The organism is Shinella sumterensis, assembly GCF_004514425.2.
GTDB lineage: Bacteria > Pseudomonadota > Alphaproteobacteria > Rhizobiales > Rhizobiaceae > Shinella > Shinella sumterensis.
In genome coordinates, this window is sequence record NZ_MYFN02000015.1 from 1 (window position 1) to 57212 (window position 57212).

General features: G+C 60.4%; 51 protein-coding genes and 3 pseudogenes (1 of these 54 running past the window's edge). 26 read left to right on the forward strand and 28 right to left on the reverse strand.

The genetic code is table 11. The features are described 5' to 3' along the window. From B5M41_RS21970 to B5M41_RS22025, 12 genes and pseudogenes are all read right to left on the reverse strand, one after another. Positions 1–217, reverse strand: a 217-nt coding sequence (locus tag B5M41_RS21970; protein WP_230640285.1) for a transposase, incomplete at its 3' end; no start/stop codon positions are given. A gap of 106 nt (positions 218–323) precedes the next feature. Continuing rightward, positions 324–2657 (reverse strand): beta-glucosidase family protein, encoded by a 2334-nt coding sequence (locus tag B5M41_RS21975; protein WP_134650196.1) that lies wholly within the window; start codon positions 2655–2657, stop codon positions 324–326. A 38-nt stretch (positions 2658–2695) separates the two neighbouring features. Then, the gene (locus tag B5M41_RS21980; protein WP_134650197.1) at positions 2696–3184 is read right to left on the reverse strand and encodes a MarR family winged helix-turn-helix transcriptional regulator; all 489 of its coding nucleotides are present in this window, start codon (positions 3182–3184) and stop codon (positions 2696–2698) included. 44 nt (positions 3185–3228) lie between these two features. After that, positions 3229–3834, reverse strand: coding sequence for a cysteine hydrolase family protein (locus B5M41_RS21985; protein WP_134650198.1), 606 nt, complete (start codon positions 3832–3834; stop codon positions 3229–3231). 2 nt (positions 3835–3836) lie between these two features. Beyond that, a complete protein-coding gene (locus B5M41_RS21990) occupies positions 3837–4886 on the reverse strand; it encodes an ABC transporter ATP-binding protein (protein ID WP_134650199.1) in 1050 nt (349 codons plus the stop codon). Beyond that, positions 4873–5652 (reverse strand): ABC transporter permease, encoded by a 780-nt coding sequence (locus B5M41_RS21995; RefSeq protein WP_134650200.1) that lies wholly within the window; start codon positions 5650–5652, stop codon positions 4873–4875. Before B5M41_RS21995 ends, B5M41_RS21990 begins: the two co-directional genes overlap by 14 nt. A gap of 10 nt (positions 5653–5662) precedes the next feature. Continuing rightward, positions 5663–6577: an ABC transporter permease gene (locus B5M41_RS22000; RefSeq protein WP_134650201.1), complete on the reverse strand. Its 915-nt coding sequence runs from the start codon at positions 6575–6577 to the stop codon at positions 5663–5665. Further along, positions 6567–7643 carry an ABC transporter substrate-binding protein gene (locus B5M41_RS22005; protein WP_134650202.1) on the reverse strand — a complete coding sequence of 359 codons (1077 nt, stop codon included), beginning with the start codon at positions 7641–7643 and terminating at the stop codon, positions 6567–6569. Before B5M41_RS22005 ends, B5M41_RS22000 begins: the two co-directional genes overlap by 11 nt. A 392-nt stretch (positions 7644–8035) precedes the next feature. Further along, positions 8036–10252: pseudogene (locus B5M41_RS22010) on the reverse strand (MGH1-like glycoside hydrolase domain-containing protein); the annotation flags it as partial. 15 nt (positions 10253–10267) lie between these two features. After that, entirely contained in the window at positions 10268–12955 is a 2688-nt protein-coding gene (locus B5M41_RS22015; protein ID WP_134650291.1) for a carbohydrate-binding protein, read from the reverse strand. 11 nt (positions 12956–12966) lie between these two features. Continuing rightward, positions 12967–16509: a molybdopterin cofactor-binding domain-containing protein gene (locus B5M41_RS22020; RefSeq protein WP_134650204.1), complete on the reverse strand. Its 3543-nt coding sequence runs from the start codon at positions 16507–16509 to the stop codon at positions 12967–12969. Further along, positions 16506–17006, reverse strand: coding sequence for a (2Fe-2S)-binding protein (locus B5M41_RS22025; protein WP_230640297.1), 501 nt, complete (start codon positions 17004–17006; stop codon positions 16506–16508). Before B5M41_RS22025 ends, B5M41_RS22020 begins: the two co-directional genes overlap by 4 nt. Before the next feature lie 379 nt (positions 17007–17385). On the opposite strand from B5M41_RS22025, the gene B5M41_RS22030 reads away from it, so the two are divergent. From B5M41_RS22030 to B5M41_RS22090, 13 genes and pseudogenes are all read left to right on the forward strand, one after another. Further along, positions 17386–18522: an FAD-dependent monooxygenase gene (locus B5M41_RS22030; protein WP_134650206.1), complete on the forward strand. Its 1137-nt coding sequence runs from the start codon at positions 17386–17388 to the stop codon at positions 18520–18522. Beyond that, positions 18519–19319 carry an alpha/beta fold hydrolase gene (locus tag B5M41_RS22035; RefSeq protein WP_134650207.1) on the forward strand — a complete coding sequence of 267 codons (801 nt, stop codon included), beginning with the start codon at positions 18519–18521 and terminating at the stop codon, positions 19317–19319. Before B5M41_RS22030 ends, B5M41_RS22035 begins: the two co-directional genes overlap by 4 nt. Positions 19320–19391: 72 nt before the next feature. Continuing rightward, positions 19392–20144, forward strand: a complete 753-nt coding sequence (locus B5M41_RS22040) for a maleate cis-trans isomerase family protein (protein ID WP_134650208.1) — start codon at positions 19392–19394, stop codon at positions 20142–20144. Positions 20145–20153: 9 nt separating this feature from the next. Next, entirely contained in the window at positions 20154–20801 is a 648-nt protein-coding gene (locus tag B5M41_RS22045; protein ID WP_134650209.1) for an N-carbamoylsarcosine amidohydrolase, read from the forward strand. A 41-nt stretch (positions 20802–20842) separates the two neighbouring features. Next, on the forward strand, positions 20843–21874 hold the full coding sequence (locus B5M41_RS22050) for a M29 family metallopeptidase (protein ID WP_134650210.1): 1032 nt from the start codon (positions 20843–20845) through the stop codon (positions 21872–21874). Between the two features lie 175 nt (positions 21875–22049). After that, positions 22050–23363 carry an MFS transporter gene (locus B5M41_RS22055; protein ID WP_134711007.1) on the forward strand — a complete coding sequence of 438 codons (1314 nt, stop codon included), beginning with the start codon at positions 22050–22052 and terminating at the stop codon, positions 23361–23363. A 156-nt stretch (positions 23364–23519) separates the two neighbouring features. Then, positions 23520–23990 carry a MarR family winged helix-turn-helix transcriptional regulator gene (locus B5M41_RS22060; RefSeq protein WP_134650212.1) on the forward strand — a complete coding sequence of 157 codons (471 nt, stop codon included), beginning with the start codon at positions 23520–23522 and terminating at the stop codon, positions 23988–23990. A 171-nt stretch (positions 23991–24161) separates the two neighbouring features. Further along, positions 24162–24356 (forward strand): hypothetical protein, encoded by a 195-nt coding sequence (locus tag B5M41_RS22065; RefSeq protein ID WP_134650213.1) that lies wholly within the window; start codon positions 24162–24164, stop codon positions 24354–24356. A gap of 46 nt (positions 24357–24402) precedes the next feature. Further along, positions 24403–24579 (forward strand): annotated as a pseudogene (locus tag B5M41_RS22070) (ATP-binding cassette domain-containing protein); the annotation flags it as partial. Positions 24580–24760: 181 nt separating this feature from the next. Further along, positions 24761–25246, forward strand: coding sequence for a MarR family winged helix-turn-helix transcriptional regulator (locus B5M41_RS22075; RefSeq protein ID WP_134650214.1), 486 nt, complete (start codon positions 24761–24763; stop codon positions 25244–25246). Continuing rightward, positions 25246–25956: an SDR family NAD(P)-dependent oxidoreductase gene (locus B5M41_RS22080; RefSeq protein WP_134650215.1), complete on the forward strand. Its 711-nt coding sequence runs from the start codon at positions 25246–25248 to the stop codon at positions 25954–25956. The genes B5M41_RS22075 and B5M41_RS22080 overlap by 1 nt, the downstream gene beginning before the upstream one ends. A gap of 1 nt (position 25957) precedes the next feature. Next, positions 25958–27289 (forward strand): NAD(P)/FAD-dependent oxidoreductase, encoded by a 1332-nt coding sequence (locus tag B5M41_RS22085; protein ID WP_134650216.1) that lies wholly within the window; start codon positions 25958–25960, stop codon positions 27287–27289. A gap of 139 nt (positions 27290–27428) precedes the next feature. Then, positions 27429–28702, forward strand: a pseudogene (locus B5M41_RS22090) (peptide ABC transporter substrate-binding protein). Positions 28703–28768: 66 nt separating this feature from the next. Here B5M41_RS22090 and arr read toward each other — a convergent pair. Beyond that, positions 28769–29182 (reverse strand): NAD(+)--rifampin ADP-ribosyltransferase, encoded by a 414-nt coding sequence (gene arr / locus B5M41_RS22095; RefSeq protein ID WP_134650217.1) that lies wholly within the window; start codon positions 29180–29182, stop codon positions 28769–28771. Between the two features lie 494 nt (positions 29183–29676). Here arr and B5M41_RS22100 point away from each other — a divergent pair, with 494 nt between their 5' ends. Genes B5M41_RS22100 through B5M41_RS22110 form a run of 3 tightly spaced genes read left to right on the forward strand, consistent with a single transcriptional unit; the run spans position 29677 to position 32344 of the window. Further along, on the forward strand, positions 29677–30006 hold the full coding sequence (locus tag B5M41_RS22100; protein ID WP_134650292.1) for an XdhC family protein: 330 nt from the start codon (positions 29677–29679) through the stop codon (positions 30004–30006). Continuing rightward, positions 30006–30713 (forward strand): XdhC family protein, encoded by a 708-nt coding sequence (locus B5M41_RS22105; RefSeq protein WP_134650218.1) that lies wholly within the window; start codon positions 30006–30008, stop codon positions 30711–30713. Before B5M41_RS22100 ends, B5M41_RS22105 begins: the two co-directional genes overlap by 1 nt. Next, entirely contained in the window at positions 30710–32344 is a 1635-nt protein-coding gene (locus B5M41_RS22110; RefSeq protein ID WP_134650219.1) for an NTP transferase domain-containing protein, read from the forward strand. Before B5M41_RS22105 ends, B5M41_RS22110 begins: the two co-directional genes overlap by 4 nt. A gap of 237 nt (positions 32345–32581) precedes the next feature. Here B5M41_RS22110 and B5M41_RS22115 read toward each other — a convergent pair whose 3' ends face one another. Genes B5M41_RS22115 through B5M41_RS22125 form a run of 3 tightly spaced genes read right to left on the reverse strand, consistent with a single transcriptional unit; the run spans position 32582 to position 36381 of the window. Then, positions 32582–34762, reverse strand: a complete 2181-nt coding sequence (locus tag B5M41_RS22115; protein WP_134650220.1) for a xanthine dehydrogenase family protein molybdopterin-binding subunit — start codon at positions 34760–34762, stop codon at positions 32582–32584. Further along, entirely contained in the window at positions 34759–35760 is a 1002-nt protein-coding gene (locus B5M41_RS22120) for an FAD binding domain-containing protein (RefSeq protein WP_134650221.1), read from the reverse strand. The genes B5M41_RS22115 and B5M41_RS22120 overlap by 4 nt, the downstream gene beginning before the upstream one ends. Before the next feature lie 3 nt (positions 35761–35763). Then, positions 35764–36381 carry a (2Fe-2S)-binding protein gene (locus tag B5M41_RS22125; RefSeq protein WP_134650222.1) on the reverse strand — a complete coding sequence of 206 codons (618 nt, stop codon included), beginning with the start codon at positions 36379–36381 and terminating at the stop codon, positions 35764–35766. 311 nt (positions 36382–36692) lie between these two features. Between B5M41_RS22125 and B5M41_RS22130 the strand changes: the two genes are divergently transcribed. Continuing rightward, entirely contained in the window at positions 36693–37238 is a 546-nt protein-coding gene (locus B5M41_RS22130) for a quinone oxidoreductase family protein (RefSeq protein WP_329959101.1), read from the forward strand. 131 nt (positions 37239–37369) lie between these two features. Here the strand turns inward: B5M41_RS22130 and B5M41_RS22135 are convergent, their stop codons facing one another. The 6 genes from B5M41_RS22135 to leuA form a co-directional block, all read right to left on the reverse strand. Then, on the reverse strand, positions 37370–39682 hold the full coding sequence (locus B5M41_RS22135) for a xanthine dehydrogenase family protein molybdopterin-binding subunit (RefSeq protein ID WP_134650223.1): 2313 nt from the start codon (positions 39680–39682) through the stop codon (positions 37370–37372). Further along, on the reverse strand, positions 39679–40665 hold the full coding sequence (locus B5M41_RS22140; RefSeq protein ID WP_134650224.1) for an FAD binding domain-containing protein: 987 nt from the start codon (positions 40663–40665) through the stop codon (positions 39679–39681). Before B5M41_RS22140 ends, B5M41_RS22135 begins: the two co-directional genes overlap by 4 nt. Then, complete coding sequence (locus B5M41_RS22145) at positions 40662–41171, reverse strand: 2Fe-2S iron-sulfur cluster-binding protein (protein ID WP_134650225.1); 510 nt, start codon at positions 41169–41171, stop codon at positions 40662–40664. The genes B5M41_RS22140 and B5M41_RS22145 overlap by 4 nt, the downstream gene beginning before the upstream one ends. 72 nt (positions 41172–41243) lie before the next feature. Beyond that, positions 41244–41675 carry a MarR family winged helix-turn-helix transcriptional regulator gene (locus tag B5M41_RS22150; RefSeq protein ID WP_134650226.1) on the reverse strand — a complete coding sequence of 144 codons (432 nt, stop codon included), beginning with the start codon at positions 41673–41675 and terminating at the stop codon, positions 41244–41246. Between the two features lie 207 nt (positions 41676–41882). Then, positions 41883–42227, reverse strand: a complete 345-nt coding sequence (locus tag B5M41_RS22155) for a hypothetical protein (RefSeq protein WP_134711009.1) — start codon at positions 42225–42227, stop codon at positions 41883–41885. A gap of 364 nt (positions 42228–42591) precedes the next feature. Continuing rightward, on the reverse strand, positions 42592–44262 hold the full coding sequence (gene leuA / locus B5M41_RS22160; RefSeq protein WP_134650228.1) for a 2-isopropylmalate synthase: 1671 nt from the start codon (positions 44260–44262) through the stop codon (positions 42592–42594). 294 nt (positions 44263–44556) lie between these two features. Here leuA and B5M41_RS22165 point away from each other — a divergent pair, with 294 nt between their 5' ends. Next, the gene (locus B5M41_RS22165; protein ID WP_230640287.1) at positions 44557–45315 is read left to right on the forward strand and encodes an AraC family transcriptional regulator; all 759 of its coding nucleotides are present in this window, start codon (positions 44557–44559) and stop codon (positions 45313–45315) included. 65 nt (positions 45316–45380) lie between these two features. Here B5M41_RS22165 and B5M41_RS22170 read toward each other — a convergent pair whose 3' ends face one another. From B5M41_RS22170 to B5M41_RS22185, 4 genes are read right to left on the reverse strand one after another with little or no spacing between them, the layout of a single operon-like run. Then, positions 45381–46325, reverse strand: coding sequence for a DMT family transporter (locus B5M41_RS22170; RefSeq protein WP_209020877.1), 945 nt, complete (start codon positions 46323–46325; stop codon positions 45381–45383). A gap of 2 nt (positions 46326–46327) precedes the next feature. Continuing rightward, positions 46328–47095: a GntR family transcriptional regulator gene (locus B5M41_RS22175; RefSeq protein WP_230640289.1), complete on the reverse strand. Its 768-nt coding sequence runs from the start codon at positions 47093–47095 to the stop codon at positions 46328–46330. Between the two features lie 24 nt (positions 47096–47119). Next, positions 47120–47473 carry a RidA family protein gene (locus B5M41_RS22180; protein WP_134650230.1) on the reverse strand — a complete coding sequence of 118 codons (354 nt, stop codon included), beginning with the start codon at positions 47471–47473 and terminating at the stop codon, positions 47120–47122. A 52-nt stretch (positions 47474–47525) separates the two neighbouring features. Next, on the reverse strand, positions 47526–48866 hold the full coding sequence (locus tag B5M41_RS22185; RefSeq protein WP_230640291.1) for a D-amino acid dehydrogenase: 1341 nt from the start codon (positions 48864–48866) through the stop codon (positions 47526–47528). Between the two features lie 132 nt (positions 48867–48998). On the opposite strand from B5M41_RS22185, the gene B5M41_RS22190 reads away from it, so the two are divergent. The 6 genes from B5M41_RS22190 to B5M41_RS22215 all read left to right on the forward strand — a co-directional run bounded on the left by B5M41_RS22190 (position 48999) and on the right by B5M41_RS22215 (position 54254). Continuing rightward, a complete protein-coding gene (locus B5M41_RS22190; RefSeq protein ID WP_134650231.1) occupies positions 48999–50093 on the forward strand; it encodes an ABC transporter substrate-binding protein in 1095 nt (364 codons plus the stop codon). Between the two features lie 83 nt (positions 50094–50176). Continuing rightward, on the forward strand, positions 50177–51070 hold the full coding sequence (locus B5M41_RS22195; RefSeq protein ID WP_134650232.1) for a branched-chain amino acid ABC transporter permease: 894 nt from the start codon (positions 50177–50179) through the stop codon (positions 51068–51070). Further along, positions 51063–51956: a branched-chain amino acid ABC transporter permease gene (locus tag B5M41_RS22200; RefSeq protein WP_134650233.1), complete on the forward strand. Its 894-nt coding sequence runs from the start codon at positions 51063–51065 to the stop codon at positions 51954–51956. Before B5M41_RS22195 ends, B5M41_RS22200 begins: the two co-directional genes overlap by 8 nt. After that, on the forward strand, positions 51949–52707 hold the full coding sequence (locus B5M41_RS22205; protein ID WP_134650234.1) for an ABC transporter ATP-binding protein: 759 nt from the start codon (positions 51949–51951) through the stop codon (positions 52705–52707). Before B5M41_RS22200 ends, B5M41_RS22205 begins: the two co-directional genes overlap by 8 nt. Continuing rightward, entirely contained in the window at positions 52704–53423 is a 720-nt protein-coding gene (locus tag B5M41_RS22210) for an ABC transporter ATP-binding protein (protein WP_134650235.1), read from the forward strand. The genes B5M41_RS22205 and B5M41_RS22210 overlap by 4 nt, the downstream gene beginning before the upstream one ends. Before the next feature lie 33 nt (positions 53424–53456). Beyond that, positions 53457–54254, forward strand: coding sequence for a maleate cis-trans isomerase family protein (locus tag B5M41_RS22215; protein ID WP_134650236.1), 798 nt, complete (start codon positions 53457–53459; stop codon positions 54252–54254). Positions 54255–54473: 219 nt separating this feature from the next. On the opposite strand, the gene B5M41_RS22220 is transcribed toward B5M41_RS22215, so the two are convergent. Beyond that, positions 54474–55361 (reverse strand): DMT family transporter, encoded by an 888-nt coding sequence (locus B5M41_RS22220; RefSeq protein ID WP_134650237.1) that lies wholly within the window; start codon positions 55359–55361, stop codon positions 54474–54476. A gap of 106 nt (positions 55362–55467) precedes the next feature. Between B5M41_RS22220 and B5M41_RS22225 the strand changes: the two genes are divergently transcribed. Continuing rightward, positions 55468–56184 carry an ArsR/SmtB family transcription factor gene (locus B5M41_RS22225; RefSeq protein ID WP_167719207.1) on the forward strand — a complete coding sequence of 239 codons (717 nt, stop codon included), beginning with the start codon at positions 55468–55470 and terminating at the stop codon, positions 56182–56184. Between the two features lie 43 nt (positions 56185–56227). On the opposite strand, the gene B5M41_RS22230 is transcribed toward B5M41_RS22225, so the two are convergent. Next, positions 56228–57064 (reverse strand): MFS transporter, encoded by an 837-nt coding sequence (locus B5M41_RS22230; protein ID WP_134650239.1) that lies wholly within the window; start codon positions 57062–57064, stop codon positions 56228–56230. On the opposite strand from B5M41_RS22230, the gene B5M41_RS22235 reads away from it, so the two are divergent. Then, positions 56987–57212, forward strand: partial view of a LysR substrate-binding domain-containing protein gene (locus B5M41_RS22235; RefSeq protein WP_134650240.1) — the beginning only. It continues 377 nt past the right edge of the window; the window shows 226 of its 603 coding nt (coding positions 1–226); it begins with the start codon at positions 56987–56989; its stop codon lies beyond the right edge, outside the window. The genes B5M41_RS22230 and B5M41_RS22235 overlap by 78 nt on opposite strands.

Consider the following 57212-nt stretch of genomic DNA (forward strand, 5'->3'; position numbering starts at 1 on the left):
AGACGCCGAGCCGGCTCCAGCGAATGAAGCGGTTGTAGAGCGTCTTATGCGGACCGTAGCCAGTCGGCGCGTCCTTCCACCGGAGACCGTTGCGAATAACGTAGACGATGCCGCTCACCACCCGGCGGTCATCGACCCTCGGCACTCCGTGGGACAGCGGAAAGAACGGCGATATCCGCGCCATCTGGCGCTCGCTTAGCAGAAACAAATCACCCATCAAGGCCTCCTATTGGAAGCCGTGAAGCACATTTCAAACGAAATTAATAGGTCCTGAGCCTAGGTGCTGCAATAAACACCGAGCTTACCAATGGCGGATTTTAGACTTACTCTGATTTATGGACCGCTTCGTTCAGACCCTCTAGCAGGACACAAATATCTTCTTTCGCAACGGTATCGCCGACGAACCAGCTGAGTGTATCGTAGAACCCAAGGAATGAGCCACGAACCTTGTCCAAAAGCGCGATTGCCTCGCTATCCGTGATGGAGAGTTTTGCTGCCAGGAACTCGCGTAACACCGTATCCGCCTGCGGATGGGAAAAGATCAGCGCTGGCGGCGAATCTGGGGAAAGGTTTGACGGCAGAAATGTCTGGCGGTGGCAGGCCAGGGTTCGGCTAAGGCGGATGTCGCGCGATGAGGCGGCGGCCTCGATCACGAAGGCTTCGGCATCCAGAACCCATGTGGAGCGCGTGGTATCGTAATAGTGGAAATCGCGTGGACTGAGCGCAAACGTCACGGTTTTCTCTTCGCCGGGACACAGATGCACTTTGGCAAAGGCTTTGAGCTCCCTGATTGGTCGCTTCAAGCCGGGCTTGACCGGACGGATGTAGAGTTGAACAATTTCCTTGCCCGCGACCGCACCGGTATTTCGCGCAGTGACACGAGCGGTGCAATGGGTGCCCGGTGTAGCGACGTCGGTATCGAGTGTCATGTCTTCATAGGAAAAGGTCGTGTAGCTCAAGCCGTGACCAAAAGGGTATAGCGGCTCTATCGCCTTTAGATCGTAGAACCGGTATCCGACGAAAATCCCTTCACTGTAGAAGTGGCGGCCATGTTCGCCCGGATAGGTATGCCAACCTGGAATGTCTTCGATGCGCACCGGCATGGTAACCGACAGCTTGCCGCAGGGGTTTCTTTCACCGAACAGTATCTGGGCGATAGCTTCACCGCCGCCCTGACCGGGATAAAAACACGCCAGCACGGCATCGACGCCGTCGATCCACGGCGCTTCCACAGCATCTGGCATGGACAAGATGACGATAACGCTTCGCCCCGCATCAGCCAGCGCCTGGATGATTGCGGCCTGGCCCGCAGCGAGCCTCAGCGTGTCACGGTCATTGCCTTCGCCGTGGCGGCTCTTCTCATTTTCGGCAAAGACGATCGTGACATCGGCGTCCCGTGCCGCCTCAACAGCGGCGTTTGGGGCGCTTTCGGACGGCAGGTGACGGACATCGAATCCTGCACCGGCGCGTTCGGTGATCTGCGTCAATGGACAATCGACGCGGTAGGGATTGGTCGTAGCAGATCCCGAGCCCTGGATGATTGGCTCAAGGGCGCTGTCGCCGATGATAAGGAGACGGCGTAATGCCTTGGGATCCAGTGGCAGGATACTGCCCTGGTTCTTCAGAAGTACAATTGATTCCGCCGCAAGCTGGCGCGAGAGCCGGTGATGTTCATCGAGGTCGACGGTTGTGTCCGGCCGTTCGTTGGCTTTGCACAGGCGTATGAACTTCAGGAGCGTCCTGCAGGCTGCGTCCACAGCGTCGAGTTCGACGTCACCGGTTTCGATCGCAGCGAGCAACTGCTGCTTGCGCGGCTTGCTCTCCGGCATGTCCAGCACCGTTCCGGCGCGCAAGGACGCGGCACGGTCCTTGATGGCGTGCCAATCGGAGAGCACCAGCCCGTCATACCCCCATTCGTCACGAAGCACTTTGGTCAGCAACCAATGATTTTCGGCCGCCTGCACGCCGTTGAGCAGATTGTAGGAACTCATGACGGTCCATGGCCCGCTCTTTTCGATCGCACGCTCGAAACCGGCGAGGTAGATTTCACGCAAGGCCCGTTCATCGACCTCAGAACTTGTCGTGGTTCGGTCGATTTCGGAATTGTTGCAGGCGAAATGCTTGAGCGAGGCGCCGACACCACCGTCCTGAAGTCCGGAAATCAGCCCAGCGGCGAGATCACCATTGATGACCGGATCTTCCGAATAATATTCATAGGCCCTGCCGGCGAGTGGCGTGCGGCGGGTGTTGATGCCCGGCCCGAGCAGGAGATGTACGCCAAAGTTCTGGCACTCCGCGGCAAGCGCCGCGCCCATGCGATAGGCGAGGTCAACATCCCAGGAGCAGCCAATCAGATTGCCGTTTGGAAAGCAGGTTGCCGGTCGCGTCGTGCCGAACATACCGCTTCCGTCACCAGCTTGCTGGTTGACGAGTCCCAGAAATGCCTGGAGGCTGTTCTCATCGCTGTCGCCGGCATCGATCTGCGTGGTCGAATATCGGACGCCGTACGTACCGTCGGTCATGACGATCGACGGGATGCCGAGCCTCTCGATGCCGGCGGTTTTCCAGAGCCCGCGACCGCTCAGAAGATCGACCTTCTCGACCGCCGTCATCTGATCGACAAGCGATATGATTTCGTCGTCCGTCGGCTGGAACATGAGGGAGCTTTCAAGTCTTGTGGCAAGCGCGAGGCTGCTCAGCAGATTTTCCGGAGCAATTCCATCAACATCATGCGCTCGGCAGGGGAGAGCGTGCCCAGCGTTTCCTGCGAGATTTGCAGCGCAATCGACAGATTGCGGCTGACCGTTGCTTCCCCTTCGGCGGTCAAGGTGAGGACAAGGCGGCGTGCGTCAGTCGGATCCGGCGCGGTATGAACGAGACCTCGTTTGACGAGGCGGTCCACGACCCCCTTGATTGTCGCCATGTCCATCGCGGTTTCGCGGCCGAGATTGCCTTGGGAGCAGGGCTGGAGATCCTTGAGCTTGACCAGCGCCGCCCATTGGGTTGTCGTCAGCTTCTCGGAGATCAGGCTGGCAAAAATGGCCACGTGCCGTTGGTTGGCCTGGCGCAGATAAAAGCCGATCTGTTCGCCAAGCATATATTGGGCGTGTTGATCGCCGCCACCGGACGTCGAAGACGGGCTGCCATCATCAGAGCTGGTATTGTCTTTGGCCGGAACGTCCATCGGATCTCTCGAACTTTGCCTTTTGCCAGGGATTTGACGCCCCGTCATACTGCCTCATCTCGCCACAAATTCAGAATGGCCTGCGTGGACAAGGTTTCAACCTGTTCCGAAAGCCTTGGGACCAGATGGGTCATGACCGCATCATGCGCCGCCTGATCGCTGCTTGTCAGCGCGTCGATGGCAAGGATGACCCTGTAGCCGGCGTCGACGGCATCAAGGACGCTGGCATAGACGCAGACATCGGTCTCGACGCCGGAAAAAATCAGCGTATCGACGCCCGAAGCTTTCAGGCGTTCGTCAAAGCCGGGCGAACCGAAAATGGAGTAGGTCGCCTTGTCGATGATGTTGCTTTCATCGGCAATGGCTGCCAGTGGCGCCATCAGATCCAGCATGGCGGGATCAATTGCATCGCGTGTGACGGACGACCATCGTTCATAATAAGTCTTCCACCGGCCTGTCGCGGCGCCTGCGTTCTGCGGGACGATGAAACGGGCATAGAGGGTCTCCTGCGGGCGTGCTTTGCAGAGCTTCAGCACGTTCGGAAGAATATCCGCCATCGACGGCGTGTACCACACGGTTTCCTCGGCAAAGAGGCGCTGCATGTCGATAACGAGGTGCAGCGTGTTTTTCGAGAATGCCGCGGTTTCCATGATCAGTCCGCCACCGCGACCGTGTGCTGCGCCGACCAGGTGAGCGAAATCTCGTCGCCTTCCTTGAGGACCGTGCCGTCGCGGTTCTGGGCGAACAGCTTGAGCGGCAGGCCATCGGCCGTCTCCAGATGATAGGACAAGACGGGACCGGCGTAGATGACGGTGGTGATGCGCGCCTTGATGCTGTTTTCAGCGGTACTGCCCGACGCGATCGCCATTTTCTCGGGGCGTATTGCAAGCGTGACCGTGGAGCCCGTCGCGGGCAATATGCTCGTGCTCTTGATCAGGGAACCATCGGCGAGGCGAACGGCGCCGTCTTCAACCGCGCCAGTGAGAAAGTTGGAATCGCCGAGGAATTCGGCCGAAAACCGCGTCAGCGGCTTTTCATAAACCGTTTCCGGTTCGCCGATCTGCACGATGCGGCCTTTGTCGAGAATGGCCACCTTGTCCGAAAGGGTCAGCGCCTCTTCCTGGTCATGGGTCACGAAAATGGTCGTCAGGCCGCTTTCTCGCTGGATGCGCAGCAACTCGACCTGCATTTCCTGACGAAGCCTGCGATCGAGCGCCGATAGCGGTTCGTCGAGAAGCAATACGCTCGGCTTGATCACGATGGCGCGGGCCAATGCCACACGCTGCTGCTGACCGCCGGAAAGCTGTTTTGGCGTGCGGTCGCCAAAGCCCGGAAGACGAACCATTTCCAGCGCGCGGTCGACTTGCCTGCGCGCCTCTGCGCCCCTGATGCCGCGCCGTTCGAGGCCGAAGGCGACGTTCTGGGCAATGGTCATATGCGGGAAGAGCGCATAGGACTGGAACATCATGCCGATATTGCGACCCCAGACAGGAACATCCGTGACATCGTTGTTACCGATCATTACCAAGCCCTGGTCCGGCTTGATGAAGCCGGCAATGATGCGCAGCAATGTCGTCTTGCCCGACCCGGAGGGGCCGAGGAGGCTTGTGAAGGAGCCGTCCGCAAATTCGGTGGTGATATCGGCGAGAACCGGTGTGGTTCCGTAGGTCTTGGCGACAGAATTGACTTTAACGTTTGTCACGGGTGTCTCCGGGCTTGGCAAAGCGCGCAAAAATCAGGATCACGGTCATCGAGCCGAGCAGGAGCACGGTCGAGATCGCATTGATTTCAGGGGTGAAGCCCTTGCGGATCGAGGAGTAGATCTGCACCGGCAGCGTCGTATAGCCGGGCGTTGCGAGAAAGTAGGAAATCACGAATTGGTCGAGCGACACCGCGAAGGCAAACAGGGCAGCGCCCAGAATACTCGGATATAGCAGCGGCAGTGTCACGGAGAAGAAGGCATGCACCGGCGTCGAGCCGAGGCTCATCGCCGCTTCTTCGAGATCGGCGCGGATGGTCCGGAAACCGGTGCCGACGACCAGAACCACATAGGGAATGGCAAGCGCGACATGGCCGATCAACAGCGCATGCATGCCCCGGCCGATCCCGCTCCAGTAGAAGAAGATCAGCATGGCCGTGCCGGTGATCAGCCACGGAATGGCGATCGGCGGCAAAAGCATGAGCTGTAGCAGGCTCTTGCCGCGAAACGTCCGCCGCGAGAGCGCCACCGACGCCATGGTTCCGAGCGCCGTTGCAACGACAGACGTGATCAGCGCGATGATGATGCTGTTCATGCCTGCCGTCAGCAGGATCTTGTTGTTCCAGAGCGCATCGTACCAACGCGTCGAGAACGTGAAGGGCAGTTCGTAAAGTTGCGATTCATTGAAACCCATGGCCATCATCACGAGGATGGGCGTGTAGAGAAAGACCAGGGTGGCGATGAGATAGAAACGGCCAAGTGATTTCATGATCGTCTCCTCACGCCGCTGTGCCACGGCGCAGGACGCCGGAGAAGGTTGCAAAGATTGCGAGCACGACAGCGAGAAGCGTGAAGGACAGGGATGCGCCCAGTGGCCAGTTGAAAGCCTGTGTGAACTGGTCCTCGATCACCGTTCCCATTGTCACGCCGACACGCCCGCCGAGAATTCGGGGTTCCATGAACGACCCGATGACCGGAACGAAGGTCAGGACTGCGCCCGAGATGAGGCCGGGGGCCGCAAGTGGCAGGAGAATCTTGAAAAGGATGGTCCACCAGCGCGCCCCTAGGCTGGCTGCGGCTTCGATGATCGCGTCATCGATCGTCACGAGCGCGATATAGCAAGTGAGGATCATGTAGGGCAGGTAACCGTGAACCAGGCCGACCACGATCGCATAGCGGGTATAGAGGAACCCGATCGACCCGGCATCCGGCGCAACCATATGCAGCAGACTGTCGAGGAAGCCGTTTTCCCTGAGCACCATCGTCCATGAAAAGACGCGGACCAGGCCGTTCGTCCAGAACGGCAGGAGAATGAGGATGAGCAGCATTTCGCGCGTCTTGCCGAATGTCGAGCGCACCAGCGCGACGGCGGCCAGAAAGCCCAGGATGGCACAGATCAGCGTCGTCCAGAAGCCGATCAGCAGCGATGTGATGCCGATGCCCACCAGATAGGGCTGGTCGAAGAAGGCCCGGTACTGTTTCAACGTGAAAACGATCGGCGCCTTGCCCATCGGGGTCGCCGACAGGAAGCTGAACGCGAACATCGTCAGAAGCGGCAGGAATACCGCGATCGTCAGCCAGCCATATGTCGGCATCAGGAGTGCCGTGGTCGAAACCCATGGCGGCAGTGCGCGCCCGTTGCGCGGACCGGAAGGTCCGCGCGCTGGCGCCAGTGTCAGCTGGTCATTCCGCATAGAAGGCTTTCACTTCCTGCCAGATGTTGTTGAAGGCTTCCCGGCGATCATCCGGCAAGGCCGACATGATGCTCATTGTCTTCAGGTATTCGGCCTTGTGCACCTGGCGGCTGAGGTCGTCGGCGGGCAGTGCATCGATGGCGGCGGTGTTCGCGGATGCCGGCGCGCCGACCTTGGTTGCCCATTCCACATAGAAGGTTGGATCGATCATCCAGTTGGCGAAGGCAAGCGCACCTTCGGGGTTCGGGGCCGACGCCGGGATGCCGAGACCGTCAACCCAGCCGACTGCGCCTTCCTTGGGAACGACAAAGGTCACCGGGAGCTTGGAATTGCGCTTCGAACGCACGGAACCGCCGGACCAGAATACCGAGAGATCGAACTCCTTGGCCGCGAAAGACTTGTTCCACTGATCTTCGGTCGACCAGAGCAGTTTGACGTTCGGCTTGATCGACTTCAGCGCTTCGATGACGGCAGCCAGATCCTTGGGGTCGTTCATGTCCTGACCGGTCATGAGGGCGCCGATGCCAACATTGATGATGGCGTCGTCATCGAAGGCAACGCGGCCCCTGTAGGCAGGATCAGCCAGAGCGGCGTAGCTGTCGGGAACCGGCATGCCGTCGCGGATTGCCAGCGACGTCATTCCCCACACCCACGGAACCGCATAGCCCGTGCCGTCCTTGCTGAAGTTCGGATTGGTCAGGAATGCGTTGTCGACCGTCTTCGAGTTCGGCACCTTGCTGAAATCGATCGGCTGGAGAAGGTCTTCGGCGATCGCCTGTGCGCAACGCGCTGCATTGAGAACAACCAGATCGTAAGCGCCGGGATTGGTGCGCAGCTTGGTCAGCATCTCCGATTCCGAGCTGTAATAGTCGTGAACGACTTCAATGCCGGTCTTCTCGGTAAAGGCCTTGATCGACCAGGCTTCGTCGGTGCCATAGCCCTGCCAGTTCAGGACCGTGATGGTGCCGGCCGCAAAAGCCATGCCCGGGAGCGCTGCAAATGCGCTGGCGGCTACAAGTGCCGCGGACATCAGTTTCAATACATTGCGTTTGGTAAGCTCAGTCATGTTGGCACCCCTCTCGTAAATACACAGTTGCGATGATCGTGACTTGGTCAACGACCACAATGGAATCGGCAAGGCCGACGGTAGAAGGCGCCTTGCAGGCGCACAATTATGTTTGTGTACAAACAAAACAGAGGGGATGAGAATGCTGGCAACCGAGTATTTCGGGACGAACGAATTCATGCTCCGCACGATAGCGGAACGTCTTTCCGAAACGACAATGCAACACTATCTGCTATGCAGACCTCAAGCGAGAGTATCAAACTCCCATCGCGATCCTTAGTTCAAACCCTCTGGTCTTTTTCAGTCTTTTCGTTTTTATTTGTGTACAAACTATTGGGCAGGATTTTCTGCCTGTCAAGCGCTTCTTGCCCCCACGCGTGTTCATGCCGATAAAAATAGACCTGGAAATGCCGAGCCTGCGCGCTTTCGGCAATGTTCACGCGGATACCATCGTGGCTTGTGGTATAATCCACCTCGTCGCCATCGACCCGCACGCTCGCCACCGCGCGCGCGGATACATTCGGCAGGATGATTTCGCCCGCTTCCAAGACCGGCGAAATGGCACAGGAAAAGGCCGTTGGCCCGATGTCGATTCGGGAAAACGTTGTCTGCAGGTCTGTTTGCATCACGACGCGGTCATTCAGCGTCATAGAGAGCAGGCCGGCTTCGATCGTAATGTTCAAGGTTCCCGCGGGCGACAGCATCGGTCCGATAGAAAGGTCCTTGCCGCCATTGTGGATCGTCCATCCTGTCCAGGGATCGAAATCGACGATTTCACCCGTCGCCATCAGAGGCAGCAAAGCGGCCCAGATATAGAATGGATCGGTGTCGCCCTGATCCATCGCCTCGCCTGTGACCGCATTGTAGTTTTCCGCGGCGATACGGTCCCTGCTCCAGGATTTCATGAAAAGCGCGTAGCTCTGGTCGGCAAGCTTGCTCGCCTGCGCATGGAACCCATAGCGGCGCAGGCCAAGCCAGACCATGTAGTTGACGTTCGGCCAGATGCGTCCGCGCCAATAGACATTATCGCCGAAGGCAGGGTCATCGCGTGTCGCGTTCGGCAGCACGAAATCTCCGCCGAATGTCCTCTCGTCGCTCAAATGTTCAAGCAGACGTGCAGCCTGCTCTGGTGTGGCTGCGCCGCAGAGCAGCGGATAGAAGCTGGTTGGCGAGAGCGAGCGGACGAAACCGCCGCTACGCTGACGGTTGGCGAAGATGCCGCGTGTTTCGTCCCAGAGCGTTTCCGAGATCAGCTTGCGGCTGCGTTCGGCGATATCTGCAAATTCGCGGGCATCATCATGCTTGCCGAGCACCGTTGCCATCTTGGACAGCATTTCGGCATCGAGCGCGGCTGCGCAGTTCAGGCCGAGATCGAACGTGGACAGCGTGCGGGTGACCGGATCGTAGACCGCCTCGTCATGGGTCGCGGAATTGTCCATCCCGGTCTCGTTGCGGGCACCGAAAGCCGTGCCCTTGTAGAGACCTTCGCCCACGTCGGACGTCCCGCAAGACAGGAGCCCGAAGGAATCCGGATCGCGGTTCTCCCACCACCAGCGTTGATTGCGGGCAAGGGCGTCGTAGCTTGCCGCGATCATCGAGCGTTCGCCGGTTCGCTGATAGAGTTGCCAAGCGACCAGGGCGCCGTTCGGATGCTGGCTGCGATCGACCCAGGCATCGTTTGAGGTGACGATGCAGGCGATATTGCCCTGGGGCGTGGCGCTGGCCATGGCGGTCGCCATGTTTTCGCGCGCCAGATCCGCATCGAAAACGCCGGCCAGAAGAGCCGCAAAAAGCTGATCATTGTACCAGACGGCGAATTTCCCGAGATTCCAGATCCGCGTTACAGCCGTATAGGGTCGCGCATTGGTGTCGTCCCAGATTGTGTTCCACGCGACCACGTCACGCACTGCGTCGAGGGAACCGTTAAACGCACCGCTCTGGGCTTCTGTCTTGGCCGGAGCCGTGCCGCCGGCAAGGCACGCCTTGGCTTTCTCGACGGCAAGTTCGGCGCTGTCGGCAACGGCGGCGGCATAGGCGCCCTTGCGCATCATTTCCAGATTGAACCGCAGCGCGATCACGGGCGCCTCGTTACGGCGCGTCGCCGTATAGAAATAGCCATTTTCCTCGAAGTCGGCGCGCAGGGCATCGATCGTATCATGACCGGTGACATGGACCGGCGCTTCAGCCGTCACGACCGCGACGAAGCGCGTGCCGACCTTCAGGAGTGTGGTGTCGCGCCCGGCATCGTGGACACCGACCTCGCCGCCATCGGAGGAGATCGCCAGCGTCAGCCAGAACCGCAGACCCCATTCGGCGGAAACCGTTCCTTCCCAGCTTCCGCGAACGGCAAACGGGTCGGTTTTGGTCGTCGAGAAGGCGATCGTTGTTCCGGTGTGGTCGGTTTCGAGTTCGATCAGTGACCCGTCGATGGTATGCCGGCCCAGCCGGACCGGGTTGTGACGCGATTCGATGGCCGAGGTCGTCTTGCTGCGGGTTGAATAGAGCACCGGTGTGATACGCACGCCAAGTGGCAGGAAAACCATTTCGGCCGGGCGATCGGACCAGCTGTTCCAGGCGCGCATCAGGGGGACGGTCATATGTTTTGGCATGGTTCCGGTATCCGGTCAGTTTGAAAGCGGGATCAGTTTCGGTGCAGCGGTCAGGCCGCTCCCGTCCGGCCTATCGCCGAGATAGGGCGTGTTCCGGTAATAGCGGTTTGCAGCCGTGTTGGCGACGTGAAGCTCCAGCATATGCGTGCCGGTGCTCAGGCGCCCGAGCGTAAAGCGGTAGGGCCGCCAGGCTCGCCGATCGGTGGGCGTGCCATCAAGGAATGCGGTGACGGCAGTCTCGGCTTGCGGCAATTCTAGGATCCACTCGGCTTCGGTCTCGACCGTGAGCATCATGCGATAGACACCGACGCCAGAAAAGTCGGAGAAACCCTGATTTTCCCAACCGGTTTCGACGGAGATCGGCACAAAATCGGCACCTGCGCCCGGCGCGAAACTCCAGCCATCGGCAAGCGTGATGGCGCGTTCGCGATCGACGGCGGGCAGGGGGGCGATGGTACCTTTGTCCGCTGCGTCATGATTTGCCGCTCGTATCCGCAGGCAGTGTACAGCGTGCGGTTCGATGGTTGTGACCAGATGGCGAAAGGCTCCGATAGCCGTTATCGTGACGTCATGGGGCGACCATTCCTCGCATTCGAAGCCCTCGGTAAGGGTTATAGAGACATCGACGCCTTCCAGGCCATCGTTGAACAGGACGATCCGCCACCAGCCGCCTTCTTCGTATCCGACCCATTGCCACGGCCTGCGCACCGATCCGATTTGGATATCGGGACCGGATGACCGGACGGAAGAAAGCAGGGTGGCGATATGCTCTGCAGCGGGCGGCGTATCGCAGTGGTGGGACAGCGTGGGCGCGGCAATCGCCGCGCCGTCGTCGCAGGCAAGCGACAGGCGCTCACCTGACGACCAGATCATACCACCCGTGGACCTGAAGGCTTCGAGCGTGCGGAGCGTCTCCACTGTTTCAAGGACGGTGACCGACGGCAGCACCACGGCGTCGAACACAAGACCCGACGCAAAAAGCCGGCCATCCCGGATCTGCGCCGCGATCAGATCGGCCTCGCTGACGATCATGAAATCGCAACCCTGCGCCAGAAGCTCTTTGCACCACGCGCCAAGATGGGTTGCATGGCTGTGGCGCGGCCCTTCGGCCAAGGCGGTGTAAAGCGGATACAGGATCGCGACCGGAGTGCGGGGTTTCGCCGGCTCGATGAACGCGGAAATCCGGGCAGTCTCATCGGAAAAGAGATCATGATAGGGCCACCACGGCTCGAAATTGATGCCGGGCGCGAAATCGAATCTCGGGTTGACGAAAGGCGAGGGGTCGTCGTCTCGGCCGTCTGTCTGGTAGACGCCGTGCCAGATGAACTGTCGCATGCCGAGGCAATGCAGCCGGATGGCCTGCGCGCGTGCGGTCTCCAGCGTCAGTTCCCATTGGCCGGCGGCGCGCACCGTCGTTCTCTCGGCGCTGGCATAAGTTTCGACCATGCATCGGCTGCGTCCGTTCGAGCGTGCGACGGAATCGCCGAGTTTCGGTGCAAGCTGCGCTGCAAAATTGTTGGAATCGACGGCCGTTTGGTGCCGGTATGCATCGATGCCGAAGAAATCCACCGCCGGCGCGACGCGGGGATCGATGCTGATGAAGCCGCCATTCAGGGCAAAGGACGAGACATGCGGCAGGATTTCATGGCCGGTCAGGACGATTCCTGTCGTTTCGGCCCAATGGCGCAAGGTGCCGAAGAATGCCGCGTTCATCAGCGCCGAATAGGCGGCGTAGAATTGGGCCCGTATGCGCAACGTCTCGCGCCCGGTATCGCGAACCAGCGCCAGCAGCGCCTTCGCAAAGGATACGTCGCTCCGTTCCGCCACTGTCTGGCGAAGCGATGGTGCAAAAAGCAGGCTGTTGCCGAGGCTGCCGGAAATCTGGTCCCAACGATAAAAGCCAGCGGCCGGCTGATCGTAGAACACGAAGCCGACAGGATCAGGGATCAACCCGTCCAGTGCCGCGACGAGCGGATCGAGACCGACCTCGATGAAACGCCTGGCCGCTTTCGGAAGGAGGTAGTTGATGAGGCGCGAGGTCGTGGAGCGGGCACTGATGAAGACGGTCAGCGCCTGGTCCACTTCGATATTTCCATGGAATGCATAGGTGCAGGAAACGGCATCGCTGTCGGTGATGCGAACGTGCGTTGTCACGTCGACAATTTCGTCAGGAGCCCTGATATCCGAAGCTGGGTGCAGGACTGCCGCTTCCACCGTCCACTCGCACCATTCGACACGGCCGCCCTCGTACTGCCAGCCGATGATATCCGGCCCCATCGCTTGCACGAAAGGCGGGTGGATGCCGCTAATCGCCCCTTGTGGCGACGAGCCTGACGACCAGAACATATGACGTTCGCGCAGATCGTCCCGACCTGCGACGGTGCGTCCGCCGGCATGGCCGCTGATCCAATTGTAGTCATCGTAGAGGCCGAGCTTCAGGCCCAGTTCAGCTGCGATTTCGGCCGATATGCGATAGGCTTCGAGATACGGCGCGGAGAGATAACCATCCAGCGGCATGGCCAGCCGGGCCTGGATGAGGATCGTTCCAATGCCTTTCGCCTTGAAATCGGCAAGCTGGGTGCGGCAGACGTCCGGCGTCGGTATGGAGTGCCAGAACCAGTATGCGGATGGGCGAAACGCGGCTGTCGGCTCCCGGAAAAGAGCGCGGTCTTCATTCTGCCTGTCCGTCGCCGCCGGTTCCAACTCTTTGCCCTTCAATGCGCGGGCGACACGACGCGTTGCATCGCGCTCGACGTGTCGGTCCACGCGGCCTTGTCCGGCGCGAAACGGGCGCGCAGATAGGCGGCGAGATCCTTGATCTGCGTCTCGTTCAGCGTCTCGCGAAATGCTGGCATCGACATGACTTCGGGCGCTTCTCGTCCTGTGGTTTCGGCGAGGATCGCCGGCGCCTCGACACCGTTGAGGATCACCTGGAGGATATTGTCCGGCGTATCGGCATGCAGGTTGCTGTTCAGCGCCAGGGAAGAGAGGGGCGTATTGCCCTGATGGCAGGTGGCGCAGGCTCCGTTGAAGATGCGCTCGCCCTTGGGTGAGATGCGCGCGGCTTTTGCCTTTGCCGTTTCGCTGGCGGCAATCGCCGCCTCTTTTTGCGCCGCAGCCGCATCCGGCGCGGTTACCTCGTTCAGGCTGGCGAGATAGGTCGCCATTGCACGGATGTCCGTATCGGGAAGTGGCTGCATGACTTCGACAACATGCGCCATGGGGCCGGCAGCGCTCCCATGGTCGCGCGAATGACCAGTGCGCAGGTAGTCGTAGAAGGCATCCGCCGTCCAGCCGACCGGCCCTCTGGAAAAACTGTTGAGCGCAGGCGCTTCCCACCCGTCGGCGAATCCGCCGGAAAGTCGGGCTTCTCCGGATTTCTCCGCGCCAAGCGCGTTGCGCTCGGTATGGCAAGCCGAACAGTGGCCGAGCGTTTCGATCAGATAGGCGCCACGGTTCCATTCGGCCGAGCGGGTTTCGGTGTAGCGAAACGGTTCGTTTTTCAGGAACAACGCGTTCCAGCCGGCCATCATCGAGCGGATGTTATAGGGGAACTTCAGCGCCGTTTCCGGCGGCTTTTTCGCAACGGGGACTTGCGTCATCATATAGGCGTAGAGTGCCTGAAGATCGGCATCCTCGGCTCCGGCAAAGGAGGTGTAGGGATGGGCGGGGTAGAGGTGATGGCCGTCACGGCTCACGCCCTCGCGCATCGCCCGCTCGAAGGCCGGATAGGACCATGCGCCGATGCCATTTTCCCTGTCTGGCGTGATGTTGGTTGCGTAAACGGCGCCGAACGGCGTGTCGAAGCGTCGTCCGCCGGCAAAGGCTGTTCCGTCCGGGCCGACGTGACAGACGTTGCAGGCACCCGCCGCTGCGGCGAGACGTCCGCGTTCGATGGTGGCGGCACTGTAGACGTTGCTGTCCGGACGGGCGATCGGGGGGATCGCAGGGCGCCATGGCGAAGACATCGTCACGATGCTTGAAACAGCGGCGACCACTCCGGCGACGGATAGTCCAATGTTCCGCCATTTGCGTTTTTTGGGGTCGGGTGTCGGTTCGTCGGCTTTGCCGTTCAAAGCGGCCAGCACCAGTTCCGGCGTCAAAGGCAGTTCACGAAAGCGAATTCCGGTTGCGTCATAGACCGCATTGGCAATGGCGGATGCGCTTGGGACCGATGCGGATTCCCCGACGCCCAGTGGCGGCTCGTCCTGCCGCGGGATCATCAGCACGTCGATGTCGGGAACTTCGGGGAACGTGATCAACGAATAGCCGCCCCATTCCTTCGAGGTGACGGCCGTCGAAGAGAACTCCACCTTTTCCTTCAACACCCGGCTCGTCGACTGTATGACATTGCCGTGGATCTGATGCCGGACGCCATCGGGATTGATCATCATCCCGGAATCCTGGGCGCAGGTCACTTTCGTGACCGCGACCTCACCGGTCTTGATATTGACGGCAACGTCGGCAACCCATGCCGCCCAGGCAGCTGCCTTGCCGGGGAAGGGGCCGTGGATATAGACCGCGTAGGCAAAGCCGCGACCGTAAAGCAGGTCCCCTTCGCCGCCGAGCGTGCCCCATTTGGTATGGGGAACCCATTTCGCCCGTTCTGCCAGTGCGTTGACCAGGTCGACTGCGCGGGGATCCGCAAGATAACGCAGCCGGTATTCGATCGGGTCGACGCCAGCAGCGGCTGCCAGTTCGTCCACGTAGCATTCATGCGCAAAGGTGTTTGGCATGGCGGACACGCCGCGGAACCACGACGCCCGGGCGATCGGCGGCATATCGTGAACCGTCACACGCAGGTTGCCATAGGCGTAAGGCGGTATCGCTGTGCGGTCACCCATCTGCACGACATCGGAGACCGGTGGCACCTTGCCGGTCAGGATGAGCGGCAGGGTCGGGGCGAGATTGGAGGGATAGCGCGTTTGGAAATCATAGGCTGAAGGCCCGCCTTCCAGATCGAGGCCACCACGCACATCCATGATCTGGGCGGCCCCTTTCGGTTCCCAGGCATGTTCCTGCTCGCGGCTCAACTGGACCCGGACGGGAGCCTTGACGGCGCGTGACAGCAGGGCGGCATCGGCGGTGACGTCGTCAGCGCAGTTGCGGCCATAACATCCGGCAGCTTCCAGACGTTCCACCAAGATCACGTCTTCCGGGAGATCCAGGAGCAGGGCCAGATCCCGGCGCATCGGAAAGGGATTCTGTGTGCCCGACCAGACTGTCAGCCCGCCGTCTCGATAGTCCGCCACCGCGCAGGACGGGCCGATCGAGCCATGCATCTGGTAGGGCCAGACATAGGTCCGCTCCAGCAGCTGGGCGCTGCCGGCGAGGGCCATATCGACATTGCCGCGATCGGCGAGCGTGCGCGCCGTCGCGGGATTGGCACGCAGCGCCGCCTCCGGTGCGTTGAGATCCGGGCGCTCCGGCGGATCGCGCCAGACGACCTTGAGCCTTTTCGCGGCCTCGATGGCAATTTCCTCGCGTGTCGCGACGACGCCGACGAAATCACCGATGGCCACGACGCCGACCAGTCCGTCGATATCGGCAACGGAGCCCTCGTCGATGGAGATCAGGCTGTTACCGACATGTTCGCCATGATCGAAACCGGCATAGGGTGGACGCACGACGCGGCCATGCAGCATGCCGGGTACGCGCACGTCATGTACATAGGTCCATTGTCCGGTCGCCTTCGCCGGAATATCGACCCGCGGACGTGACGACCCGACAAGCGTATAGTCCGATGCGGGCTTCAGGGCAGCGTCGGCATCGATCGACAGGCGCACATGTTCGCCCGCGACGAGGTCGGCAAAGGTCAGGGCCCAGTTTTCGCCGGTAGAGGCACGAATGATCCCGGACTCTAGAAGAAGCTGATCAAGCGGGACGCCGGTCTTCGCGGAAGCTTTTGCGAGAAGGTGATGGCGCGCCGTCGCGGCGGCCAGTCGCAGGGGAACGGCTGTGATCTGAATGGTTTCGCTGGCAATGGTCGCGCCCTGATTGGGTGCGGCAGAGGTCGCGCCGAGTACCATCTCGACCTGTTCGAATGGTACGCAGAGCTCCTCCGCGACAATCTGTGCAAGCGAAGTGCGGACGCCCGTCCCGAGATCGACGTGACCGTTGAAGGCTGTGACAAGCCCGTCCGGTCGGATGGCGATGTAGAGTTCGGCGTCATCACCGCAGGTGACATCCGATACGATGAGCAGCGTGTCGGTAGTGGCCATGTAGGATGATTTCGGCGTTTCGCGGTGGGCAGTCATGGCGAAACCTCCGTCTTGTCGACCGGCGCCGGGCCGGATTCCCGGTCCGCCCGGGCATAGCGTACAGCCCGCCGTGCGGCGGCCAGAATTTCCATATGTGTACCGCAACGGCAAAGATGATGGCGCAATGCTTCGCGAATGTCGCTCTCGCCGGGGTCGGGATTGCGCGCGAGCAGACCAACGATGGCGATGATCATGCCGTTGAGACAATAACCGCATTGCGCCGCCGCTTCCTCGATGAAGGCGCGCTGCACGGGATGGAGGCCTCCTTCAGCCGCGAGACCTTCGAGCGTCGTCACCCGCCGGGTGCTGACGGCACTAAGCGGGACCGTGCAGGAGCGCACAGGCCGACCATCGACAAGAACAGCGCAGGCGCCGCATTCACCGAGGCCGCAACCGTATTTCGGTCCGTTGAGGGCGAGGTCGTTTCTCAGGATGTAGAGGAGTGGCGTTTCGGGCTTCGCGTCAAGGTGACGGACGGCATCATTCACGGTCAATGAAACGGAAACCGACGTCAAGGCCGGCGCTCCGGCCACGCGACGGAAACAAGGCTCGCGCCTTTTGCAATCGGACGAATCGCTACGACACAGGCATCCCGAAGATGCCCGCATCCCATAACGATGCGACGGTCACCGACATCACGCATCAACTGTTCCCTTATTTTTATATTAAAAGTGTATACGCTTCATATTGGGGGCTGGCAAGTCCAAATTATGCGTTGCAAACCGGCGAAAACGCCGTAGGATTTGGGACGAAAATCGCAGACCAGCGAAAAAATTACGTAACGCACTTGCTATTTAAAGCGTATACACTACAAATTACGATAAGCTATCCAATGAGAAAACAGCCCGTCGAAAGACGGTTAGAGGGGTCGCCATGTCCAGCGGAAATGAAAAGATTGCGATTATTGGTGCAGGCCTTGGCGGTGCCGTCGCGGGTGCGTTGCTTCAGCATGCCGGGTTCAACGTAAACGTCTATGAACAGGCGCCGAGCTTTGCGCGCCTCGGCGCCGGTATTCATATGGGGCCGAATGTCCTGAAGATTTTCGAACGCATCGGCGTCGATCAGAAGGTCAAGGATATCAGCAGCACGCCGACCCACTGGTTCAGCCGTGACGGAATCACCGGCGACTATCTTTCGCGCATTCCGCTCGAAGGCTATGGCGCAACCTATTGCACAGTGCATCGCGGTGATCTGCAGGCAATCCAATGCGATGCGCTTCAGCCCGGCACGCTGCATTTCGGCAAGAAGCTCGCGCGCGTCGAGGACAGTGGTTCCGATGTACTCGTGGAATTCGAGGACGGAACGTCGGTTCGCGCCGATATCGTTATCGGTGCCGATGGCATCAACTCGCGTGTCCGCGAAACGCTGCTTGGCGAGGAAAAGCCCAATTATAGCGGCTGGGTCGGCCATCGTGCGTTGATCTCCGCCGACAAGCTTAAAAAATTCGATCTCACCTTCGAGGATTGCGTCAAGTGGTGGGGTCCTGACCGGCATATGATGGTCTACTACACGACGGCGCGTCGTGACGAATATTATTATGTCACCGGTGTCCCGCATGCGGCATGGGAATTCGATTCCACCTTTGTCGACAGCAGTCGCGAAGAAATGGCGTCCGCCTTCGAAGGTTATCATCCGATCATCCAGGCTCTGATTGAGAGCACCGATACGGTGACCAAATGGCCGCTGTTCAATCGTAATCCGCTGCCCTTGTGGAGCAAGGGGCGCCTGGTTCTGCTTGGCGACGCCTGCCATCCGATGAAGCCGCATATGGCGCAAGGGGCGGCCATGGCCATCGAAGATGCCGCCATGCTCACCCGCTGCCTGCAGGAAACCGGCGTCAGCGATTTCGGCACGGCCTTCAAGCTATATGAAGCCAACCGCCGAGATCGCGCGACGCGGGTGCAGGCCGTTTCCAATGCCAATACCTTCCTGCTCGACCAGGAGGATCCGTCCTGGGTCTATGGCTACGATATCTATGCCGAACCGCTGAAGAGCGAGTACGCGGCATGAGCGGGCAGGCGCTCTACGGCGCTAACATTTCCGCCAATGGCATCCGCCAGCATTATCTCCGCTACGGTGGGAAAGGCCCGGCCGTCATCCTGATTCCCGGTATCACCAGCCCGGCGATCACCTGGGGTTTCGTTGCGGAACGGCTGGCCGAGCGCTACGACGTCTATGTCCTCGACGTGCGCGGTCGTGGCCTGTCCTCGACCGGCCCCGATCTCGACTACGGTCTTGATGCGATGGCGGCCGATGTCGTCGCGTTCGCTTCGGCGCTCGGGCTTTCGAAACCGGCGTTGCTTGGTCATTCGATGGGCGCACGCATCGCAATCCGCGCGGCAGTTTCCGCGCCTCGCGCGTTTTCGAGGCTCGCCCTCATCGATCCACCGGTTTCCGGGCCCGGGCGGCGTGCCTATCCGAGCAAGTTGCCCTGGTATGTCGACAGTATCCGTCTGGCGACAAGCGGTATCGACGCCGAGGGCATGAGGGCGTTCTGCCCGACCTGGACCGACGAACAGTTGAAGCTGCGCGCCGAATGGCTGCACACCTGCTACGAGCCCGCCATCGTCACCGCTTTTGAGGACTTCCACAAGGACGATATCTTTCCGGATCTGCCGAAACTGACGCTGCCTGCCATGCTGATGGTGGCCGGTCGGGGCGGCGTGATTGAGAAGGTGGATGAGGAGGAAGCACTGTCGCTTCAGCCCGCGCTGGAAATCGTCCATGTGCCGAACGCTGGCCACATGATCCCCTGGGATGATTTCGACGGCTTCTTTGAGGCTCTCGGAGATTTCCTCTCCCGCTGATCGGCAGCGGCGGATCAAACGGTTCGCCGCTGTTTCTTTTTGCTCTTTTTCGCAAAGCAGAGGATTTATCTCGTGAAGACCTTATACCGTATCGGCCAGATCGTACCCAGTTCCAATACCACCATGGAGACGGAAATCCCGGCCATGCTGACGGCGCGGCAATCCATCCGCGCGGAGCGCTTCACCTTCCATTCCAGCCGCATGCGCATGAAGAAGGTCGTCAAGGAAGAACTGGCGGCGATGGATGCGGAATCCGATCGTTGCGCCATTGAACTGTCGGATGCCCGCGTCGATGTGTTGGGTTATGCGTGCCTCGTCGCGATCATGGCGATGGGTCTCGGCTATCACCGCCAGTCCGAAAAGCGCCTGACCGGCCGCACGATCGAGGAAGGCACGAACATTCCGGTCGTCACCAGCGCCGGCGCCCTGATCGAGGGGCTGAAGGTGATGAAGGCGAAAAAGATCGCCGTCGTCGCACCCTATATGAAGCCGTTGACCGAACTCGTGGTCGATTATATCCGCGAGGAAGGCTTTGAGGTGATGGATTGGCGGGCGCTGGAAATTCCCGACAATCTGGATGTCGCCCGCCACGATCCGGAAAACCTACCGGCGATCGTCCAGGCGCTCGACCTGACCGATGTCGATGTGATCGTCCTGTCCGCCTGCGTGCAGATGCCGTCCCTGCCTGTCATCGCCAAGGTGGAGGCCATGACCGGAAAACCGGTTCTGACCGCCGCCGTCGCGACGACCTATTGCATGCTGAAGTCGCTCGGTCTGGAGGCGGTGGTGCCCGGTGCCGGCGCACTTCTGTCCGGCGCCTATTGAGGAGAGATCATGCAGAGCGCTGAGTCGAATTATCAAGGTGTCTGGGGCAATCGCATCGGCTTCGGCAAGAGCCCGGCGCTACTCGTCATCGACTTTCTGAAGGCCTATACGATCGAGGGAGCACCACTCTACGCGCCCGGCGTCGTCGAGGCTGTTGCGCAGGCTCCCGAACTGATCCAGGCGGCGCGGGATGCCGGCATTCCGGTGATCCATACACGCATCCTCTATCTGGCGGAAAACTGCGCCGATGGCGGCATGTGGGTGAAGAAATCGCCGGTCATGAAGGCGATGGTCGAGGGCAATGTCCTGGCCGAGTTCTGCGACCACGTGGAGCCGGCAAAGGGTGAGCTGGTCATCGTAAAGCAGTATGCCAGCGCATTCTTCGGCACCAGCCTCGCCTCGCAACTGCATGCGCAGGACATCGACACGGTGATCATGGCTGGCTGCTCGACCAGCGGCTGCATCCGGGCAAGCGCTGTCGATGCGGTTCAATACGGTTTCAGGCCCATCGTCGTGCGGGAGTGCGTCGGCGACCGGCATCCTGATCCGCACAATGCAAACCTCTTCGATATCGACAGCAAATATGGCGATGTCGTTTCGAAAGAGGAGGCGATCACGGAAATCGCCAAGGCCAAGGCAAAGTCCGGCTGTCCGTAACATCCGAAGTGCTTCAGCTTTCAATCAAAAAGGGAACGAACATGGATCAATTCAGCTTCACGGAAATCTGCCTGCATCAGTTGAAGATGTCTGGCGTGCACGAGGGTGAAAAACTCATCGTCCTGACCCAGGGCAACGAGCGCCTCGACTATGCCGACGCCTTCATGGCCGCGGGCATGCGTCTGGGCGCCAAGATGTATCACATGCGTCTGCCGCCTGTGCCGCCGGCAGGCGCCTGGGCTGTCGGCCAGACCGGTCTGGCAGTCATGCCTGAAGCGGTCGAGGCTCTCAAGGCCGCAGACATGCTGATCGATTGCATCTTCCTTCTCTTTAGTCCGGAGCAGATGGCGATTCAGGCATCCGGCACGCGCATTCTGACCGCAGTGGAGCCGCCGGAAATCCTCGCCCGCATGCTGCCGACGAAGGAACTGCGCGAACGCGTCGAGTTTGCCGGCGACCTCCTGTCCAAGGCGAAGGTGATGCGGATCACCTCCGAACACGGCACGGATGTCACCTACAAGCTCAACACCTATCCGGCCATCACGGAGTATGCGTGCACCGACGAGCCGGGCCGCTGGGACCACTGGCCGTCGGGTTTTGTCTTCACCGGCGGTGACGACGATGGCGTCGACGGTACGATCGTCGTCGCGCCCGGCGATATCCTGCTGCCACAGAACATCTACGTCCGCGACCCGATCATCTATACGATCGAAAACGGCTGGATCACCGACATCCGCGGCGGTCTCGATGCCGAGTTGGTCAAATCCTACATGGCCGGTTTCAACGATCCGCGTGGCATGGGCATGAGCCATGTCGGCTGGGGCCTCAACCAGAATGCCAAGTGGCATCGCATGGTGCCGGGCGAATTCCCGGGCGGGATGGGTATGGAGGCGCGCTCCTTCTACGGAAACGTCATGTTCTCCACGGGCCCGAATAATGAATTGGGCGGCCCGAACGACACGGCATGCCACCTGGACATCCCAATGCGCAATTGCTCGCTGTTCCTCGATGACGAGCCGATGGTTCTGAACGGCGATATCGCCGTGAAGGAAATGCAGTACAAGTTCAGCTGATCAACCGGTCTTCGCTCAATCAGCTCTTCAAAGACGGAGAATATTCAAATGCTCCGACCGTCCCCAAGGCGGTCGGAGCCGGGCATATCCATGTGCTCGGTTCCACGAGAACCAAGGTGGCAAAGATCACCGCTCTCACAGAACGCCAACTATACATTTATAAAAGAGGGAAACCATGCAATCAGCCATTACAGTAGAAGACGGCATCCGAGCCGCCGGTGTCGGCCGCTTTCAAAAACGTCTATTTGTCATTTTCGGCCTCGTCTGGGCGGCCGATGCCATGCAGGTTCTGGCGATCGGCTTCAGCGCGCCATCGATCGCCAAAAGTTTCGGCGTCACGGTCCCGGAGGCCTTACAGACCGGCACGCTATTCTTCTTCGGAATGCTCATCGGCGCCTTTGTTTTCGGTCGCCTGGCAGACCGGATCGGCCGCCGGCCCGTCTTGTTCATCGCGATCATTCTCGACGCGATCTGCGGCGTGGCATCTGCCTTCGCGCCGGACCTCCAATGGCTTCTTGTCGCGCGCTTTCTGACCGGCCTTGGCGTCGGCGGAACGCTTCCTGTCGATTATGCCATGATGGCGGAATTCCTTCCCTCCGACCGGCGCGGCCGCTGGCTCGTGCTGCTTGAAGGCTTTTGGGCCGTCGGCACGGTGGCGCTGGCCCTTCTCGCCCTCGTGGCAGGCACGCAGGGTGGCGAGGCCTGGAGGACGATCTTCTTCGTGACCGGACTTCCCGCCTTGATCGGCGTCGTCTTGCGCTTTTATGTTCCGGAATCACCGCTCTACCTCAATCAGCAGGGGCGTTCCGATGAGGCACGTCAGGTCTTGCAGAAAGTTGCCAAGGCAAACGGCAATAATGTTGAAATTTCGCCGCTGAAGCCGCAGACACCCCAGAAGAAGAGTGTCGGTGCGCTTTTCTCAAGTGATCTGCGTCGCCGCACCGTCTTCCTGATGCTGGCCTGGATGCTGATTTCGGTCTCCTATTACGGCGTCTTCGTCTATCTGCCGGTCAAGCTCGCGGCCGACGGCTTCGGCTTCGTCCGCGGTCAGGTCTTCCTCGTCATTCTGGCTATCGCCCAGCTACCCGGTTACGCGCTTGCCGCCTATGGTGTAGAGAAATGGGGCCGCAAGCCCACGCTGATCGGGTTCCTTCTGCTCAGTGCGGTCGGTACACTCGCCTATGGCCTGGGGCAGACGGCGGAGATCATCGTCGCGGCAACCCTGCTGCTCAGCTTTGCACTTCTCGGAACCTGGGGCGCGATCTATGCCTTCACGCCGGAGATCTACCCGACCACGCTTCGCGCCAGCGGCATGGGCATGGCCGGATCGGTTGCCCGGTTCGGCGGCCTGCTGGCCCCTTCGATCGTCGCACCTCTGATGACCTCGAATTTCGGCCTTGCGCTTGGGGTGATTTCAGGATTGCTGGTTGTGGCCGCTGTCAGCGTTTGGCTGATCAATGCGGAATCGAAAGATCAGGTGCTCGAATAGGCCCATGTTCTATCGCCACGCAGTTTGACGCTGCGTGGCAAATTCCGGCGTTGCGCGCGAAGCGCCTGCAATGGATGAAATTCGCGCACAGATGGTGTTGCGATTTGCGGCGTTTTGCACGAAGACGAATGAGATATCAATACGGGTGCCACCATCATGGCTGATGACAAAGACGAGCACGAGCAGGCGGCGGGGCTTTACCAGGTTACTGAGCAGGTCGGGCACCTGCTGCGCAAGGCCTATCAGCGGCACCTTTCCATCTTCCAGAGCAACGCAAGTGATCCTGACCTGACATCGGTCCAGTTCGTAACCCTGTGTGCCCTGCATGATCTCGGTCCGAGCTCGCAGGTTGAACTCGTCAAGGCCACCTCCGTCGATCAGGCCACCATCCGGGGTATCGTCGAGCGCCTGAAGGCCCGCGGCCTCGTTGACCTCTCCAGAGACGAGGTCGATGGGCGAAAAGTGATTATCTCACTGTTGCCGAAGGGGGAAGCCATCCTCCAGCAGATGTACCCGCGAGGACATATCATCAGTGAACAGACTATGAGGCGACTGAACCCGGCGGAAAAGGTCGCGCTCCTGTTCCTTTTGCGAAAAATCGCTGAGGACGACGATCCAAAAGTCTGACTGGCGAATTTATGTCCAAAAGAGGACGCAGTCGGATTCCGCCGTCTACGGGAAGCCTTTCGTCAAACGACACAAGAATGATGCGGCCGACGCGGAGGCGATCGTCGAGGCAGCGGCTCGACGTCGATGCGCTTCGTCGTTCCGATGACTGGATCCCACGAGACATGATCCATGGATGGCGTCGGCGGCCAAGGCGTGGATTTCATCATTATCCCGTTCTTCGTGGACTATCGCAATCAAGGGATCACGAACTGGGCGCCAGTTCCAGTTCTCAGTGAAAATCAAAAAACCTGGTTCATTCGGCGAGCGTCATCGCTACTGAACAATATAGTAGATAATGTCCACTATATTGTCCTCGGCGCATGACGCGTCGGCCAACGCGAACAAAGTTACAAAAAAACAAGGGGAACTTATGTCGCATCCAACCACGTCAGCCGACGTGGTGCTGTCCGTTCGCAATCTCACGATGGATCTTCCGCCGGGAATGGAGCGCACCCACGCGGTAAAAGATATCTCGTTCGACCTCCATGCAGGTGAAATCCTGTGCATCATCGGTGAATCCGGGTCCGGCAAATCCATCACCGCCAGTAAGCAGCTGATATAAATAATAAAACGTGATTTTGGAGGTAAAAACTAGTTGCGTTTGTCCACTAATTACTCTTTCATTCAGTCACGAAACTGACATACGACATGGCCGAAAACCTGCATTGCGGCACGCCGGAAACGCGTGTGCGCCAACGCTGATCCTTGACCATGCGAACGGGAACTCCATGTCCAAACCAACTGAAAATCCGCCGACATCGCCGACTGACATCAATCTCGATGTGCTTGAAGACACGCTGAGCTTTTACATCCGCACGATCAACCTAGCCGTCTCGCGTGATCTCGATGCCCGGCTGGACGGACTGGATGTGGCGAAGGGAACGGGGAAGATCACGACCCTGCTGCTCGTTGATGACTATCCGGGCATCCGTCCATCGGTGATAGCCCATCTGACGATGCGGGACCGCTCGGCAATGGGCAGGATCATCGACCAGATGGTGTCGCACGATCTGATCCGACGGGAGGTGTCGCCGGACGACAGCCGCGCCCAGGAGCTTTACATCACAGAAGCCGGCTCGGCACTTGCAACGAAAGTTCGCGAGATCGTGCCGCAGCAATCGCGCGATTTCTTCAGCTTCATTCCAGAAGACGAGCAGAAACAGGTCATCGACATCCTGCGTCGCGCCTACCGGCATATTGTGGGGCTTGCATGATGGTGCAGACGACAGGACGTGTGGCTCTCATATCAGGGGCAAACAGGGGTATAGGCGATCATGTCGCCGCTACTCTTCTTGGCGAAGGATGGTCGGTATCGCTGGGCATGCGCGGCCCATCGTTGCCGCAATGGGCCATCGGCCATGAAGCACAGGTCCATCTTGCCCACTATGACGCTTTTGATGCGACTGCCGAGAAGCGCTGGGCGGACGACGCCTTGCAGCGTTTCGGTCGTATCGATGCCGTCGTCGCCAATGCCGGCATCATGATCCCGAAGACGGTAATCGAAGCGGATGACGATGACATTGACGCCATGCTTGCGGTCAACGTCAAGGCGCCGAGACGACTGGTTAAGGCCGCCTGGGAAGCGTTGCGCGAAAGTGGCCGTGGCCGGGTCATCATCCTCGCTTCCCTATCCGGCAAGCGGGTGAAGTCCGCATCGGCCGGCAGCTATTCTCTCTCCAAATTCGCGGCGGTCGCGCTTGCGCATGCCATCCGGCAGGCGGGCTTCGAAAGCGGCGTGCGTGCCACTGCCGTATGCCCCGGTTTCGTCGCCACGGATATGGCGATGGCCCTGTCCGAACAACCGGCAGATCAAATGACCCAGCCTGCCGATCTCGCCCGCATCATTGCCATGCTGCTCTCCCTACCGAACGAGGCTTCCGTCGCCGAATTCGCCGTCAATTGCCAGCTCGAGGAGTTTTTCTGACATGCCCGGTCCTTATGTCGTTCCCGTCCATGGCGATGCGGAATTGCCGAAAGAAGTCGATGTCGTTGTAATTGGCGGTGGCATTATCGGCACCTCGACCGCGCTCGAACTTGCCGATCTGGGGCTGCGTGTCGCGCTGTGCGAAAAGGGCGGTATCGGTCACGAACAATCCAGCCGAAACTGGGGCTGGGTGCGTATTTCCCGTCGCGACCCGCGCGAAGTGCCTTTGATGGCGGAATCGCTGCGCATCTGGGCGGATCTCAATCGCCGCACGGGGCGAGAAACCGGGTTCAAGCGTTCCGGCATCGTCTTCACTTGTGCAAACGAAAAGGAGTTTTCCGAGCACGAACGCTGGAACCGCAATCTGGAGGGCTACCAGATTGAAAGCCGCATGCTGAGTGCTGCGGAATTCAAGGCGAAATATCCTGACTCTAACATGGATGTTGCCGGTGCGCTCTATACCGCCGGCGATTGCCGGGCCGAGCCGCAGCGCGCCGCCCCTGCCATCGCCGAAGCTGCCCGCGACCGCGGCGCCTTCATCCTGACCGAATGCGCGGTGCGCGGCCTGCAGCTTTCCGGTGGCAAGGTCTCGGGTGTTGTGACGGAGCGCGGCGAAATCGCCTGCAAGGCGGCAGTAATGGCGGGTGGGGCCTGGTCCAGCCTCTTCCTCGGCAATAACGGCCTCGACCTGCCGCAGCTCAAGGTCATGAATTCCGTGCTGCGCACCAAACCGCTGGAGGGTGGTCCGGATGAGGCAATCTGGTCAAACGGTTTTGCCGTCCGCAAACGTCTGGACGGTGGTTATACAATCGCGAACGGCTTCCAGAACGTCGTCGATATCGTGCCGGCATCCTTCCGTTATGCGCTGAAGTTCCTGCCGGCCCTGCGACATGAATGGCGCTCGCTTAACTTGCGCCTGACAGGCCGCTTTTACGATGAATGGCACATCCCGCGCCGCTGGACGCTCGATGAGGCGTCACCCTTCGAATATAACCGCGTGCTCGACCCCGTTCCGGTCATGGACATGACGGATGGGGCCTTTGCCGAGCTGAAGAAAGCCTTCCCGGTCTTCGAAAAGGCCGAAATTTCCCAGCGCTGGGCGGGCATGATTGATGTGACGCCAGACGCCATTCCGGTGATTGACAATATCGACGCCATCCCGGGCTTCCATGTCGCAACCGGCTTTTCCGGCCATGGCTTCGGCATCGGTCCGGCGGCGGGAAAACTCATGGCGGATATCGTCACCGGCCGCGATCCGATTGTCGATCGTCGCGATTTCCGTTTCAGCCGCTTCAGCGACGGTTCGAAGATCGAGCTGGTCAGCGGCTTCTGACATGGCAAGCCCGGCGGCCTCATGCCGCCGATCCTTTTGACGCATGAGGCAGGCAACTGCTGACGGGAGTAGTACCGCCCCAAAGAGGCGGAAGCAAAATAATCGTCGTGTTCAACCATCGGAACAAGGGGAACTAAAAATGTCCGACCAGAACAAGCCGCTTATCAATGCGACTCGCCGCCAGGCACTCGGCCTTTTGGCGCTCGGCGCCTCCGGCGTCGTCCTTTCCGGCCTTCCTGGCTTTCCCGCGCCATGGCGCAGGACAAGGACGCCAAGGGCCAACTGACGGTCGGCTTCTCGCAGGAGCCAACCGTATTCAATCCGCATATGCCACATATCGAAGTGGATGAAGATATCCATTTCAGCATCTTCGACCCGCTGTTTTATGTCGATGAGAAGGGCGCCTTCGTCGCGGTTCTTGCCGCCGAAGTGCCGACGGTCTCAACTGGAAGGTCAAGCTGCGCGACGGCGTGAAATGGCACGACGGCAAGCCGTTCACCGCCGAAGACGTGAAATTCACGCTGGAACTTCTGGTCGATCCCAACTTCCGTTCATGGCGCAAGACTGGACATGAGTTCGTGCGTGATCTGACGGTGGTTTCGCCGACGGAAATCACCTGAAGAATGGAAAAACCCTTCGCGCCTTATCCCTCGATCCTCGCCTCCACCTTCATCACACCGAAGCATCTTCTCGGCGCGGAAGCCGACCGCAACACCGCCGCCTATAACAACGCACCGGTTGGAACAGGCCCGTTCAAGTGGAAGGAGCGGGTTGCAGGCGACTACATCCTTCTTGACGCCAACACGGATTACTTCGGTGAAGGTCCGCACATCGAGCGCCTGGTCTACAAGTATGTGCCCGACCTCAACGTCATGTACACCCAGTTCAAGACCGGCGACATTGACGTCGTGGGTCTGCAATGGATCACGCCCGACCATTATGACGAGGCGAAGGACCTTGCCGGCAAGGTCGTCAATGTCGTGCCGGGCTCGACGATTGAATCGCTCTCGTTCAACATGGAGCGCCCGCAGTTCAAGGATGCGGCCGTAAGAGAGGCGCTCTATATGCAATATCGCACCGTTCCGCGCTTTTACGATCTCGCGCCGGGCGTCGTTGCTTTGACCGGTCTTTCGGGCCGCGGTGCCGACCGGCTTCATGCTCGGTTCAATTCTCTCGGAATGGGCGCTCGGCAAACCGGAAAACGAACTTGCCCTCAAGCTGGAGCCACTGAAAGCCGCGCCCTTCTATATGGGTTTCGCAGCGACAATGATGCTGCGCTATTATCGGCTGCGCGACAACATCTCCACAAAACTGGCTGGAGCGGAACTGCCACCCCATGCCCGAACCAGCGCGGCCCTCCTGGTTTTTTACGAGCTTCCCTTTGTCCGGGTGACCGGCTTACATCCAAGTTGAATGCCTCGGAGCACAGGGGTGGCTGAGACCGGCCTTGCCCGGAACAGTATCAATAGCTGACCGCGGTCAGTCGATAATGACGTTCTTGCCTTCTTGCATTAACCGCGCGATTCCGTTTTTCATCTCCCGGATCTGTTCCGCCGAATGGCCCTGCCAGTTCACGACCTCTCCGATAATCCGCAACGGGTCCCGTGATCGATATGAGAGCGTCGGATTGCCCGCAAATCTCTTGTCTGTCACATTCGGATCGTCGAACCACGCGCCCGTGGGCTCGACCACATAGATACGTTCGGGCCCTTCACCCGCGGCCAATTCGGCGCCCCATATCGCTGCATCCATGGTGCCTGCGAAATATACCCACGACAACGGCGTGCCGGCGAAATTGGACTGGTAACCGACGGTGATCATGCCGCCGGGCCGGAGATTTGCACGGGTTCCGTGAAAGAATGATTGTGAAAACGCAGTTGCAGCTGCCGACATTGCTTTGCTCCCTTCGCGCTCGGCTCTAACATAATGGACCGACCCAACCCATGTGAGAGGAAATCTCACTCAAGCCGTTGTCTGGAGCTGGTACTAAGCCGACCAGAGGGGATCGTGCACCGTATCGGGATGATAGTGGCCCGTTTATTGAGAACGGCCTGTGTGGATCTCATCATGACCAGGCTGCAGCAGCAGTCCACTCGCGAGAGGCCGGATACATTTATGCAACTGGAATCGCCGTTGCAATGTCGCGTACCCTTTGCACGGACAAAGCGAATGATGTTGATTTCAAAGTGGGGCTGCTGACAACCATTGGACGAGCGCCAAAGAACGCGATCCTGATCGGTGGTGACGCCAGCGAAACTCGATGCAGTGTATGGAAGGTAAGGTATGACGGCGAGGAGAACTGCCGTTATGATAAAATCATCTTCCAGCGACGTTCGGATCCGGCCGGCGACGAGGCGGGATGCTTTGGAGAGCGCGAGGAGTGCTGCATGAACGAGATGATGATGGACCTTGATCCACTGGTGACCGCGGAAACGTGGAGGAAGAGTGGCCGCGAGGTCGCGATCGCCACCGTCATCGAGACATGGGGTTCGGCGCCGCGGCCAGCAGGGAGCCATCTGGTGATCGATAGCGACGCCAATTTTGAAGGCTCTGTTTCGGGAGGTTGCGTCGAAGGCGCTGTTATCTCCGAAGCACTCGATGTCATAAGCACTGGTGAGGCGAAGATGCTGGAATTCGGCGTTGCCGATGAGACGGCCTGGCGCGTCGGCCTGTCCTGCGGCGGACGCATTCGCGTCTATGTAGAAAGGCTTGGCTGATGGAGCTTGCGACGCTGGAGCGGCTGAACGCCTACAGGCGGGCGCGGGTTGCGGCTGCATTGATTACCGATATGGGCAGCGGCGATGCGAGCGTCATTGCAGAAGGTGATGAGCTTGATGGTGTTCTCGGCGAGGCGGTGGCTTCTGCGTTCCGCTCCGGGCGTTCAAGCGTTGTCGAGCTTGACGGTGCTCGCTATTTCCTGAACGTTTATCTGCCGCCACCCGATGTCGTTGTTATCGGAGCCGTTCATATCAGTCAGGTCTTAGCCAAGATGGCAGCACTCGCTGGCTTTGGTGTCCGTATCATTGATCCGCGGACGGCATTTGCAACGCCTGAGCGTTTTGCCGGGATCAACCTGGTGACTGACTGGCCCGCGGATGCATTGAAGGACAAGCCGCTTGACACTTACACTGCGCTCGTTGCCGTGACGCATGATCCGAAAATAGATGATTTCCCGATTGCGGAGGCCCTGCGTCGCGGTTGCTTCTATGTCGGGGCTCTCGGAAGCAGAAGAACGCATGCATCGCGTCTGGATCGCCTGAGGGCCGAGGGCTTTGCCGACAAGGCGCTCGCCCGCATCAACGGGCCGGTCGGGTTGCCTATCGGGGCTGCCAGTCCGGCCGAGATTGCGGTCGCCATCCTCGCACAGATCATCGAGGCGTTGCGAACGCGTGATATCATATTGCGGAAGAGCGACGTTCAATGACATTCGGCGAGTTTCCGGTCGCCAGTGCGGAGGGGCTAATACTGGCGCACGCGGTCCGATTGCCGGAGCGGACGTTGGGCAAAGGGCACCGTCTTTCTCCAGCCGATGTCGAGGCACTCAAGCAGGCCGGTATCGCCAGCGTCACCGCAGCGCGGATGGAGGACGGCGACCTCGACGAAAACGAGGCGGCCCGCCGGCTTGCTGCGGCTATCGCGCCGGACCACCTGCGTTTCTCCGAAGCTGCGACCGGGCGCGTGAACGTTTATGCCGCAACTGACGGGCTCTTCGTCGCAGATCGTGATGTCGTCAATCGCGTCAACCGGATCGATCCGGCGATTACACTGGCCTGTCTCGCCGATCATGTGCGTGTCCGGGCTGGGGACATGGTGGCAACGTTCAAGATCATTCCGCTTGCTCTGCCGGGCAACAAGGTGGAGACCGCTTGTGACGCCTTGAGAATGGCCGCGGCTTTCGGGGTCAAACCGTTCAGAGAACACGCGGTGTCGCTTGTCGCCACGCAACTGCCGTCGCTGAAGCCTGCGGTTATGGACAAGATGGCGCGTATCTTGGAGCGCCGGCTTGCGGCATACGGCAACCGGCTGGAACGCGAGCAGCGGGTGGCTCACAGACATGATGCCGTTGCCACCGCCATCGGCCAGGCGATGGCCACCTCTGAACGCTCTCCGAAGCTTGTCATTGTCTTTGGGGCTTCGGCGGTAATCGATGAGGACGATGTCATACCCGCAGCTATCCGCCAGGCAGGTGGCGAGGTTCTGAGCGTCGGCATGCCAGTCGATCCCGGTAACCTGATTGTTCTTGGGCGGATCGGCGAGACCTATGTCGTGGGGGCGCCTGGATGCGCCCGGAGCCCTAAAGAGAACGGCTTCGATTGGGTTCTGGACCGCATTCTCGCGGGTGAGAAGCCGGATGCCCGGGATCTGGCGGGCATGGGTGTCGGAGGGCTGCTGATGGAGATCGAGACCAGGCCGCGGCCGCGGGAAAACTTCGAGGACAATCACCGGGCGGCGACTGTCGCAGCGGTCATTCTGGCCGCCGGTAAGGCGAGCCGAATGGGCGAGGGCGGTGCTCACAAGCTGTTGGCCGAGTTCGATGGCGAGCCGCTGGTGCGCCGTACGGCGAAGACTGCCCTTGCTGCCGACGCGTCATCCGTCATCGTCGTGACAGGCCACCGGCGAAGCGAGATTATGGCGGCGTTGTCCGGACTGGATGTGACGGCTGTGGAGAACCCTGACTATGCATCCGGTATGGCAAGCTCGCTGATGTCAGGGTTTTCAGCTCGAGTAGCGCGCGATGCGGATGGTGTTCTCGTCATGCTCGCCGATATGCCCGGCGTGAAGGCAGACGATCTCAATCTCCTGATCGCAGCCTTCCGCTCTGCTTCCGGGCGCGCGATCGTCCGCGCAGTCTCGCGCGGAAAGCGTGGCAACCCGGTCATTCTTCCCAAATCGCTTGGCGACGCTGTAATGCGGCTTGAGGGCGATGTCGGAGCGCGACATATCATCGAAACTTCGGGGCTACCGATTATCGACACGGATATCGGCGATGCGGCGCATCTGGACGTGGATACCCCCGAGGCCGTTCGGGCGGCTGGTGGGGTTTTGACAACATGAAGTCTTCCGTCTGATCGCCGACCCGTCCTACGTCGCTGCCGATCCAGTGCGGATGTCGGCCTTGGGAGAGGCGGTGCTGCAGCCGGTCCGCATCAGGAGGCTCCAACGCAATAAGCACTCCGGAATTTCAAAGGCTGGAGGATAGGATGCCTCTTTTTCTGTCGCGGGACTGTGCACGGGAAAGGGCATGCTTAGCCCTTTCTCCATCTTTCATGCCTTGCCGTTGAGGCATGGCTGTCAGAGCAAATCTTCGATGCGTATTGGCAGATGCCGGATCCGTCTGCCCGTTGCGTTGTAGACAGCATTGACGACGGCTGCGGCCGCTCCGACCATTGCGACTTCGCCGAGACCTTTGACGCCGGACATGTTGAGCTTGAAGTCCGGTTCACCGATGAAATCGACATCGATGGTGCCGATGTCGGCGTTGACCGGCACGACATATTCGGCAAGATCGTTGTTAAGCACGCCGCCGAAGCGAGGGTCTGTTTCACCCGCCTCACGAAGCGCCGCACCAATTCCCCAGACGACACCGCCCCTGACCTGGCTTTCCGCCGTTCGCCGGTTCATGACCCGGCCGCAGTCGGCAACGCTGACGACGCGTTTAACGCGCACACGCCCGGTTGACGTCTCCACGTGAACTTCGGCGAAATGGGCGATCCAGCTGAAGGCCATGAACTCGGGATATTCCGGGCCGGTCGTGGATGGGATGCCTCTGCGCAATTGCTCGATCACTTGCCCGTCCTTGCCGAGAGGGATCGTGTTGACAGTGACTTCCAGGGAGAGGCGACGGGTTCGGGCAAGCTGGACATGAACCGGTTCTTCCGACAATGGAGCACCGGTGAGAGCGCTAAGCTCTTCCCGCATTTTCATCGCGGCGCTTCGTGCTGCCGGCGCAACGCTGCCCGTTCCCCATGAGCCGGCGGTTATATGCTGTGGCGCATGTCCGGTGTCGCCGATGCGAATTTCGAGCTTGGTTGGGTCCACATCAAGAATCTCGATAAGCTCGGCAGCGATGACGCTGCGGATGCCTTGCCCCATCTCGTGACCGGAGGTCGCGATTTCACATCGTCCGCTTGCGAAAAGACGAAGCGTTGTTACGGCGGCGGTCATCGATCCCTTGTAACTCCCGCATGCGACGCCGAGGCCTATGAGGCCGCCATTGTCCGCGACCAACGCGCCCGGCTCGCGCCGCCGTCGGTTCCAGTCGAACATTTCGGCTCCGCGCATCAAACAGCCCGCGAGATGACGGGATGAGAAAGGTTTGCCTGTGATCGGATCATTTTGGGTGTCGTTAGCGAGGCGGAACTCAACCGGGTCCATTCCGACAGCCTCTGCGAGTTCATCCATTGCGCATTCCGTAGCGTAGCTCGAGGGATGCTCATGGGGCGCGCGCTGATGTCCGGGGGTCTGCGTATCGACTCTGACGATCCGGTCACTTCCCTGCCAGGTACGGTAGCCGTACATCCGTGGGGGATTGGCCCCGTGGTCACAAGCAAATCCATCGTACCGGCTATTCTGCTGGACCGTTTCATAAAGCCCGGCCAGCAGACGCCCCTGTTCATCCGCCCCCAGCCGAATGCGGTGGCGGCTTCGTGGGCGATAGGACGCGGTATGAAACAACTGACCGCGTGGCATCACGAGTTTTACCGGCCGGCGCAGCAGGGCGGCGGCACTTGCTACGAGCACACTCTGCTCTTGAATACCGTTCTTCTGCCCAAAGCCTCCGCCGGTATAGGGGCTCACGCCGCGCAGTCGCGTCGGGTCCATTCCCATCATGCCTGCAAGGCCGCCGGCGAAGGCAGACGCCGCCTGCGTTCCCTCATAAATCCTAAGCTCGCCATCCTCGAATGCGGCGGTCGTCGAGATCAACTCGATCGGATTATGATGCTGCTGTGGATGCAGATACTCCACATCGATGCGATGATTGGCTGCAGCGAACGCTGCTTGCGCATCACCGGAGGATAGCTGGCGGTCGGGCTCGGCCTCGGGGCTGGCAAGCTCGTCTTCCATGCGAGCGCTGAACGGCCCCGAGGCATAGCGGACCTTGATAGCCTCGGCGCCCTCGATAGCGGCTTCCAACGTCTCGGCAACAACCAGGGCAACCGCTTCGCCTCGGTGGCGCACGACCGGGCTCGTCATCGGCTGATGGCCCTTGCCGGGTTGACCATAGGCACCGCGAGCAGCAGGTGTCGTCTTGATCTGAGAGAAATCCTCATATGTGAAAACGCGCACGACCCCCGGCACCTTCTGTGCGGCGGTCGCGTCGATCGCTTCGATACGTCCCTTTGCGATTGTTGCCGGAACCGTCATCGCATGAAGCAGGCCGGTGATCGGCTGGTCTGCCGCATATAGCGCGCGACCAAGCACTTTTTCATAGGCATCGATCCGAGGGCGGTCAGCAGTCGGTTCCTGTGTCATTGAATCTTCCCTCCAGCGATCATGATGGCATCTGCAAGGGTACGAGCGCCAAGTTCAATCTTGAATGCGTTGTGTTCTCCTGCCCGGGCGTCGGCGAATGCCGCTCTGCCAGCCGCCAATGCAATCTCCCTGTCAATCGTTTGAGCGTTCAAAAGCGCCTCCGCCTCCCTCGCGCGCCAGGGGCGGGTGGCAACGCCGCCAAGAGCGATATGCGCCTGTCGCACATGATTGCCGTCCATCCGAAGCGCCACGGCCGCCGACGCCAGCGCAAAGGCATAGGACTCCCGGTCGCGCACTTTGAGGTAGGTTGAGTTTCTGCCCGCTGCTGTTTTCGGCACGGATATCCCGGTTACGATCTCGCCGGCTTCGATCGCGAATTCGAGATGTGGTGTGTTGCCGGGCAACCGGTAAAAGTCGGAAATCGGGACCGACCGTGTTCCGGCGGGACCGCTGATCTCTATCGTCGCGTCCATCGCCGTCAACGCTACGGGCCAGTCACCCGGCGAAACGGCGTTACAAGCGTCGCTGGCGCCGAGAACGGCTTGCCCGCGATCAACGCCACCGATACCGGCGCATCCGGAGCCGGGCTCCCGCTTGTTGCACGGGTAAGCACCGATCGCACCGTTTCTGAAATAGGGACAGCGGGTTCGCTGCAGCAGGTTGCCGCCGACGGTTGCCATGTTGCGGAGTTGCTGGGACGCCGCTTTCGAAAGGCTCTCGGCGAGAACCGGATAGTCACGGCGTATGACATCATCTTCGGCAACGTCCGCCATCAGCGCTCCAGCACCGAAAAACAGAACGTCGCCACGTGTATCGATCCGGTCGGCCCCTTCAAGGGAGGCGATGTCGATCAGGTGAGCGGGGCGTTCGACGCCAAGCTTCATCAGATCGTACAGCGTCGTTCCGCCGGCAATGTAACGTGCGCCTTCGCCAGCCGCAGCAAATGCCTCGATTGCTTCGCGAACGTTCCCGGCTCGGACATAGGATAATGACCTCATGGCTCAGCCCCGCTCAATCTGGGGAGCTGCCTGCTGGATCGCAGCGACAATGCCGACATAGGCTCCGCATCGACAGATATTGCCGCTCATATATTCCCTGATGTCTTCGGGCGTAGACGCATGGCCTTCCTTCACGCAAGCAATTGCCGCCATGATCTGACCGGGCGTACAGTAGCCGCACTGCAACGCATCGTGGTCGATGAACGCCTGCTGCATGGGATGTAGAGCGTCCGCGCTGCCGATTCCTTCGATGGTCGTGACGGTGCGGCCATCGACTTTGGCGGCGAGTGTCAGGCAGGAAGCGACCCGACGCCCGTCGATGTGGACAGTGCAGGCACCGCACTGACCGTGGTCGCATCCCTTCTTGGCGCCGGCAAGACCCAGTCGCTCACGCAGCATATCCAGCAAGGATGCCCGGGCATCAATCTCCATGGCACCCGGCTGGCCGTTGATTTGAAAGCTGACCCTGACCGTCGCGCCGTTCTCCGGCGTGGGTTGTGAGACCGAACCTTGTGCCTGTGCAGCTGCCGGGAGCATTCCAGACATTGAAACAATCGTTCCAACCTCCAACACCTGTCGTCGGGTAACTTCGAAAATCTTGCTATCGTGTGCGTCTGACATCTGGATTTCGTCTCCTGTTGAAGTGCAACAATCGTGGGGCGTCATCCGTTTCGGCTCGCAGTCCGAAATCTCATTCCGTCCCAAAATAAATCGGGCAAGTCGGAATGATTAGTTGGGAAATTCCGCGCGGACTGATTAGCCGTGCTTTGCAATCGAAAAGCCGGCATTCTCGTCTCTGCTCAAAAAATGGCAGGGGTGGATTTGGTCTACCAGACGAGGCGGCAATGTGTTGCGGACCTGGCAGGGGTGGTCTCCTTCGTCATGAGACGGTCCTCCTTCAGGGCGCTGCCGGCGGAGTTGGCCTCGCAGCGGTGCAACTCGCAGCGCAAGCGGGAGCAACGGTAATTGCCGTCTCAAGCGGGGAAAAGCGGCTGGAAAAAATATCGTCGCTTGGCGCCGATCACGTTATTGATCGGTCCTCTCAAGACCTTGTTGAAGCCGTGCAAGACATCACGAGAGGCAACGGTGTCGATCTCGTTATCGATCCCGTTGGCGCCACCTTGCCTTCTTCGCTCGCTGTTCTTTCGCCCGAGAGCCGTCTCGTGTTTGTGGGGAACGCGGGCGGTGGAAACCTTTCGGTGGATCTGTGGCCGGCCATGCAGTCAAATCAGACTTTGCACGGGGTCTTCATGGGCCGGCTTTTCGAAAGGCCCCGGATACGCTCGACGGTCGACGCGTTACTGGTCGCGCTGGAGAACCGCGAGATCGAGGTTAGGATCGAAAGAGTTTCCCCCTTTCTGAAGCCAGGGCCGCCCATGATTTCGCGGAGAGAGCGAAGCCACTTGGCCGGGTCATCATGGAGCCGTAATGGCGCCGCGGCAGGCATTGGGACCGCGCGAGAGTGGTGGAATTCGTAGATGCGCCTGATCAAAATCCGGTCCGGAAAGGAGCTGGATCTTTATAAGGGGCCGAAGGTTCTCAGCCGGCCGCTCTACGCCCAGCCTTTGGCTGCTGACGGCTCGACAGACCACGCCGCCAGCAGCCGGGATCAGATCAGCTTGTCGAGTGTTAGAGGCAGGTCGCGCAAGCGTTTGCCTGTTGCATTGAAGACCGCGTTGGCAATGGCCGCCGCCACGCCGGTCGTTCCAATTTCGCCGATCCCGCGCGCCCCCAGCGGTGCGCGCGGATCGGGGATGTCGGTCCACAAGACATCGATGTCAGGCACGTCGAGATGCACCGGCACATGATAGTCGGCCAGAGACGTGCTCATGATACGGCCGGTCCGTTCGTCGAGCAGGGTCTCCTCGGTCAAGGCCATGCCGAGGCCCATGATCATGCCGCCCTTGAACTGGCTTGCCGCCGTCTTGGCGTTCAGGATGCGACCGCAATCGAAGGCTCCGACCAGACGGTCCACGCGGATTTCGCCCGTGACGTCGCTGACACGCAGTTCGCAGAAGATCGCGGAAGTGCTGTGCATCGAGAATTTGAGAATCTCCAGCGGCGCGCCGCTTTCCCCGATCGCGCTCAGTTCGCTTCGACCGGCGCGGCGCAGGATGGAGGTGAAGCTTTCGTGGCGGGCCGGATCGTCGACGCTGCGCAAGCCGCCGTCGGCGAACTCGACCTCGCTCGGCTTGAGGCCCGCCAGCGGCGTGTCGTTGCCAGCCAGCCGCATGAGTTGAACCGCAAGCTTCCCGCTCGCCGCGCTGACGGCTGCCGCCAGCGAGGCCGTCTGCGACGACCCGCCGGCGAAGCTTGCGAAAGGCAGGCTTGAATCCCCGATCGTCACCGTGACGCGATCGAGCGGGAGGCCCAGGCGATCGGCGGCGTGCTGTCGTTGGACCGTCGCGGTGCCCATACCCATTTCGTGCGCCGCACTGGCGACATGGGCGTCGCCGTTGCCGTCGATAGTGATCCGAGCGGATGTGCCCGGCATCCGCGTGAACGGAAAGGTGCCGCTCGCGCAGCCCATGCCGATCAGCCACTCGCCTTCACGCCGGCTACCGGGCTCAGCCGTGCGCCGGCTCCAGCCGATGCGCGCCGCCCCGAGGTCATACGCCTCCATCATGGCGTTCTGCGAGTGCGGTGCCCCGCTCACGGCGTCGCGGGTCGCGGCATTGCGTCGGCGCAGTTCGATGGGGTCCATGCCGAGCGCGTGGGCCAGTTCGTCCATCGCGCACTCGATCGCGAAGGTGCCTGGCGTCTCACCTGGCCCCCTCATGAAGCTGTTCGCCAGCAGGTCGAGATCGACATAATGCTGGACGACATCGAAGCTCTCGCTGGCGTAGAGCGACCGACCGGTGAGGCTGAACCCTTCGTCGCAGACGCTGTGCCGCGGCTTGACGCCATAGCCGTGGTGCAGCAGCGCCTTGAGCCTGCCTTCTGCATCCGCGCCCAGCGCCACCCGCTGCTCGGTCCGCATGCGCCCGCCCACCAGCCGGTGCATGCTGGCGCGTGAGAGGGTGACACGCACCGGACGACCCGCGAGCTTTGCGGCGGCCGCGCCGAGGATCTGGTGATCCCACATGGCCTTCGCGCCGAACCCGCCACCGACATAGGGCGAGCTCACATGTACCTCGTCCGCCTTCAGCCCGAAGACCTTCGCGAGCGAACCGGCGGTGGCGTTTATCATCTGGGTCGCGTCGTGAACGATCAGCTTGCCATCCCGCCAGACAATCGTCGCGGCATGAGGCTCGATCGGATTATGGTTCTCCCAAGGCGTCTTATAGACGGCGTCAACCTTGAAGGCCGCCTCGGCGAGCTTCCTGCGTGCATCGCCCTTGTCCAGGCGGTTGCGCTCGACGAGGATCGACTCCGGCGTATAGGCGCTGTTCTTGCCCTCCTCGAACCGGGTACGGGCCGGTGCGGAGGCATAGCGCACGCGGACCAAGGTGGCCGCGTGATCGGCCTGCTCGCGCGTCTCGGCGAGGACCACCGCAACAACCTGACCGTTCCAGCGGATCTCGGGGTCCTGCATGATCGGCAGTGTGTGGTTGCCGGCAGCCTTGAGGTTGGTCAGTCCCACGGTCGGCGGAACACCCAATTTGGGCGTGTTGCGGTAGGTCATGACCAGCGCGACGCCGGGCGCCGCTTCGGCTGCGGACACGTCCAGGTCGGCGATGTTGCCGCGGGCGATCGTGGAATGGACGAAGGCGGCGTAGAGGAGATCGTCCATCGGAACTTCCGCGGCGAACTGCGCCGCCCCGCGGACCTTATCGGGCCCGTCGACACGCGACTGCTGCCTTCCGAGCGCGACACGCTTGTCGATCAGCGGATCCGGGGTGCCACCGGGCAACCAGCTCGCCGGGACATGGCCAAGGACAGCGCGCACGCCGCCGACGATGGCATTCTGCAACTTGGTCATTGGTGTGCTCCTGCGAGCGCGGCCAGCAGAGCGACTACCGTTCGTTCGACAAGGACAATCTTGAAAGCGTTGCCCGACAGCGGCTGCGCGTCGGCAAGTTCTTCGCGGATTGCGGCTAGGAAAGCCTCTTCGGTCGGCGCAACGCCGATCAGCGCCGCTTCCGCCCGCGCCGCCCGCCATGGCCTGGCGGCGACACCGCCGAGCGCAATCCGGGCTTCGGTAACGCGTCCATCCGTCAGCGCCAGGCCGCCTGCGACGGAGATCAGTGCGAAAGCGTAGCTGGAGCGATCGCGGACCTTGCGATATTCGGAATGCGTGACTGCGTCCGAAGGCGGCGGCAGTTCAACGCCGGTGATCAACTCTCCCGGTTTCAGCACGGTCTCGATGTGTGGGGAGGCGTTCGGCAGAACGTGAAAATCCGTTAGCCGGATCGATCGCTTACCGTCGGGGCCGGAGAGATGGATCAAGGCATCGAGCATGGCAAGCGCAACGCACATGTCGGAAGGGTGCGTTGCGACGCACTGGTCCGACGCACCCAGGATTGCATGATAGCGATTGAACCCATCGAGTGCGTCGCAGCCGGTGCCCGGCTGCCGCTTATTGCAGCGTGCGCCCTCGACATCGTAAAAATACATGCAACGCGTACGCTGGAGGATATTGCCCCCGACCGTCGCCATGTTGCGGATCTGTGCGGAGGCGCCGGCGAGCAGCGCGCGTGAAAGCACGGGATAGCGGCGGCGTACGAGCGGGTGTGCGGCAAGGGCGGCGTTGCGAACCGACGCGTCGATCAGCAGCCCGCCGCCGTCGCTTTGGCGGATGGCGCCATCCAGCCGGCTGACATCCACCAGTTCGCTTGCCTGTTCGACATTCTGGCGCAGCAGATCGACGATGTTGGTTCCACCGCCTAGAAACCTGGCGCCTCTTCGGGCGCGCGCCACGGCATCGGCTCGATCCGCCGCGCGGATATATTCGAACGTCCTCATGCCGCGGTCTCCCTCAGCATGTGCTCGATCGCTTCAACAATGCCATTATGCGCGCCGCAGCGACAGAGATTGCCGCTCATGCGCTCGCGGATCTCCGCGCGCGTCACCGGGGGCGGACTTGCGGCAATATCGCGGGTCACGTAGCTGGGGTCGCCCCGCCGTAGCTCGTCCGCCATGGCGATCGCCGAGCAGATCTGACCCGGGGTGCAATAGCCGCATTGGAGGCCGTCATATTCAACGAAGGCTTGCTGCAGCATATGCAGATCGTCGCCCTCACCGGCGAGGCCCTCAATCGTCCGGACGTCGCTCCCCTCCGCCTGCGCGGCGAGCGTGAGACAGGATAAAACGCGATTGCCATCGAGTAGAACCGTGCAAGCGCCGCAGGCGCCCTGGTCGCATCCCTTCTTGGTGCCGGTGAGGTGGAGATGCTCGCGCAACAGGTCGAGCAGCGATACCCGCGCATCATCGGGCGGTGAAACTTCCGTGCCGTTTACCCGTATCGTCATGACTTCGCTCCATCTGCTGTGCCATGCCAATCGTGCGGCACATTTAACAAGATATGACGAAGTTCGGACTACTCAACTGTCGTTGTAGACGATTTTTGTGATCATCGCGATGAATTGATCTCGTTCATCGGGCGAAAGGCGAGAAAGCATCAGCATATGCATCTGTCGATAGGCCTCGACCTGGGCCTGCGCATATATCGCGCCGGATTCGCTCAGGGTAAGGGCCACCGCCCGGCGATCGGCTTCAATACGCTCGCGCTTCAGGAAACCGCGCTTTACGAGGCGGTCCGTGGCCGACGAAAGCGTCGTGGTGGGTACGGCAAGAAATCTCGCAACATCGGTCGGGCCACAACCAGCATGCTCTGCAACGTAGAGGAGCACCGCCTTGTCGAGCTCGGCAAGTGGCCGCTCGGACCGCAACGCGTCGGCAAGCTTGTATCGGCGTGCAAAGGTCTCGAACGCGGTGCCGAGCGCGGCGAGTTGGTCTTCTGTCGGGTCACTCATGCTCCCCACATATCGCATCTCGACCTCAATTGGATAGTCGTGACTGCGCAAGAGCAATCCGCCGAATAGCGGGCTTACGCGGACCGGCGACAACGCTCTACGGCAGCGAGCGCTAAGCACGACCGTTCGGGGTCATTCGCAGGCTGCTGGCGAGGATGTCGTTTGCCGGCTTGCTGGCGTTGGCGCAGCCAAAAATCTGGTTGCCCTTCATTTGCGCACAGGCTTAGGGCGCTCTTTTTCCGCTCCCCAGAAAGAAAGCCGCGCGTCTGGCGCTTCCTTGTGAACCGCAATCCGCATATGAGTCCGAAGCTCCTTGCGGAAACGCGAGGCGTTGCGTGCTCCCCATACGCCGACGAAGTAATCCCCGGACGCATCGTTCTTGAAGACTGCCGCCCCGCCAAAGGTGGAAGACAGGCCACCCTCGCCAATGACACCTCCGTTACCGTAAACCGCAACAACGCAATCCAGCGGCGCAACGCTGACCACTGTATTACCGGACGGGCCGAAACCCGCGCTTCTGAAAAGGTAGACGGGCCAAGGAGAAGTCATCATTCCCAAAGCATATCTCCGTCATCGGAGACCACAAGCGCCTGATGTAACGTGGTCGACACGACCCAGTCTTCCGAGGCTGCGTTCGCGCGAGCATCAGATAACGTCAGCCCATATCGCCGGCTGAACGCGTGGATGAAATAGGAGATGTCACCGAAGCCGACTCGAGTGCGATCGCGCTAACAGTCCGGCCCGTGAATTGACGATCGATCAGCCGCCTATGTGAAGGCGATCCAGCGCTCACGCCCGTATGGAACATCGGGCGAATAATCGACGTCAGAAAATGCCGGCGTGGCGCTGAATCCGGGAAATTCACTTCTTTCTCGATCCTGAGCAGCGACGCGGGATCGCCCACTTTTTGATCTGATCAGCTGTTGCTCGCTGCGTTGAGGACGGCCTTGACCGAAGCTGTGGCAATGTCGTCGTCGATGCCGATTCCGAAGACCTTGCGGCCGTCGCGCGCGCGGCATTCCAGATAGGCGACTGCCTGGGAATCTGTGCCGCGTTTCAGGGCATGTTCGTGGTAGTCGAGGATTTCCAGCGTGACGCCGCAACCCTCCTCCAGCGCGGAGACCGCACTGGAGATCAGGCCATTCCCGCGACCCGTGATCGCAATCTCGCGGCCCTTGTGCCGGATTCGCCCAACAAAGACGCGCTGCTTTCCGGCTCTGCGCGGGTTTCCATCCTGATATCCCACGAGCTCGAACGGCTGTGGCCCGGTCAGATTGTAAGCGTCTTCAAAGATCGACCAGATCATTGCCGCGGTGATTTCCTTGCCGGTATTGTCCGCGAACTCCTGGACACGCCGGCTGAGATCGATCTGTAGTGACCGGGGCAGTTTCAGGCCCTTGTCCTGCTCCACCACCCAGGCGATCCCCCCCTTGCCGGATTGGCTGTTGACACGAATGACAGCTTCGTATGTCTCTCCTATATCCGCCGGATCGACCGGCAGATAAGGCATCTCCCAAACTCCATCATTGCGTTGGCCATGAGCGTCGAAACCCTTGCGGATCGCATCCTGATGCGAGCCCGAAAAGGCCGTGTGCACCAGCTCGCCGGCATAGGGGTGGCGCGGATGTACCGGCAACCCGTTGCAATGCTCGACGGTCTTCACAACGTCGCGGATCGCGGGGAAATAGAGCTTCGGATCAATCCCCTGCGTATAGAAATTCAGTGCCAGCGTCACCAGGTCGACATTGCCGGTCCGCTCGCCGTTGCCGAACAGGCAGCCCTCGACGCGATCGGCCCCAGCCAGCATTGCCTGCTCGGCCGCAGCCACGGCCGTACCGCGGTCATTGTGAGGATGCACACTAATCACCACGGCCTCGCGGCGCGAGATGTTGCGGCAGAACCATTCAATCTGATCGGCATAAACGTTGGGCGTTGCCACCTCGACAGTTGCCGGCAGGTTGAGGATCACCGGTCGCTCCGGCGTTGGCTGCCAAACATCAAGCACACGTTCACAAATTTCGAGAGCGAAATCCGGCTCCGTAAAGCAAAAAGTTTCCGGCGAGTATTCGAAGGTCCATGTCGTCTCTTGCCGTTTAAGGCTTTCCTCCAGCATCGCAGTGACGCCGGTAACGGCCAGGTCTATGATCTCATGCCGCTCCATACCGAAGACGACGCGTCGAAACAGCGGAGCGGTTGCGTTATACAGGTGGACGATCGCCTGTTTCGCCCCATCCAGCGATGCAAAAGTTCGCGCGATCAGGTCTTTCCGCGACTGAGTCAGGACCTGGATCGTCACATCATCGGGGATCCGCGCCTCTTCGATCAGAGCGCGAACGAAGTCGAACTCGGTCTGGGACGCCGATGGAAAAGCGATCTCGATTTCCTTGAAGCCAGCAGACAGCAGCATGTCGTAAAAGCGCAGCTTGCGCTCGACATCCATTGGATCGGCGAGCGCCTGATTGCCATCGCGCAGATCGGTAGACAGCCATCGCGGCGGTTTCGTGAGCCGGTTGGATGGCCACGTTCGATCCCGCAGGTCGATAGGAGATACAAAAGGACGATATTTGGTTTCAGGATTGGTCAACATGGCATGATCCGGTGCGGTGCGATTTGTAAAGGATTCGACACGGCCGACTACGATCGCCGGGAAGCCGTCAGGCCCGGCGACCGCCGGTAAGTCGCAGCGCAACGGAAATCACCAACAAAAGGAGCGGGCGGGCCGCGCGTGCAACGACCACGCCGAACGCCGTGGAGTGCAGCGCTTGGATGCTGTCAATGAGACGGTTGCGGGTGAACACCTGGCGAAGAACTTTCTGTTGTTAGATGGCTACCCTACTCGTTCCCAAAATGATATTCTAACGCAGGATGATCACTTATCGTCGTGAAAGGATCATTTTTGCAAAGCGGCGTAAACATCACGAACGAGATCGCCGTCATTACGCATGACGGACATCGCTTTTCGGGGCCGAAGCACACGCACGAACAGGCGCAGCTTCTCTACGCGGTCAGCGGGGTCGTATCGATCACAACGGATGAGGGTACCTGGGTCGTCCCGCCAAGCCGGGCTGTCTGGCTTCCGCCCGGATTGGAGCACCAAACATCCAGCCATGCAGGCGTGCAATTCCGGTCACTTCTGATCGACACCAGCGAGATGCACGGTCTCCCCGGCGAATGCGTTGTCGTCGAGATCACGCCTCTCGTGCGGGAATTGATCCTGAAACTCGCCAACCTCGCCGAGAACCCGGCAAGTCGTGACAGGATAGACGCCATCGTCAGGTTGCTTCTGATGGAACTTTCCTTCCAATCAGTGCAGCCACTCAAGTTGCCGATTCCGAAGCATCCCGAGCTGGCGCAAATATGCGAGCAGTTCCGCAACGATTTGACGCAAGACCTTCCCATAGAAGCTGCGGCATCTCTGCTTCACATGAGCAGAGCGACTTTTATGCGGCAGTTCAAGCGTGAAACCGGCATGAGTTTCGGGCACTGGCGCCAACAAGCCCGAATGCTCAATGCGTTGACCATGCTGGCGGAAGGAAGAAGCATCCTCGACGTTGCTTTTGAGTGCGGGTACAACAGCCCAAGCGCCTTTTCCGCCATGTTCCGCCGATCACTCGGATGCTCGCCCAGCGCTTATTTTTAACTGCGCTCGCAGGCTCGCCCGCTCATCACTTCTACGAGGGCATAGAACCGTCTCAAAGCCTCGGGTCAATTGCGCCGAGGGGTCAACATGATCACGGCGACACCGGCCAGGATCACCGAAATCCCGACCAAGGAAATCAGCGCCGGCTCTTCGCCGAGCACAATCCATCCAAGCAGGACGCCGACGAGGGGATTGACGTAGGCAAAGGTCGAGGCGATGGCCGGCGGATAGAGTCTTATCACAGCGATATAGGCAAGCAGGCTGATCACGGAGCCGCATATGACCAGATAAAGAAAAGCGGCGATCTGGGAGAAGGATAGATCGACCGGCGGCGCAAGCGTGATACCGCTCGCCGAGCAGATGCCGGTCAGAACGATCGCCGCCGCGAGTGTCTGCAGCCCCGCGGCCCAGACCGGCGAAATCGTCTTGAACAATGGTTTCTGGATCAGGCTGCCGAGCGACCACGTCATGCCTGCGGCGCAAAGCACGAACGCCAGCCAGAGGGAATACCCGGTTTCGACGGATGCGTCGTTGGCCAGGACGACAGGTGGTCCAACGACAAGTACGAGACCCAGCAGGCCAAGGGCAAGGCCGGCAACGGTACCGTGCGACGGGCGCGTGCGCTCGATGATGCTGGAGATCAGCGTGGTCCATATCGGGATCACACCCATAGCCATGACAACGAAGCCGGACGCGGCGTGCCGCGAGGCGAGTGTGGCGAGCCCATTTCCGCCAACCCACATGAGGATGCCGGATACCGCGCAGATGACGAGTTCCCGGACGGACAAGGCCGGGAGACGCTTCGTGCGGAACATCGCCAGCGCAATCAGCAGCGCGGATGCGGCCCATATGCGCCATGTTTGAAGTTGGAGCGGGGCGATGGCCGCGGGTCCGGTCACCGCAACCTTGACGGCAAAGTAGGTGCTGCCCCAGACGAGGTAGACGATCAGCAGATTGCCGATCCCACTCCATGACGCGCCGCGAGGTTGCTGCTGATCGATCGCGGCCACGATCAATCGTCCCGCATGAAGATGCGGGCCAGGCCTTCCTTCACCGTGTCCACGGCGTCCGTGGCGCTGATCCGGATATGGTCCCCCATGAGGGTCGCTGCCGTCCTGCCGTCCCGCTTCAGCATCGCCTCGGCGATGTTGTTATGCTCCGTATAGGTCGTGGAGAGGCGGCGATGTTTCTCGACCTCGATGTGCCGCACGAAGTGAATGCGCGTATTGATGCCTTCGATCATCTTGGCGAGTTCGGGATTGCGCGAGAGGTTTGCAATCCGCATGTGGAACTCCTCATCTTTTGCGGTCAGGTCCGCGCTGGAAAGCGCATCCGCCATGGCCGATGTCTTCTGCCACCAGTCGGCCAAGGTCCTCAGCTCGAGATCGGTTGCGTGTTCGGCCGCAAGCAATACGGCCCGCTCCTCGAGAAGAATTCGAACATCCGTGAGGTTGAGGATTTCCTCGACATCGAAGCCGCGGCAGAAAAAGCCGCGATTGAGCTGAAAGGTGATCAACCCTTCGGTGACCAGCCGCTGCAAGGCCTCGCGGATAGGACTGCGGCTCACCTGCATTCTGGCCGCCAGCTCAAGCTCGTTGATCCGCTCGTTCGGCTTGAACCGGTATTCCATCGCCATACGGCGGATTTCCTCATACACACGAGGTCCGGTCTTCGCAGGTTTCTGTGCCAACACGTCTTGATCCTTGGGGTTTCGGCGATAGGGCAACCGGACCAATGCGCTCATGCCATGCAACCTGTCAATCGGAACCGGCGCGGTCATGCTCTGAAGCCGCGCCGGCAGCTGTCAGATACCGGCGATGACGGCGATCTCGACGGTGAATTGCGGAGCGGCCAGCCTGGATTCGACGCAGGCTCGCGCCGGTGTCTGGCCGGGAACGACCCAGGCGTCCCAGACGCCGTTCATCTCGTCGAAGGTCGCAATGTCGGTGAGCCAGATCGATGCGGAAATAAGCTTGCTCTTGTCGGAACCCGCTTCCGCGAGAAGTTCATCCGTTTTTGCAAGGATGTCGGCCGTCTGGTCGGCAACGGAGGCGCCAGGCGCGCGAAGCGCGACCTGGCCTGCGAGAAAAACGAGATTACCGTAGATGACCGCCTGCGACATTCTCGGGCCGGTGCCAAATCGGGTGATCTGGTTCATGTGTTCTCCTTTTCTGGGTGTTGGATTAGGTGCGGTTTCAAACTATCGCGCGTCAGGCGGCTACCAAGGGAACAGTGTCGAGATCGACGGGTGAATCCCGGCCGGCCATCAAATCAGCAATGATCCGCGCCGAGCCATGCGACATCGTCCAGCCAATATGGCCATGTCCGGTATTCAGCCAAAGATTATCGATCTTGCTGCGCCCGAGAACGGGGAGATTGTCGGGCGTCATAGGCCTGAGGCCTGCCCACATATGGGCTCGGTCATACGCGATGCCCTTGGGAAATAGCGAGCGGGCCACGTCCATCATAAATGCGAAGTCGGACGGCTTGTGCGACCGATCGTAGCCGGCAAATTCCGCCGTCGCTGTGACGCGGATCGCATCTCCCATCGGAGTGATGGCCACGAGAAAGTGCTCGTCGAGGACGGGCACTTTCGGGGCGAGGTCCGGATCGGTGATCGGAATGGTGAGCGAGTAGCCCTTTATCGGATAGATGGGAAGCGAAAGGCCGATCTTGCGGGCAAACAGGGGGCTTTCGCTGCCCAGGCTCAATACGTAACAATCCGCGGAGAAATCGCCCCTGCTGGTCACGACCCGTGTGATCCTGTCGCCGCTCCGTTCCAGCTTCAGGATCCGTGTATCGGTGAGTATGCGGCCGCCGCGGCTGCGGACGATATCGGCGAGCGCCTTGGTGAATTTCGATGAGCTGCCGGTCTCGTCCGTCGGGCAGAGTATTCCGCCGGCGATGAGGTTGCGCGAGGCAAGCAGGGTTGGCTCGCGGCGGACGACCTCGTCGGCATCTATCACGCGGATTTGCTGGCCATCGCTTTCCAGAAGCTTCATGTTGCGCACGCCTGTATCAAGCGCCGCCTTGTTCCGGTGGAAGTAGATGATCCCCGATGTCGTACGATCATAATCGATCTTCTCGCGGGAAACGACCTCCTGAAGAACCGACTGCGAATGGGTCGCAAGACGGTGCTTGCGAAGCGTGTTCAAGCGGGCCTTTTGCGCCGTGCATTCTCGCAGGAACCGCAGCGACCAGCTGTAGAGATGCGGGTCGGCGGATAGGCGAAAGCGCAGCGACTGGTTCTTCAGGAACAGCGATTTCAGCAGGATCTTCGGTGCAGCAGGAGACGACCAGACGAAGGAATGTCCAGGCGCAATCATGCCCGCATTACCCCAGCTGGCGCTCTCCGCTACCTGGCTCTCCTGCTCCAGCACGGTGACGTCGTGGCCATCCTGGAGAAGTTGATAGGCCGTCGTAATGCCGACGACACCGCCACCAAGAATCAAGGCATGCATAGCGCGCGCTTCCTGTCGAAAACATTGTCGACAATAAATGACGGCACAGGGTTTTGTGTCAACCCACTTTCGTAAGGTATTCACGCACATTCTAACCGCCTCTCCGCCGGCAACGGAAATGGGCGATTGATGCACTGCAAAAAAAATACTGCACCGCACTTGACGCGGTTCTTTATTGTCGTTTCTATTGTCGACAATAAATTCCAACAAAAGGGGTGTCGCATGAAAAGCATTTTGTTGAGTGGTGTATTCGTTCTGGGCTTATCGGTCGCGGCCTATGCCCAGGAGGCGGTGATCGGTGCCGTCCTGCCGCTTTCCGGTTCCAGCGCGACGCAGGGCGACGACCAGCGGCGGGGCATGGAGCTGGCGCTGGAGAAGATCAATGCCGACGGCGGCGTGCTTGGCCATCCGTTGAAGATCATCACCGAAGATTCCGGCGGGCGGACGGCGACGGCACTCGATGCGGCGAAGAAGCTCGTGACCGTCGACAAGATCCCCGTCGTCCTGGGGGAATTCTCGTCTGGTATCACTATTCCGATCGCGCAATACCTGCTGCAGCAGGATCGGGTGCATATCAATATCGGCAGCTCCAGCACCCAGATCCGCAGCCTGGGCAAGGGCGCTTTCAGCGTCATCGGGCTTGATGACGTTTCCGGGGCCTTTGCCGCTCAGGATGTCTTCTCCGGTGGTGCCAAGAACGTCGCGGTCATCGCCCCGAACAATGCCTATGGCCAGGGCATCGCCAATGCCTTTGCCGCCAAGTTCAAGTCGCTCGGCGGTGCCATCACCTCAACCGTGCTTTATACCGAGGGGCAAACGACCTATCGCCGGGAACTGCAGCAGCTCGCCGCCGGTGAGCCGGATCTCTATGTCTACACCGCCTATGGCAAGGAATCGGCGACGATCAACCGCGAAAGCTTCGAGCTCGGGCTCAACGACAAGAAGTGGTATGGGCTCTATCTGACCATGTGTACCGCCGACAGCGATCCGCAATATGTCGAGGGCCAGATCGGCATGGACCTCAACTATATCGGCGGCAATGGCGGTGATTACCAGAAAGCCTATGAAGCCAAGTACAAGGGCGGGTTCACCTCGACCTTCAACGGTTTCGCCTATGACGGCGTCATGCTCGTGGCCGCCGCCATCAACAAGGCCAAGTCGCTTGATCCGCAGAAGATCGAAGACGCGATCGCCGAAATCGGCAAGAGCTACGAAGGTGCCACCGGCCCGATCCTATTGGATGCCGACGGGCAGCGCAGCACCCAGCCCTACCTTCGCCTGAAGATCGAAAGCGGCAAGGCCGTCGCCACACAGTAATCACCGTCAGCGCCGGCATGCTGAGGAAAGACCTTCGGGATGCCGGCGCTTTCGATCTTTGCCGGTTGGACAGGACGAAAATCATGTTTCAATTTCTTGTCGACGTGCTGATGCGCGCCTGTGATCTCATGCTGGTGGCGATCGGCATGAGTGCCGTCTATTCGCTGATGAAGTTTCCCAACATCGCGCTTGTTCAATATGCCGCCACCGGCGGTATTCTGGCGATCGTGTTGCAGAAGATCGGGGCACCGGTGGCGGTCGCCATCGTATTTGCCGTTGTCCTGACGGGTCTCGTTGCGGTTATCCTCAATGAATTCCTGTTCAATCGCATGCTGAAGATAGGTTCTTCGACAGCCATGATCGGCTCGTTGGCCGTCAGCCTGGTCTTCTCCGCCGCCTTCCTCGTCACGGTCGGCCCGAACCCAAGCCGCTTCCGCCTGCCCGTGTCCAAACCGATCCGCATCCTCGATGCACGCATAACCGAGCCGCAGCTTGTCAGCTTCGCCATCGTTGCGGTCGCGCTCGGTGTTTTCGCGCTCCTCTATTTCCGCACCGATCTCGGCCGCTGCATGCGGGCGACATCGACCAATGAGGTTCTTGCCGACGCCACCGGTATCAACACCGCCCGGATGAAGACGATCATCGTGCTGATCAGCGGGGTCATGGCAGCGCTTGGCGGCGTTGCCATCGCGCTGAAGGGCGAAGTCGACATCCAGATCGGAATGGACCTTCTGCTGCCGGTCTTCGCCTCCGCAATCCTGGGCGGGCTCGGCAACCCGTTCGGCGCTGTTGCGGGCGCTCTATTGATCTCGCTTGTCGAGACGGTCGTAACGACCATCAATTTCGGGCCGCTGATGGGGCAGGTGGTCGTCTTCCTGCCGGTCGCCTATGCGAGTGCGATCTCCTTCCTTCTTCTCGTCGCAGCACTCCTGTGGCGTCCACGCGGTCTTTTCGTCAGCGAGGTCAAGCGTGTCTGATTTCATCATCCACGTGACCATTATGTCCGGCCTTTATGCGCTTCTCGCGTTGAGCCTCAATCTGCAGGCCGGTCTCGGTGGCCTGATGAATTTCGGCCAGATCGCGCTTTTTGCCTGCGGCACTTATGGCGCCGCGATCGCCTTCCATTTCGATTTCGGCGCCGTTTCCGGGTTTGTCCTCGCCGTCCTCGCGGCTGCGTTGCTGGGCTGGGCTTTCGCCAGCGTCGGCCGCAACCTGCAGGCCGATTATTGGGGTATCGTCACCTTGGCGCTCGCCGAGGTCATCCGCATCATCGCGACGAACGAGGATTGGTTGACGGGCGGCGCTCAGGGGATCGGCGGTATACCGCCACTCTATGCCGGGCTGGATGGTCAAACTCGCCAGCTCGTCATTCTTGCAACGGTTCTCCTGCTCGTGCTCGCCGCCGGATTGTTCTGCCGTCATCTGATCGGCGGCCGTTACGGTCTCTCGATCAAGATCATGCGCGAGGAGCCGCAGCTTGCCGCTTCGCTCGGCTACGATACGATTGCTCTGAAGCGTCAGCTGATGGCGGTATCCAGCGTGCTTGCGGCGGTGTCCGGTTTCCTGTTTGCCCACTATGTCAGTTTCGTCGGACCTGAGCAGATCGACAGCTCGGAGACGTTTCTGATCTGGGCGATGATCGTGGTCGGTGGTCTCGGCAACAATGCGGGCGCCATCGTCGGCGCCTTCCTCCTGCAGTTCACCTTCGCCTTCATTCCCTTCGTCAAGGACTGGATCGGCCTGCCAAGCGAATATGTTGCCGCCGGCCGTTTGCTTCTGACCGGCGGCGGGCTGATTGCCTTCATCCTCTTCCGCCAGTCGGGCATCGTTCCCGAACGTGTAGGAGGGCGCCGTTATGTCTGATTCCGTGCTTGCAATTGAAGGTGTGGCCAAGTCTTTCGGTGCGAACCAGGTTCTGGCAAATGTCTGCTTCAGCATAAGGAAGGGCGAGATCGTCGGCCTGCTTGGTCCGAATGGCTGCGGCAAGTCCACATTGCTCAATCTCATATCGGGCGTGTTTCCAGCAGATGCCGGAACCCTGGCATTCCAGGGCGAAAACATGACCGGTCAGAGCATGGACCACATCGCGCGCAGGGGGCTCGTTCGTACCTTTCAGCTGCCTTCCATGCCCCGCCGGATGACGGTTGCCGAGCTGCTTCACGGTGCTGCGGCGCGCGGTGCCGGGTTTGGAAGCCTGTTCCGGCGAGATGCAAGTGAAATGGCCGAAATCGATGGGTTGCTGGACGAGCTTGCGTTATCACATGTCCGGTATCTTCCGGCGGCTTCCCTGTCCGGCGGCCAGAAGAAGCTGTTGTCCATCGCGCTTGCTTTGCGGGCGTCGCCCAGGATGATATGCCTTGATGAACCGACAGCGGGGGTCCATCCCAATCTGCGCCATCACATGGTCGGGCTTCTGCGGCGCATTAATGCCTCGGGTATTACACTGCTGATCGTCGAACATGACATGCATTTTATCCGTGAACTCTGCTCGCGCTGCGTCGTGATGGATCGCGGTGCGGTGATTGCCGATTGCAAGCCTTCGGAACTCACATCCAACGAGCAGGTCGTCGAGGCCTATCTGGGCAATGCAAGGCAAAAGAGGGCGATGGCATGATCGAAGTCACCGAAGTTAGGGCCGGTTACGGCGATGGACCGGACATTCTCAACGGCATTTCGCTGACGGCCGAACCGGGACGGATCGTCACGATTCTCGGGCCGAACGGCTGCGGAAAATCCACGCTGCTGAAATGCATAGCCGGTTTCGTTCGCCCGCGGGCCGGCCATATCCGCATGTCAGGCGAGGCCGTGACCGATGTGCCGACCTATCTGAAAGTCCGCAACCACCGGGTCGGTTTCGTGCCGCAGACCGACAACGTCTTCGCGTCCATGACGGTGGCAGAAAACATCATGCTTGGCGGCCGTCTGATGGAGAGACGAGATCGCGAACGCCGGTTCGATACGCTCCTCGGCCAATATCCAAGCCTCGCTTCCAAGAAGAACAGGCGGGCATCCGCCCTGTCCGGCGGCGAGCGACAGCTTCTTTCGCTTGCACGCGCGCTGATCTCGGAGCCGTCCATCCTTCTTCTCGACGAACCATCGGCCGGCCTGTCGCCGCGCATGATGCACGACGTCTTTGAGGCGATCGCCGATGTCAGGCGCCGGGAGGGGCCATCCATCCTGATGGTCGAGCAGAATGCGTTCGAGGCGCTGCATGTGTCCGATAGCGCTTACGTCCTGTCGTTTGGCAGCGTGGCGATTGAAGGGGCGGCATCCGATCTGCTGGCCGATCCGGCCATGCGCTCGCTCTATCTCGGCGGCGACAAGCATTGAATTTCGTTTACATATGACGGGAGATTATAGCGAATGACCATCCATCCGCCTCAAGCCGCGAAGCCGCTTGCCGTTAATAGGGAAGGGCTACCCTTCGAGATCGACGACGGCATCGGCACGCTCGCCAATCTCGGGCTGCTGGTTCTCAGGACCGATCAGACCATCGAGGACGAGTTCCGCTTCGCCCTGCCGCGATCCGAGATCGCTCTCTACCAGGCGCGGCTCTACAGCGATGTGGAGATCACACCGGCGAACCTGATAAAGATGTCAGATGAAATTCCCGGAACGGTCGGCCTTTTGCCGGACGTGAAATTCGATGTGATAGGCTTTGCCTGTACCTCCGGTTCGCTTGTCATCGGCGAGGAGCGGATTGCGGAGCGTGTCCACGAAGTGCTGCCGGGTGTCAAAGTCACCAACCCTGTCACGGCCGCCCGTGCCGCCATGGAAGCGCTTGGTGCTCGCAACGTTGCATTGCTGACGCCATATATGCCTGAAATCAACCATTCGCTGCGCGCGTCGCTGATGGCAAGGGGAATGAATATTCCAGTCATGGGATCCTTCCACGAGCCCGACGACAATCGTGTGGCACGGATCACGCCTGGTTCGGTCGAGCGCGCCATCATCGAACTCGGAAGCTCGGATGAATGCGATGCTGTCTTCGTGTCCTGCACCAGCTTGCGCGTCGCGCGCATCGTTGAGCAGGTGGAGGCGAAGCTTGGCAAGCCGGTAACATCCAGCAATCACGCGCTCGCCTGGCACATGCTCCGACTGGCCGGCGACGACCGGCCGATCTCGGGGGCCGGCCGGTTGTTTACGCTGCGGCCCCGCTAACCCGGTGCCATTCCGCAACCGCATGACCGTCTTGGATACGACATCCGCCGGCCACGTCTTATATCCGCCAGTCTCGCCACCCGCAGCCGGCTTCCGAACGTTTCCCGAGACGGCGCGTGGGATATTCCCCACAGCCGGGCAGTATGACCGTGAGGTCAACGCCTGGACCGGCCAGGCTCACCCGATTCCCGGGCGGAACGAGAGATGTGAAAGTTATGATCACCAGGTCCCGGTGGTTTCTTTCCGCGTTCGCAACCGCCATCCGAGCTGCACGCCGAGGGTCCCGAGCATAATCAGGCTCATGCCGGCCGCCTGGATCGGGCCGATCGGCTGGTGGTAGAACAGCCAGTCCACGAGAATGGCGACCAGAGGGAAGATAAAGGCCAGCACGCCGATCGTCGCGGTCGAAAGTTCAGGCAGTGCCCGGAACATCAGCGTGTAGGCAATGCCGGTATGAATCACACCGAGACAGAAGAGCCACTTCCATGAGGCCATGGGCACCGGCTGCGTGACCTCCGGCATGGGCAAAAGCAGCACCCCGGCAACGACAGCCTGAATCAGCGTCGTTACCTCCGGCCGTTGGTCGCCGAGCCTTTTCCCGAGGATCGTACCGAACGCGTAGAGCAGCGCTGCCAGCAGCGACAAGGCAACACCCATAGCCCATGCCGGACTGACAGGGCCTTGTTGACCGACAAGACCTGTGGCCAGGCCGGTACCAATGAAAGCTGTCAATATCCATAGAAGCTCGTGGCGGCGGACTGTCTCCTTTAAAAAGAGAGCGCCGATCAGCACGACGAAAAACGGCTGCACATGATAGATGATCGTAGCGGTCGCAATCGTCGTGGACGTGTATGCGGCAGTCAGAGCCACGGAACTGCCGAGATTGCAAATGCCGCCAACGGCGGCCATTACCACCAGCCGCAGCGACAAATCCCGCACACGCAGATAGCCCCTGCCGACACACCATGCCACCAGGAACAGGCTGGCAAAAACGCAGCGCCAAAAGACGGTGGCGACGGCCGGAAGGCCACCCTCGACGGCAAAGAGGCCAATCGTTCCGAAGATGACCATGGACAGGGTGAGGTTTAGCGCCTGCACGTTCACCATTGTACGCTCCAAGTCAGGGCTGGTGGCCGTCCCGCGTCGGAAGCGTGCAACCATCATCGATTTATGATATATGGACTGATGGTCTATAATGCATCACGAGTCAATGATGAATGGAATCCAAGCCGCATCTGATATTGCAAGATTGCTTGCCGATCCGCTGCGGCTGTCCATCCTGCAATTCCTGACATGGGGGCCCTGCTCGGTGGCGAAGCTGGTGGAGGCAACGGGAGCTTCGCAACCGAATGTCTCCAACCATCTGAAGCTTCTTCGTGAAGGAAGCGCGGTTGTTGCGGACAAGCAGGGGCGACAGACGTTCTACCGGGTTGCATCGCCCGACGTGGCGGAGGTTATCGCGGCACTCTCCTGGGCGGCCACGGGCTCGGACACCATGTCACTGGTTCGCGCCACTCCGGATGCGCTTCAGGAGGCGCGCACCTGTTACGACCACCTTGCGGGTCGGATCGGTGTCAGGATGATGGCAGGTCTTGTCGATAAATCCGCAATCACCAAGGCGGACAATCCCTGGGACATTATCGAGCTTGGACCGGCCGCTTCGGATGTCTTCGGTCGTCTTGGTTTCGATCTCGGCAAGGCGATCAACGACGGCACGCGGCGGCGGTTCGCGTTCGCCTGTCCGGACTGGAGCGAACATCAACACTCGCATCTCGGCGGCCTGCTGGGTGCGGCGCTGTGTGAGCACTGTCAGAGCCAGGGCTGGATCGAGCGCGGGGCCGAATCCCGAGCCATGATCGTGACACCCAAGGGCCGAGATGCGCTGGACTGGCTCCTGGAAAATCCGTCGGGCGGTTCGCGCAACGTCTGAAGCCGCCGTGTTGTATTTCTTGGGTCTCTTGGGAGATCGGCGCTCACCGGCACGCTTCGGACGCAACGGCCTCTTCCTCCGTTTGATGTCCCAGCGCCAGGAAGACGATGAGGGCCGTGAGGCTGGTGATCGCCGCCAGCAGGATCAGGAGCCGGGAGAATGCCTCGCTGTAAGACGCAAGGATCTGTACGGCTTCGGCACCGCGCATGGCGGCAAACGCGCTACCAAGGTCGCCGACAGCGAGGCTCTGACCGGCAGCCTGTGCAGCACCGGACAGGCCGACTGCATGGATATGTCCGGCGATCAGCATCGAGAGAACCGCGCCGACCACGGCGAGCGCCGCGCCTTCTCCCGCCACGCGCACTGTGGAGAAGATGCCCATGGCCATGCCTGCGCGTTCCTTCGGCACGACACCGATGGCAAGGCCATCCATCAGGCCCCAGGGCAGGCTGATACCCGTGCCAATCAACAGCATCGGCCGCGCCAGTACGGCAGCCGACGTGCCAACCGGCAAGGTGGAGAGCCAGGCAAGGCCACAGGCCGTGACGATCAAACCCGCGGCGCAGAGCGTGGCCGGGCGCACAAAGCGCGTCAGCCAGCCGGCGACGATCGGCAGGACAAGGAGCGGCGCCGACAGCGCGATCATCAGCCCGCCCCCGGCGACCGTCCCCATGCCTTCGATACCGACGAACCGCAGGGGCAGCAGAATGAGCAGGACGACGAAGCCATAGGCGGGAGCGGCGGCGAGCAGCTGCACACCGACGAAACGGCGATAGCGAAACAGTGACAGATCCAGCCCTTCATGGCCCGCTATCCGGAGATCACGCTTGATCTCGATTTCAACGACCGCATCGTCGACCTGATCGAAGAGGGCGTGGATGTGGCTATTCGCAGTGGGGAGTTGCCGGACAGCCGGCTGATGGTGCGCGCGCTACGGCCCTTCCGCCTGCTTTTGGCCGCCACGCCAGCCTACCTCGCACGTCATGGTACCCCGCGCTGCCCGCGCGATCTTTCCGATCACTGCAGCA

What these genes read in the sequence shown, in the direction of transcription:
- B5M41_RS22150 (WP_134650226.1), bottom strand. Translation starts at nt 41,675, where the DNA reads ATGAGTGACCCGACAGAAGACCAACTCGCCGCGCTCGGCACCGCGTTC.
- B5M41_RS22190 (WP_134650231.1), top strand. Translation starts at nt 48,999, where the DNA reads ATGAAAAGCATTTTGTTGAGTGGTGTATTCGTTCTGGGCTTATCGGTC.
- B5M41_RS22135 (WP_134650223.1), bottom strand. Translation starts at nt 39,682, where the DNA reads ATGACCAAGTTGCAGAATGCCATCGTCGGCGGCGTGCGCGCTGTCCTT.
- B5M41_RS22100 (WP_134650292.1), top strand. Translation starts at nt 29,677, where the DNA reads ATGAACGAGATGATGATGGACCTTGATCCACTGGTGACCGCGGAAACG.
- B5M41_RS22110 (WP_134650219.1), top strand. Translation starts at nt 30,710, where the DNA reads ATGACATTCGGCGAGTTTCCGGTCGCCAGTGCGGAGGGGCTAATACTG.
- B5M41_RS22050 (WP_134650210.1), top strand. Translation starts at nt 20,843, where the DNA reads ATGGATCAATTCAGCTTCACGGAAATCTGCCTGCATCAGTTGAAGATG.
- B5M41_RS22075 (WP_134650214.1), top strand. Translation starts at nt 24,761, where the DNA reads ATGTCCAAACCAACTGAAAATCCGCCGACATCGCCGACTGACATCAAT.
- B5M41_RS22045 (WP_134650209.1), top strand. Translation starts at nt 20,154, where the DNA reads ATGCAGAGCGCTGAGTCGAATTATCAAGGTGTCTGGGGCAATCGCATC.
- B5M41_RS22005 (WP_134650202.1), bottom strand. Translation starts at nt 7,643, where the DNA reads ATGACTGAGCTTACCAAACGCAATGTATTGAAACTGATGTCCGCGGCA.
- B5M41_RS22085 (WP_134650216.1), top strand. Translation starts at nt 25,958, where the DNA reads ATGCCCGGTCCTTATGTCGTTCCCGTCCATGGCGATGCGGAATTGCCG.
- B5M41_RS21985 (WP_134650198.1), bottom strand. Translation starts at nt 3,834, where the DNA reads ATGGAAACCGCGGCATTCTCGAAAAACACGCTGCACCTCGTTATCGAC.
- B5M41_RS22220 (WP_134650237.1), bottom strand. Translation starts at nt 55,361, where the DNA reads ATGGTGAACGTGCAGGCGCTAAACCTCACCCTGTCCATGGTCATCTTC.
- B5M41_RS22205 (WP_134650234.1), top strand. Translation starts at nt 51,949, where the DNA reads ATGTCTGATTCCGTGCTTGCAATTGAAGGTGTGGCCAAGTCTTTCGGT.
- B5M41_RS21995 (WP_134650200.1), bottom strand. Translation starts at nt 5,652, where the DNA reads ATGAAATCACTTGGCCGTTTCTATCTCATCGCCACCCTGGTCTTTCTC.
- B5M41_RS22185 (WP_230640291.1), bottom strand. Translation starts at nt 48,866, where the DNA reads ATGTGCGTGAATACCTTACGAAAGTGGGTTGACACAAAACCCTGTGCC.
- B5M41_RS22035 (WP_134650207.1), top strand. Translation starts at nt 18,519, where the DNA reads ATGAGCGGGCAGGCGCTCTACGGCGCTAACATTTCCGCCAATGGCATC.
- B5M41_RS22155 (WP_134711009.1), bottom strand. Translation starts at nt 42,227, where the DNA reads ATGATGACTTCTCCTTGGCCCGTCTACCTTTTCAGAAGCGCGGGTTTC.
- B5M41_RS21975 (WP_134650196.1), bottom strand. Translation starts at nt 2,657, where the DNA reads ATGTTCCAGCCGACGGACGACGAAATCATATCGCTTGTCGATCAGATG.
- B5M41_RS22145 (WP_134650225.1), bottom strand. Translation starts at nt 41,171, where the DNA reads ATGACGATACGGGTAAACGGCACGGAAGTTTCACCGCCCGATGATGCG.
- B5M41_RS22125 (WP_134650222.1), bottom strand. Translation starts at nt 36,381, where the DNA reads ATGTCAGACGCACACGATAGCAAGATTTTCGAAGTTACCCGACGACAG.
- B5M41_RS22080 (WP_134650215.1), top strand. Translation starts at nt 25,246, where the DNA reads ATGGTGCAGACGACAGGACGTGTGGCTCTCATATCAGGGGCAAACAGG.
- B5M41_RS22105 (WP_134650218.1), top strand. Translation starts at nt 30,006, where the DNA reads ATGGAGCTTGCGACGCTGGAGCGGCTGAACGCCTACAGGCGGGCGCGG.
- B5M41_RS22065 (WP_134650213.1), top strand. Translation starts at nt 24,162, where the DNA reads ATGGATGGCGTCGGCGGCCAAGGCGTGGATTTCATCATTATCCCGTTC.
- B5M41_RS22140 (WP_134650224.1), bottom strand. Translation starts at nt 40,665, where the DNA reads ATGAGGACGTTCGAATATATCCGCGCGGCGGATCGAGCCGATGCCGTG.
- leuA (WP_134650228.1), bottom strand. Translation starts at nt 44,262, where the DNA reads ATGTTGACCAATCCTGAAACCAAATATCGTCCTTTTGTATCTCCTATC.
- B5M41_RS22000 (WP_134650201.1), bottom strand. Translation starts at nt 6,577, where the DNA reads ATGCGGAATGACCAGCTGACACTGGCGCCAGCGCGCGGACCTTCCGGT.
- B5M41_RS21980 (WP_134650197.1), bottom strand. Translation starts at nt 3,184, where the DNA reads ATGGACGTTCCGGCCAAAGACAATACCAGCTCTGATGATGGCAGCCCG.
- B5M41_RS22195 (WP_134650232.1), top strand. Translation starts at nt 50,177, where the DNA reads ATGTTTCAATTTCTTGTCGACGTGCTGATGCGCGCCTGTGATCTCATG.
- B5M41_RS22115 (WP_134650220.1), bottom strand. Translation starts at nt 34,762, where the DNA reads ATGACACAGGAACCGACTGCTGACCGCCCTCGGATCGATGCCTATGAA.
- B5M41_RS22175 (WP_230640289.1), bottom strand. Translation starts at nt 47,095, where the DNA reads ATGACCGCGCCGGTTCCGATTGACAGGTTGCATGGCATGAGCGCATTG.
- B5M41_RS22210 (WP_134650235.1), top strand. Translation starts at nt 52,704, where the DNA reads ATGATCGAAGTCACCGAAGTTAGGGCCGGTTACGGCGATGGACCGGAC.
- B5M41_RS22225 (WP_167719207.1), top strand. Translation starts at nt 55,468, where the DNA reads ATGAATGGAATCCAAGCCGCATCTGATATTGCAAGATTGCTTGCCGAT.
- B5M41_RS22060 (WP_134650212.1), top strand. Translation starts at nt 23,520, where the DNA reads ATGGCTGATGACAAAGACGAGCACGAGCAGGCGGCGGGGCTTTACCAG.
- B5M41_RS22020 (WP_134650204.1), bottom strand. Translation starts at nt 16,509, where the DNA reads ATGACTGCCCACCGCGAAACGCCGAAATCATCCTACATGGCCACTACC.
- B5M41_RS22030 (WP_134650206.1), top strand. Translation starts at nt 17,386, where the DNA reads ATGTCCAGCGGAAATGAAAAGATTGCGATTATTGGTGCAGGCCTTGGC.
- B5M41_RS22215 (WP_134650236.1), top strand. Translation starts at nt 53,457, where the DNA reads ATGACCATCCATCCGCCTCAAGCCGCGAAGCCGCTTGCCGTTAATAGG.
- B5M41_RS22120 (WP_134650221.1), bottom strand. Translation starts at nt 35,760, where the DNA reads ATGAGGTCATTATCCTATGTCCGAGCCGGGAACGTTCGCGAAGCAATC.
- B5M41_RS22180 (WP_134650230.1), bottom strand. Translation starts at nt 47,473, where the DNA reads ATGAACCAGATCACCCGATTTGGCACCGGCCCGAGAATGTCGCAGGCG.
- arr (WP_134650217.1), bottom strand. Translation starts at nt 29,182, where the DNA reads ATGTCGGCAGCTGCAACTGCGTTTTCACAATCATTCTTTCACGGAACC.
- B5M41_RS22055 (WP_134711007.1), top strand. Translation starts at nt 22,050, where the DNA reads ATGCAATCAGCCATTACAGTAGAAGACGGCATCCGAGCCGCCGGTGTC.